This window comes from Microbacterium paraoxydans (assembly GCF_020524545.1).
Classification (GTDB): domain Bacteria; phylum Actinomycetota; class Actinomycetes; order Actinomycetales; family Microbacteriaceae; genus Microbacterium; species Microbacterium paraoxydans_C.
The window spans coordinates 842,356-899,606 of the sequence record NZ_JAIVLG010000001.1 but is presented as its reverse complement, the minus strand read 5'-3'; the positions used below and the strand labels follow the sequence as shown (position 1 = coordinate 899,606).

Here is a 57,251-nt window from a genome sequence, read left to right as displayed (position 1 = left end):
GCGAGCACGAGGTCGAGCGCCTCGGCATCGCGCACCTCGCCCACCACCAGGCGGTCGGGCCGCATCCGCAGCGCTTCCTTCACCAATCGACGCAGGGTGATCTCGCCGGTACCCTCCAGGCTCGACTGGCGCCCCTGCAAGGCGACCAGGTCGGGACCCTCGACCGCGAGCTCGAAAGTCTCCTCCACGGTGACGATGCGCTGCGACTCGGCGCATGACGCCAGCAGCGCACCGAGCACCGTGGTTTTGCCCGCGTGGGTCGCTCCGGAGACGATCACGGTGCGCCCCTCCTCCATCGCCGCCCGCAGGCGTTCCGCCACCGCCGCAGGCATCATCCCCTGAGCCGTCAAGGCCTCGAGCGAGCGGTACCTCGGGAGGAACTTCCGGATGTTGATCGCCCACGACCCACGCACGACGTCAGCGATCGCGACATGCAGACGAGAGCCGTCCGGCATCGAGGCGTCGACGAAAGGCTGACTGATGTCGACCCGGCGCCCGGTGGCCTGCAGCATCCGCTCGACGAGGTCGCGCACCGTCGTGTCACTGAGACGCAATCCCGTCCGCTCCGCCACCCCGTCGCGCGCGACATGCACGTGACCGGTGCCGTTGAGCCAGATCTCCTCGATCTCGGGATCGTCCAGCAAAGGTTGCAGCGGTCCGAACCCGCTGAGCGACGCCAGCACATCTCGGACGCAGGCGGCTTCGTCTTCGATGAGGCCGCCGCCGCGCGCGAGAGCGACATCATCGTGACGACGGACCTCGGCACGGGCGATGCGCCGTGCGGCGTCGGGGTCGATCGTCGGGTCCACCCCTTCCGTTCGCAGGCGACGCCGCACCTGCTCGGTGACCAGGGCAGAGGGATGACTCACCCCGGCATCCTCGCAACAATCCGACCCCCGCGTCGGAGTTATCCACAAGCACTCCGACGCCCCCACCGCTTCGAGGTGCGGCGAACTGCGGGCCGATGCTCAGACAGGGGGTTTCGCCGGTCAGTAGACTGATTCCGCGCGGGAGTGGTGGAATTGGCAGACACGCAGGATTTAGGTTCCTGTGCCCCAGGGCGTGTGGGTTCAAGTCCCACCTTCCGCACGAGAGACGTGGGTGCCGTCGCGAGACCGCCCTGTCGCTCCGCTCTGCCGCCGACAACTCACGACCGACGGGAATCCCGCCAGTGCTCGAATCCATGTTGCACGCTCCCACCGCCCTCATCCCCTGGCTCGACCCCCAGACGATCATCGGTGCGGCGGGTCCCTGGGCGCTGCTGGTCGTGTGCTTCATCGTCTTCGCGGAGACGGGCCTGCTGGTCGGATTCCTCCTCCCCGGCGACACCCTGCTCATCATCGCCGGGCTCCTGACGCACACCAGCAACGTCTTCGGCGTGAACATCTGGGTCGTCTCTCTCCTCATCGCCCTCTCGGCCTTCATCGGCGGCGAGGTCGGCTACCTGATCGGCCACAAGGGCGGACCGGCGGTGTTCGAGCGCAAGGAGTCGGGCCTCTTCAGCAAGAAGAACGTCGAGCGCACGAACGCGTTCTTCGAACGCTTCGGAGGTCTCACGGTCATCCTCGCCCGGTTCGTCCCCATCGTGCGCACCTTCGCGCCGGTCGCAGCCGGTGTCGGGCACATGCCGTGGCGTCGCTACTCGCTGTACAACTTCATCGGCGCCATGATCTGGGGCTTCGGGCTCACGATGGTCGGCTACCTCATTGCCTACATCCCTTGGGTGCGCGACCTCGTGGTCGAGTACATCGACGTGATCCTCCTCGCTGCGGTCGGCGGCACCGCCCTCGTCACGCTCTGGCACTACCTCTCGGAGCGCCACAAGGCGAAGAAGGCCGCGGCTGCCGGCGAAGACGTCGTGACCGACGCGGAAGAGGCACAGGACCTCGTCCTGGATGCCGACGTGTTCGACCGCGCCCCCGACCTGGACGGCGACGGCAAGCACTGATCCTGAGATCGTGCGCCGAGCTCTCGGCGCACGACCTAGCCCGCGTTCTTCGCGCGCTCCTCCTTCGTGCGCGCGACGCTGGCGCGGAGCGCCTCCATGAGGTCGATGACCTCGCCACCCTCAGCGGCCTTCTCGGCCTCACCGAACGTCTCTGCGACGTCGAACGTGTCGCCCGCCTCGATCTTGGCGTCGATGAGGGTGCGGAGTTCCTTCTGGTACTCGTCGACGAAGTCCTCGGGATCGAAGTCGGCCGAATAGCTGTCGACGAGCGATGCCGACAGTTCGAGCTCCTTCTTCGAGATCCGCACGTCCTCATCCAGTGCGGGGAACTCCGCCTCGCGCACCTCATCCGCCCACAGCAGGGTCTGCAGCACGAGCACCTTGCCCCGGACCCGCAGCGCGGCGAGCCTCGTCTTCTGCCGCAGGGTGAAGCGCACGATCGCAGTGCGATCGGTCTGCTCCAGGGTCTTGCGCAGCAGCACATACGCCTTCGGGGACTTCGAGTCCGGCTCGAGGTAGTACGGCTTGTCGAGGGTGAGCAGGTCGACCTGGTCGGACGGCACGAACTCGACGACGTCGATCTCCCGGCTCTTCTCCGCCGGCAGCGCGGCCAAATCGTCCTTGGTCAGCACCACCGTCTGTCCGTCGTCGACGTAGGCGCGATCGATATCGGCATAGGCCACCGTCTCGCCGCACACCTCGCAGGTGCGCTGATACCGAATGCGGCCGCCGTCCTTCTCGTGCACCTGATGCAGCGGCACATCGTGGTCCTCGGTGGCGGAGTACACCTTCACCGGCACGTTCACGAGCCCGAACGTCAGCGCGCCCTTCCAGATCGTCCTCATGACACCAGTGAACACCAGTCGAAGCCGTCGCGACCAGTCCCTTGACTACGCTTGCTGCATGGTCGGACCAGGGCAGATCGTGCAGGTGGACGGCCGCCGTCTGCGCGTGACCAACCTCGACAAGGTCGTCTACCCCGACACCGGCACGACCAAGGGCGAGGTCATCGCCTACTACAGCGCGATCGCCCCGCTCCTGCTGCCCCTCCTCGATGGACGCCCGGTCACGCGCAAGCGCTGGGTCGAAGGCGTCGGAACGAAGGACGCTCCTGCCGATGCGTTCTTCACGAAGCAGCTCGAGCCGGGGGCTCCGGCCTGGATCCGCCGGCAGGCGATCCAGCACTCGGACGGCCCGAAGGAGTATCCGCTCGTCGAGGACGTACCGACGCTGGTGTGGCTCGCTCAGGTCGCCGCGATCGAACTGCACGTGCCGCAGTGGCGCTTCGCTCCGGATGGGACCCCGGGACGTCCGGATCGCCTGGTGCTCGACCTGGACCCGGGCCCCGGGGTCGGACTCGCACAGTGCGCCGAGGTCGCCCGCCTCGCCCGCGCCGTCCTGACGGGCATGGGGCTCGATCCGCTCCCTGTCACGAGCGGAAGCAAAGGCCTGCACCTGTACGCGGCGCTTCCCGGCGAACAGACGAGCGACGAGGTCTCAGCCGTCGTGAAGGAGCTCGCCCGCCTGATCGAGAACGACCGTCCCGATCTGGCCACGAGCGTCATGTCGAAGGCCGTGCGGGGCGGGAGGGTCTTCCTGGACTGGAGCCAGAACAACGGCAAGAAGACGACCATCTCGCCGTACTCGCTGCGAGGGCGGGCGCAGCCGTGGGTCGCGGCGCCGCGCACCTGGGATGAGCTCGATGATCCGAACCTCGCGCAGCTCGACCTCGACGAGGTGCTCGCCCGCGCGGCCGCAGGGATCGATCCCCTCGCCGGGCTCCGCCCACAGAATGCCCCCTCGTCGCCCCCATCTGCCGAGCCCCGCCGACCTCGTCATCCGCGCGGTGCGTCGGCTCGTTCGGTGGGCGCCACGACCGCGCCCCTCGCCCCGATGCTCGCCGAGAACGGCACCGCCGGGGTCGCGCGGACGCTGAGTGCCCCTTCCTGGGTCGAGGTGAAGTGGGACGGCATCCGGGCGATGGGCACCTGGGCCGACGGACGGATGCGCCTGCACGCGCGTCGCGGCACTGACATCACGAGCCGCTATCCGGAGCTCACCGCCGACGGGGCCCCGTTCCTGCCCGCTGCGGACGCGATCGTTGACGGGGAGATCGTGGCGTTCGACGCCCACGGACGCCCGAGTTTCTCCCTGCTGCAGAACCGGATGCATCTAACGCGTCCGCGCGAGATCGAGCGGGAGGTGGTCCGCACCCCGATCGTCTACATGCTCTTCGACCTGCTGCGCCTCGACGGGCACGACCTCACGGGAATGCCGCTGCGTGAGCGCCGCTCCCTGCTCGACGACGTCGTCGCGGGCCTCGACGCCCCCCTGCGGATCCCTCCGGTCTTCGACGACGTCGATGCGGCCCTCGCCGCCAGCAGGGAGTTCGGACTCGAGGGCGTCGTGGTGAAGGATCCGCAGTCCCGTTATCGGCCGGGCCAGCGCAGTCCGTCCTGGCTGAAGCTCAAACACACTCGCATGCAGGAAGCCGTGATCGTCGGGATCCGACCGGGCAAGGGCGACCGCGAGAGCACGCTCGGGTCACTTCTGCTCGCGGTGCCCGACAGGGCCGACGGCCGAGACGGATCAGCGCCGCTGCGCTACGTCGGGAGGGTGGGCACCGGGTTCACCGAGCGCATCCTCCGCGATCTGCTCGCGCGCCTCGACCCGTTGCGCCGTGAAACACCACCCCTCGATGGCGTGCCCGCGCCTGATGCGTTCGACGCGCTGTGGGTGCAACCCGAGCTCGTAGGCGAAGTCGAGTTCGCCAACTGGACCCCCGACGGAGTGCTCCGACACGCACGGTGGAGAGGGCTGCGGCCCGACAAGGAGCCGGACGACATCGTCGTGGAGCGCTGACCCTCGCCCGCACCAGGAGCGCTCAGGCGTGGCGAGGCTCGCAGTCCGACTGCTCAGCCGGCTCGATCTGGAACGTCGAGTGCTCGACGTCGAAGTGATCGGCCAGGCACGCCTGCATGTCCGAGAGGAGCCGCGTCGACCTCCCGTCGGCGAACAGCTGCGGCTCGACGCTGACGTGTGCAGTGAACACCGGCGCGCCTCTCGTCAGCTGCCACACGTGCACGTCGTGCACGCCGACCACGCCGTCGTAGCCCAGCAGGTGGGAACGGATATCGCTGACGGCCGTTCCCTTCGGTGCCGATTCGGCGAGGACCGAGAACACCTCGCGCAGGAGTGCGATCGCCCGTGGGATGATCATCGCCGCGATGAACAGCGACGCGATCGCGTCCGCCGGCATCCAGCCGGTCAGGAGGATGACGACGGCGGCGACGATGACGGCTGCAGAACCGATCAGATCCCCCATCACCTCGAGATAGGCGCCGCGCACGTTGATGCTCGTGCGCTGCGCGCGGCTGAGCAACCACATCGAGGCGGCATTCGCCATCAGACCGACGACGGCGACCACGAGCATGAGTCCGCCGGCGACCTCGACCTCCCCAGGATTCAGCAGGCGGCCGATTCCCTCGATCGCCACCCACGTGGCCAGAGCGATCAGGATCACCGCATTGATCAGCGCACCGAACACCTCGGCGCGCTGATACCCGAAGGTCCGCCGATCATCGGCAGGTCGCGCCGCCACGGTCGCCGCGATGAGCGCGATCACGAGCGCGGAGGCATCCGTGAACATGTGGGCGGCGTCGGCGAGGAGGGCGAGCGAACCGGTCAGGATCGCACCGACGACCTGCACGACCATCACACTCGCCGTGAGCGTCAGCGAGATCGCCAGGAGGCGTCGGCTGCCGGCCGAGCGGATGCCGCCGGCCGCGGGTGCGTGATCGTGCATGCCCCCAGGCTAGACCGGGAATCACGGTCGGAAGGCATGTTCTCCCTAGTCGGGAAAGGTAACGAGAACCACTCTCATCGGCGGCTCACCGATCCGTTCGGGAGTACGTCAGGACCGCACAGCCGTTGTCGAAGCTCTGCACTCCCTCCAGATCGAACGACTTTGGCGCGAACGCGAATCGGGCCATCGGGATCCCGTCTCCCGCGATCACCGGATACTTCTTGACGATGAGGCGGTCGATCTCGTCGATCAGCGCTCCGGCGAGCGCAGCGCCTCCGGCGAGATAGATCCCCAGCCCCTCCTCGGCCTTCAGCTGCCGCACGCGAGCGAGCGGGTCGGAGCGCACGACCTCGACGTTCGGATCTGCGGGATCGGCGAGTGTTCGGCTGAACACGATGGTGCGCAGATGCGCGTACGGGTCGGTCACACCCACCTGCAACGCCGGCTCATAGGTCCGGCGCCCCATGACGACCGTGTCGAACCGTGTCACGGGAGCATCGGCGCCTCCGCGCCCCGCGCGGGCGAAGGTCGGTTGCAGATCAGCGAACTCCGTGCCGAGCGACTCGGCGAACGCCTCGGTGACGGGATAGAAGCCGACCTCGTCCGCAGGGCCCGCGATGAAGCCGTCGAGGGACACGCCGATGTAGTAGGTCAGTGCACGCATGCCTTCACAATAACCACTACAAAAGGAGTACGTCAATCGTAGTGGTTGCTATCCGTCGAACTCAGAGCGCGGCGAGCACCGGCGCCAGTTCCGCGAACGCACGTGCACGATGCGACTGCGACTGCTTCTCCTCCGCCGTGAAATCTCCCACCGTGCGCTCCTCGCCGTGGGGCTGACCGTCCGGGATGAAGATCGGGTCGTAGCCGAATCCCCCGCCACCGGAAGGCTTGTGCGCCAGGCGACCCGGCCACCGGCCTTCGACGACCTGCTCGCGGCCGTCGGGCAGGACCAGTGCGATGGTCGAGGTGAAGTGCGCACTCCGATGCGGGTCGGCGATATCGCGCAGCTGGTCGAGCAGGAGCGCGAGATTCGCCCCGGCATCCTTCTTCTGCCCTGCCCAATATGCGGAGAAGACTCCGGGCGCACCGCCGAGCACGTCGACACAGATACCGGAGTCGTCGGCCAGGGCGGGGAGCCCCGTGTGCGTCGCGGCCGCCCGAGCCTTGATCAGGGCGTTCTCGGCGAACGTCACGCCGTCCTCGACCGGCTCAGGGCCGTCGTAGCCGACGACCTCGAGGTCGGGTCGCGCCTGCGCCACGATCTGCTGGAACTCCGCGACCTTGTGCGGATTGTGCGTCGCGAGCACGACCTTCATCATCACTCTCCTGTCAACGCGGCGAGCTGCTTGCCCTTCAGCTCTTCGCATCCGGATATTCCGAGCTCGAGCAGCGCATCCAGTTCGCGCTTGTCGAACGGCGCCCCCTCGGCTGTGCCCTGGACCTCGACGAACAGTCCGCGGCCCGTGACGACGACGTTCATGTCGGTCTCGGCGCGCACATCCTCGACGTATGCCAGGTCGAGCATGGGCTCGCCGTCGACGATCCCGACCGACACCGCTGCCACGGAGTCGAGCAGCGGCGTCGAGTTCTTGCCGATGAACTTCTTGTCCCTGCCCCATTCGATCGCGTCGGCCAGCGCGACGTACGCGCCGGTGATGGCCGCCGTCCGTGTACCGCCGTCCGCCTGCAGCACGTCGCAGTCGATGACGATCGTGTTCTCACCGAGAGCCTTGGTGTCGACGACGGCACGAAGAGCGCGACCGATGAGCCGGGAGATCTCGTGCGTGCGTCCGCCGATACGCCCCTTCACGCTCTCGCGGTCGTTGCGGCTGTTGGTGGCGCGAGGGAGCATGGCGTACTCGGCTGTCACCCATCCCTTGCCCTTGCCGGTCAGCCAGCGCGGCACGCCGTTGGTGAACGATGCGGTGCACAGCACCTTCGTGCCGCCGAAACTGATCAGGGCGGACCCCTCGGCCTGCGTGCTCCAGCCTCGCTCGATGGTGATCTCGCGCAGCTGATCGGTGGAACGGCCGTCGACGCGGACGATGTCGGTCATGTGCTTCTCTCGGGTCAGGGTGATGCGGCGAGTCGGGACGACTCGACACGGGGTTACTCGAAGGTGTGCTCGGGAAGGGTGATCACGCCGGTCTGCACGAGCTGCACGTCGCGGACCTCCCGGCCCATCAGGCGGTTGGCCAGCGCCGTGAAGTCATCAGCCGAGTCACCGGTGGCCTCGTAGACGTAGGTCGCCGCGGCATCGGGCGACGCGAGGAGATCTCCTCGCACCAGCTGACGGTAGACGTCGCCGGCGGTCTCGTCGTCGCTGGAGACGAGCGTCACGCCTTCCCCCATCACGTAGCTGATCGCACCGCGCAGGAACGGATAGTGCGTGCAGCCGAGGACCAGGGTGTCGACGTCGGCCTCACGGAGCGGGGCGAGATACTCCTCGGCGACGGAGAGCACTTCGGGAGTGCCGGTGATCCCCGCCTCCACGAACTCGACGAAACGCGGGCACGCGGCGGTGAAGACCTGCAGCCGCTCGTTCACCTCGAGCATGTCCTGGTACGCCCGCGATCCGATCGTGCCCACCGTGCCGATCACGCCGACCCGCCCGTTCCTCGTCGTGGACACGGCGCGGCGGACCGCGGGACCGATCACTTCGACCACCGGGATGTCGTAGCGCTCGCGCGCGTCGCGGAGCATGGCCGCCGAAGCGGTGTTGCACGCGATCACGAGCATCTTCACGCCCTGCTCGACGAGCGTGTCCAGCACCTCGAGCGAATACCGACGTACATCCGCGATGGGCTTGGGCCCGTAGGGAGAATGGGCGGTGTCGCCGATGTAGACGAACGACTCGCGGGGCAGCTGGGCGCGGATGGCGCGCGCCACCGTGAGCCCGCCGACACCGGAGTCGAAGATCCCGATGGGCGCGTCGTTCATGACTCCCCAGCCTACCCGCGTGCGCGGCTCCGTGTGCATCAGCGCGCTCAGTAAGCTGAGCGCATGACCTCGTCGACGGCGCTGCTCACCGACCGCTACGAGCTGACGATGCTCGCTGCATCGCTCCGCGATGGAACGGCGTTCCGGCCGAGCGTCTTCGAGCTGTTCTCGCGCCGGCTCTCCGGTGGCCGCCGTTTCGGTGTGGTCGCGGGCACCGGGCGATTCCTCGAACTGCTGCGCGGGTTCCGCTTCGGCGATGACGAACTGCGGTTCCTCCGCGACGAGCAGGTGGTCGACGCGACGTCTCTGAAGCACCTTGCGGAGTACCGCTTCACGGGCACGATCCGAGGCTACCGAGAGGGCGAACTCTACTTCCCGGGCTCACCCGTCCTCACCGTCGAGGGAACGTTCGCGGATGCCGTGGTGCTGGAGACACTCGCCCTGAGCGTGCTCAACCACGACTCCGCCGTCGCCACCGCCGCATCACGGATGAGCATCGCAGCGGGCGAGCGCCCGCTGGCGGAGATGGGATCGCGCCGGGCTGCCGAACGTTCCGCGGTCGCCGCCGCACGCGCCGCGTACATCGCAGGGTTCAGCGCCACCAGCAACCTCGAGGCGGGTCGGAGCTGGGGTATCCCGACGATGGGCACCGCCGCGCACTCGTGGACGCTCCTGCACGACACCGAGGAAGAGGCGTTCCGCGCGCAGGTCGACAGCATGGGCGTCGGCACGACGCTGCTCGTCGACACCTACGACATCCGGACCGGGGTCGACACCGCCATCCGCGTCGCCGGCACCGAACTGGGCGGCGTGCGCATCGACTCCGGAGATCTCCCGATCGTCGCCGGTGACGTGCGGGCGCAGCTCGACGAGCTCGGGGCGACTTCCACGCGGATCACCGTCACCAGCGACCTCGACGAGTATGCGATCGCGGCACTCGCCGCATCGCCCGTCGACGCCTACGGGGTGGGAACGTCGGTCGTCACGGGATCCGGCTATCCGACCGCGAGCATGGTCTACAAGCTCGTTGCACGGCAGGATGCGGCCGGGGCGTGGATCGCCGTCGCGAAGGCATCTGCGGACAAGTCATCGCACGGCGGACGCAAGGCGGCTTTCCGGACGCTTGTCGACGGCGTCGCGACCGCCGAGACGGTCGTCGTGTCGGAAGGGTTCGAGGAGCTGGACACGCCGTCGGAGCATCCTGACGGACGCCCCCTGCAGGTGACATTCGTCGAGGCGGGCGACATCGACACCGCATACGAGGGCGTGGAAGGAACAGCGTCCGCGCGGAAGCACCACCTTCGGGTGCGTGAGGAGCTTCCGGTGCGCGCACTCGCACTCAGCAAGTCCGACCCGGCGATCCCCACCGTGTACGTCGAAGCCGACTGAGGTCAGCCGACCATCGATTCGTAGATCTCCTTGCACGTGGGGCAGATCGGGAACTTCTCCGGGTCACGGCCCGGCGTCCACTTCTTGCCGCACAGCGCGCGCACCGGCTTGCCGGTGATCGCAGACTCGAGGATCTTGTCCTTCTTCACATAATGCGAGAAGCGCTCATGGTCGCCCGGTTCGAGATTCTCCTCACGGAGGAGCTCTTCCAGTTCGCGATCAAGCGTTGCCACGCCGCCCTGATCGGGGCTGTCCAGCGGAGTACTCATCCCGTGAGTCTAGCGGCGTCGAGCCGCGTGCGGGCGGCTGTCACGCGGTCTCGACGAACTCCATCAACCTCTCGCCGCTGCGCTCGAAGATGCGGCCGCCGATGACCGCACCCGCGACGAGGACGACGAGGCCGACGAGAAGGCCGACCCAGAACGTCGCCGGCGCATACGCCGAGCCCTCGACGATCGTGGCTGCGAAGAGCCAGATCGTCGGAACGCTGAGCACGATCCCTCCCAGGAACGCCGCGGCCGGCCCATAGGCACCACGCGACGTCGGCCGCTGCGGTTGCTGGAACGGACTGTCACCGGGGCGGGAGACCGCGTACGGCGCGACCACAGAGACGATGCTCGAGATGCCCAGCGCCGAGAAGAGCAGGCTCGCGGCGAGGCCGACGAGCGGCAGGAGCAGACTCCAGTTGCCGATCAGCAGCAACGAGAGCGGCACCGCGATGGCGAGGACCGGAATCGCGACGAGAAGCACGGGAACCACCCGCCCGAGACGATCAGGAAGCCCGCGCACACCGCTCGCGACATGGGTCCACAGCGCGGTCGAGTCGTAGGCGACGTCGTTGTGCGGCAACCATCCGAAGAACAACGCCATCACTGGCACCGGTACGAGCGCGGCGATCTCAATCGGCACACCGGCGACGATGAGCGGCAGCACCGTGAGCACACCGGCGACCGGGACCACGATGATGTTCATGATGTAGCGGCGATCACGGAGCCAGTACACGAGACTCCGCGAGGCGATGGCACCGAACGCGTTGGAGGGCAGGAGGCCGAACCAGCCGAGTCCGGTGCGCTCCCGCGAGGCGACAGGCCGCTCGGTGGTCGTGAGCAATCGCTTCACCAACCAGGTCCACGCCACCCAGAGAAGACCGAGCGTGAGAAGGGCGATGACGCCGCTGCCCCAGGCTGACGCCGTCTCACCCGCCGCCGATGCGAAGAGGAAGGCAGGCGACGCGGCGAACGGGGTGAACCCGAGCACGGCCGACAGCGTCGACAGGGAATCCGGAACGAGACCGTCCCAGCGCAAGGAGCCGAGGAACACGGCGACCGGGAACGCGATCACGAGCAGGGCGAGAGCGAACAACGCAGTGAGCTCACGGGATCGACGCTCCGGCAGCAGCAGAGCATTCATTGCCATGCCGATCCGCGATGTCAACGTGGCCGTCAGGACACCGACGATCGTCATCAGCACGGCGAGGGGCCACGGCGTGCCGTCCCCGACCGCGACGATGCAGACGCTCGTGAAGACGGCGACCAGCGCGAGACTCGGCACGCTCACGAACGAGGCGAGGGTGAGCACCCAGGGCATCCGGCGCTCGTCGACGCCGAAGACGGCGAAGCGTCGCGGGTCGAGCTGATCGACCGCGCCGACGAGGATCGGGCCGACGAGGAAGCCCAGCAGCAACGCGGCACCGCCGAGCACGGTGACCGCGCGTGCCACGGGAACGGGCGCGCCGGAGAGGGTGAACACGGCGATGCACACCACGGTCGTGACGGCGATGACCGCCGCGAACACGAGGAGCGTCCGAAGCCGACGTTCGCCGCGCAACGATCCGAGAAGGAGCGCGAACCTCAGTCGGAGAACGTGTGCAGCCACTCGAGTCCCTCCACCTCACCGCTGGAGCCGGCCAACTCGACGAAGCGTGCTTCGAGCGTCTGGCCCGCACGCACCTCGTCGATCGTGCCCTCGGCGAGCACTTCACCGCCGACGATGATGGCCACCCGTGAGCAGACGCGTTCGACGAGATCCATCCCATGGCTGGAGAGGATCACGGTCCCGCCGTGTGAGACATAGGCGCGCAGGATATCGAGGATGACCGCGGAGGAGACCGGGTCGACCGACTCGAACGGCTCATCCAGCACCAGGACCCGCGGAGAGTGGATCATGGCTCCCGCGAGCATGATCTTCTTGGTCATTCCGGCCGAGTAGTCCGAGACGACCCGGCTGAGGGCGTCACCGAGGTCGAACGCGCGGGCGAGGTCGGACGCGCGCTTCTCGATCACGTCGGCCGAGAGCCCGCGAAGGAGGCCGTAGTAGTAGAGCAGCTGGCGCCCCGTGAGCCGATCGAACGTCCGCAAGCGGTCGGGCAGCACTCCCATGAGCCGTTTCGCGGCCTGCGGCTGGGCGGCTTGGTCGACACCGCAGATCGTGACGTTTCCTTCATCGGCTCGCAGCAGGCCCGCGACGATGGAGAGCGTCGTCGTCTTGCCCGCGCCGTTCGGGCCGACGACTCCGTAGAAGGATCCCGCAGGAACCGAGAGGTCGATCCCGCCGACCGCACGGTTGTCACCGAACTGCTTGACGAGACCGCGGACGCTGACGGCCTCCCCGGCAGACGTCGCGTCGGTCCGGCCAGCGGCGTCGGCCAGCGCGTCATCGGAATCGGCGACGGCCTCGACGACGTCGCGCGTCGTCACCTCGTTCTCAGATTCGCCCTCGGCGTCGAGCGCCTGCTCCGCGAGGTCGTCACCGCTGCCCACTCCGGGCGCCTCGTGGTCGTCCACAGCCGGAGCCGCAGCGACGGACGCGTCGGTCTCGGCCACTTCGGCCTCGGATGCGGACTCGACTTCTGTGTCAGGGGCGGATTCGCTTCCGGCCACCGGAGCGGGCTCGGTCACCGGCGAGGCGTCGACCACGAGCGCGGCATCGGACTCGGCTTCTGCGGCCTTCACCTCATCGGCCTTCGCCTTCGTGGCGGCAGCCCTCGCCGCCGCCGACTTCTTCGCGGCCGTCGTCCTGGCTGCAGTCGTCTTCGCGGTCGTCGCGCGGGCCGTGGACTTGGCCGCCGCGGACTTGGCTGCCGCTGTCTTCGCCGCCGCCGTCTTCGCGGCTGTGGTCTTCGTCGCGGCCGTCTTCCCCGCAGCCTTCGGCGCAGCGGCCTTCGCTCCGGTGACGGCCGCCCGTGGCGCTGCGACGCGCACCGCCGCGGTGCGGTCGGAGGCAGCGGTCGCCCCGGAGGACTTCGTTGCGGCAGCGCGCGAAGCGGTGTTCTTCGCCGCCGCTTTCCGCGCGTCCGCTGCGGTCCGCGCTGAACTCGTCTTCTTCGTGGGCTGCTCGTCCATCGCCTTCGGCAACGGCTCGACCACGACTTCGGCAGTCGGGGCAGCCTTTTCGGCGGCAGCCTTCGCGGTGGCCGCCTTCGCCGAAGTCTTCGCGGGAGCCTTCGTCGCGGTCTTCGTGGAAGCCGGTTTCTTCGCTGTGCTGCTCTTCGCCGACGCCGTCGCCGAAGAGCCCGCGGTCGTGGGCTTCTTGGCCGCAGGCTTCTTGGCGACCGGCTTCTTGGCGACCGGCTTCTTGGCGACCGGCTTCTTGGGCGCGGACGTCCTGGGCGCGGACTTCTTCGGCGCAGGCTTTGCGGGATCCGCCGACGCCTCCATAGCCTGCGTGGACGACGACGCGCTGCTCGTCGACGCCTTCGACGTCGGGGCTTCGCTATCGTCCACCTGGGCGGTGCGGTCGTCAGGGGAGGAAGTCACCGTCCTACGGTATCAATGGGTGGGCGCAAGCCAAGCCGCCGCGCAACAAACAACTGCCGGAAGGAAGCGACCCGCGGAGTTCGCGCACCGTCCACGAGCCTGTGCGTCCGGTGTGTACTCGATCACGAAATGGCAACGGGAGCCGCCGCACCCGGAGCTTCCCAGCCTGAATCGCTAGCATGAACGCGGCACGACGAAGTGTCTGGTCGGTGAACCGACCGTGAACACAACTTCCTTTAGGAGCACTCGTGACTCTTCAGACCGTCATCCTCGCCGCCGGCATGGGCTCGCGCCTCGGCCGCGCGCTGCCGAAGCCGCTCACCGAATTGAGCGACGGCCGCACGATCATGGGCCAGCAGCACGACAACATCCGCGCCGCCTTCGGTTCCGACGCGCGCATCACGACCGTGGTCGGCTATCGTGCCGAGACCATCATCGAGGCCTTCCCGCAGGTCAACTACGTCCACAACGAGCGCTACGACGAGACCAACACCTCGAAGAGCCTGCTGCGCGCCCTCGGCGCGACCGGCAGGGGCGGCGTTCTGTGGATGAATGGCGACGTCGTCTTCGACCCGATGATCCTCGGCCGCGCAGCCGCCTACATCGAGCGCGACCAGTCGTTCGTGACCGTCAACACCTCGAAGGTCAGCGACGAGGAGGTGAAGTACACGGTCACGGCCGAGGGCTTCATCAAGGAGCTCTCCAAGACCGTCAAGGGCGGACTCGGAGAGGCAGTCGGCATCAACTACATCTCCTCCACGCACAAGAAGGCGTTCATGCGTCAGCTGCAGCGCGTCGAGGACCAGGACTACTTCGAGCGCGGCCTCGAGCTCGCCATCGCCGAAGACGCTCTTCTGCTCGAGCCGATGGACGTCTCCGACCTGTACGCGGTCGAGGTCGACTTCGCCGAAGACCTCGAGCGGGCGAACCTCTTCGTCTGACCTGTCGCGCGAAAGCCCGGTTCCCCGAGGAACCGGGCTTTCGGCGTTTTCGCGGTCGAGGTCCGTAAGATCGCTCCATGGCCCGCCAGGTGCACAAGATCCACTCGCTGCCGGATGACGCTCCGTGGGACAAGGGCGTGCCACCCTCCGGATCCTCGGAGCACCCGATGATGATCCGGGGCCTCGACCGCGTGCTCTCGATCCAGCGCCCGCTCGTGCTGGCGCACATCCGCAGCATCCGCCTACGCAACCCCCGGGCCACACCCGACGAGATCATCCGCATCCTGGAGCGACGCTACCTCGCCGCGGTCACCACCGGTGGCGCCGCCGTGGGCGCGACCGCCGTCGTTCCCGGCATCGGCACCGGCGTGACCCTCGCACTGTCCGGCGTCGAGACCGTGGGCTTCGTGGAGTCGACGGCCCTGTTCGCGCAGTCGGTCGCGGAGGTGCATGGCATCGCGGTCGCCAATCCCGACCGTGCGCGCGCCCTGGTGATGACCCTGATGCTCGGCAAGGAGGGCGTAGACCTGGTCAGTCAGCTCGCCGGCCAGGCCGTCGGGCGCGGCGCGAGCAGGTCGTCGTACTGGGGTGAGCTCGTCACGAAGTCGCTCCCCCGCGCCGCCGTCGGCCCGCTGGTCGATCAGCTCAAGAGCATGTTCGTGAAGCAGTTCGCCGCGAAGGGCGGGGCCTCCGTGATCGGCAAGGCCTTGCCGTTCGGCGTCGGTGCAGCCATCGGCGGGGCGGGGAACAACATCCTCGGCCGCCGCGTGCTCACGACCTCGCACAAGGCTTTCGGCGCCGCCCCGATCGACCTGCCGCTCGAGCTCGAACCGGTGCCGGGAGCGGAGAAGCTCGAGCTGCGAATGCTCCGCGGCGCGCGGTACGCCGGCAACGCGGTGGCGGGCGCGGCCGGCACCACCGTCCGCGGAGTCGGCTGGGTCGGCCGCAAGGCGCTCTCCCTCGGCCGCTCCACGAAGTCGGACCCGGCGCTGGAGCAGACCGATCCCGCGGAACCCGCCGACGAGGCACGCCAGAGCGAGGGACCGGCGCACGCGTCCGCGGACCCGGCGCCCTGATCACTGCGCGCACGTCACCAAAGGATCGGCCGACCCGTTGTGGCGAGCATCCAACAGAGCGGGGCGACCCGACGCTAGGGTGGAATCCGTGACGGACAAGCCCGACCTCTTTACCACCGCCGGCAAGATCGCGGATCTGCGCGCTCGCTATACCGAAGCCGTCGTCGACGCGGAAGCGAAGGCGAAGGAGAAGCAGCACGCCAAGGGCAAGATGACCGCCCGTGAGCGCATCGAACTGCTCGTCGACCCCGGAAGCTTCGTCGAGTTCGACGAGTACGTGCGCCACCGCACCACCGCGTTCGGCATGGACCGCTCCCGCCCTTACGGCGACTCGGTCGTCACCGGAGTCGGCACGATCAACGGGCGCACCGTCGCCGTGTACTCGCAGGACTTCTCGACCTTCGGCGGCTCACTCGGCGAGGTCGCAGGCGAGAAGATCGTGAAGATCATGGAGTTCGCGCTCGCCGGCGGGATGCCCTGCATCGGCATCCTCGATTCGGGTGGAGCGCGCATTCAGGAAGGCGTCGTCGCACTCGGCAAGTACGGCGAGATCTTCCGCCTCAACACCCGGGCCTCGGGAGTGATCCCCCAGATCTCCATCATCATGGGCCCCGCGGCCGGCGGCGCGGTGTACTCCCCCGCCCTGACGGACTTCGTGATCATGGTCGACAAGACCAGCCAGATGTTCGTCACCGGACCCGACGTGATCAAGACCGTGACCGGCGAGGACGTCGGTATGGAGGAACTCGGCGGCGCGCTCACGCACAACACGCGCTCGGGCGTCGCGCACTACCTCGCAGAGGACGAAGACGACGCGATCGACTACGCGCGCACGCTGCTGAGCTTCCTCCCGGACAACAACATGGCGGAGCTGCCCTCGTACGAGAGCACCTTCGAGTTCGAGACCACCGATGCCGACCGCGTGCTGAACACGATCGTCCCCGACTCCACGAACCAGCCGTACGACATCCACACCGTCATCGAGCACGTGGTCGATGAGGGCGACTTCCTCGAGGTGCAGCCGCTGTTCGCTCCGAACATCGTGATCGGATTCGGCCGCATCGAGGGTCGCTCCGTCGGCATCATCGCGAACCAGCCGTCACAGATGGCAGGAACGCTGAACATCGAAGCCGGCGAGAAGGCGAGCCGCTTCGTCCGGTTCTGCGACGCGTTCTCGATCCCGATCGTCACCCTCGTCGACGTCCCCGGCTACCTGCCCGGCACCGACCAGGAGTGGACGGGTGTCATCCGCCGCGGCGCGAAGCTCCTCTACGCCTACGCGGAGGCCACCGTACCGCTCGTCACCGTCATCCTGCGCAAGGCCTACGGCGGTGCCTACATCGTGATGGGGTCGAAGCAGCTGGGTGCCGACGTGAACCTCGCCTGGCCCACGGCGGAGATCGCCGTCATGGGTGGGCAGGGCGCCGTGAACATCCTGTACCGCGGGGAGATCAAGAAGGCCGAAGATGCGGGCGAAGACGTCGCCGCCGTGCGCACTCGCCTCGCGAACGAGTACACGTACAACGTCGCCTCCCCCTTCCTCGCGGCGGAACGCGGAGAACTCGACGGCATCATCGAGCCGGCGAACACGCGCGTCTCGATCGCGAAGGCGCTGCGCGCGCTGCGGGGCAAGCGCGCCGAGCTGCCTCCCAAGAAGCACGGGAACATCCCGCTGTGACCGCACGAGATGCCGGGGACGAAGCATCGGAGCAGGCTGCATCGATGCTCAAGATCACGCGCGGTGCGGCCACCGAGGAAGAGCTGGCCGCTCTCATCGCAGTGATCAGCGAGGCCTACACCTCTGAGGCGGCGGATGCCGTGGCCGACGAGCCGTCCGTGTCCGCCTGGACCCGCACGCAGCGCCCGCTCCGGCGTCCGCTGCGCCGTGACATCCCGTGGGGGCGCTTCGCCGGGTGACGACCCGCCCCCGCGTCGCCTGCGTTCGCACGCCGTGAGAACTCAGCCGTCCAGCATGAGACCCGAGGCGCGCGGGCTGAGCACGGAGTCGAGCACCACGCAGCCGGCGCCCACCGCGCCGACGTCGTCTCCCACCACCGTGCCGTCTACCGGCAGCGTGTGCACTGCACGCGTCGCGCTCGCCCGATCGAGGCGATCGGGGATCTCTCTGAGATACACGTCGGCGAGCCGCGACCAGAAAGGCCCGCCGCACACGACGCGGTCCACATCGAGCATGTTCGTGAGCGCCGCCACCAGGACCGACATGTGCACAGCGGCCTGACGCAGAACCACCAGAGCGGCGGCATCACCGCGACCGGCTCGCTCGCAGAGTTCGCTGAATCGTTCGTCGACGGCCTCGACATCGCTCGCCTCACGGTCGTCCTGGAACACCCCCGCGCGCTCCGCCTGTTCGACGATGGCTTGGGGCGTGCACACGACCTCCACGCATCCCCGCGAGCCACAGGTGCACTGCGGACCGTCCGGGTCCACGATCAGGTGCCCGACCTCTCCGAGGTTGCGCGTGCTGCCGGGCACGACCTCGCCTTCCCTGGCGAGTGCCGCCCCGATCCCCGTGCCCAGATAGACGAAGACGAACGAATCGTCGGCCGACGCGCGTCGCGTCCAGAGCTCGCCGACCGCGGCGGACGTGGTGTCCTTCTCGAGCAGCACGGGGAGGCCGGTCGCCTCGGCGAGCACCGCACGCAGCCGCACCCGGTGCCAGCCGAGCAGCTTCGGCGGATCGACCACCGTGCCCCTTTCCGCATCGAGAGGACCGGGGGCGGCGACTCCCACTCCGGCGATGCGTCCTCTGTCCACGTCCGCTTCGGCGATCAAGGCGTCGATGGTGGCGGCCATGGCGGAGATGATCCAGCGCGGTTCCTTCGCCGGGGTGCGCACGCTCTTCCGACGCACGACCGCCCCGGAAAGATCGAGCAGCACGAACGTCATGACGGCGGGATCGAGGTGCACGCCCACGGCGAAGCGACTGTCGGGAACGAGCCGCAAGGTGACCCGGGGTTTGCCGGGACCGTTGATCGTGCGTCCCGCCTCACGGATGAAACCGTCGTCGAGCAGCCGGCGAGTGATGTTCGTGACCGTCTGCGCGGACAGCCCGGTGGCGGTGGCGAGCTCGATACGGCTCAGCCCCTCCCCGGACTGCCGGATCGCCTCCAGGACCACCGACTGATTGAAGTCCCCCATCCGCGGAAGGTTGGTTCCCCGACGCGTTCCCATCGTCCTATGATCCCTCATCCGGCGAGAAACCGTGTCCCCCAAAATACCTACAGACAACGAATGGAAGAACCCCCAGACTGGAGGAGACGCTTCGCGTTCGGCTGGTCTCTCTGTCCCAGGGTAGACAGACGCTGATCGGCCACCAGCGGACGGTTTTCGGGTAACTGTCCGCACGGCGAGGGGCTGGCGACACCGCCGCCCCTCGCCCACTCTCCTCCCCGCAGATCGGGGCACGGCGACGTCAGGCGGCTTCCGTCTCCCGGGCGATCTCATGCCACAGGTCGACGGCGTCATCGTCGCCCGAGGCGCGCGCCCCCGCACGCCCGACCACCGTCACCGCGACACGGGCGTCGCGAGCCGAACGGATGATGAGGCGCGCGCTCTGCGCCTGCATGAGCACGGAGGCGAGCTCGTCGCGGATCTCGCTGCGTCGCGCCTCGTCGATGCCGTCGAACCCGCCCTCGTCGAAGACCGTGACGACGGCGCCGCGCAGACGGGCGGCGTCGATCGCGTTGCGCACGGCATCGTTGAGTAGATCTGCACCCCGCAGCTCGTCACGCAGCCGACCCTCGGCGAGCCGCGCCTCGAGCCGCTCGCGGTCGTCGAGCGCCCCTCGGGAGGAGACGACGCGACCGAGCACCGGTCCGGCGACCGCCAGGGCGAACTGCGTACGCAGACGCCTCTCCCGCTGACGCACGCTCTGGGTGGCGTGCCAGGCGGAGACCGCCTGCTGGATCTCGGCCAGACGCTCGGTGTCGCGCACCGCGCGATCCCAGAACATCACGAGCAGTCTGGCGACGACGATCCACATGATCGAGCCGACCAGGCCCAGAGTGAGCGCGACACCGACTCCGAGATAGGCCGACGAGGCCGCGGCCAGCACCACGAGCGTCAACCAGCCGAACAGGAACCGACGGCGGACGATGCACACGACGCCGAGGAGCCCGAGCCCACCGATGTACCACGTGGCGAAAGGTGCCGTTCGGTCCGCGGGTGCCAACGAGAACGTGACCAGCGTGGGTACGAGCGCGCTCGCGAGCAGGGCCAGCACCGCCGACCACAGAGGCATCCGCACAGACGTCGCGTCCCCGAGGATCGCGATGTTCACGACCACGAGGTAGATGCCGATGGCGACGATCATCGACAACGGCGCCGTCGGCTGCTCGATCCACCAGACCGCGCGGGCGGCGAAGTAGAGCGCGAACCCCACGGCGAGCGAGGTGGCGACGCTGCGGACGGTCCTGTTCACGAGCGCTCCCACCCCAGCACGACGGTCGTCCCGTGCTCGTCGGAGCGGATGTCCGCAGTGCCTGCGACTCCCGCCATGCGGGCGAAGATCGAGGCGCGGATCCCGAGCCTGTCGGCGCCGATCGCGGTGATGTCGAACCCCGGCCCCGTGTCCGACACGGTCACGGCGATGCCCTCATCACCTCGACCCTCGGCGATGATGTGCAGACCGCGACCGTTCGCGTGGGACACGGAGTTACCGATCGCCTGACGCGCAGCGAGCACGAGGGCCCGCGCCGCGCGTCCCGGGATCAAGCCGATTCCACCGCGTTCCTCGACGATCGCGTCGGCGCCGAGCTCGGAGAGCGAACGGCGGAGTTCGACCACGATCTGCGCGATCCCGACGGGCTCGTCGGTGCCCTCCTGGGACACGGCGGCCTCGGTGTTCGCAAGACGGGTGAGCGCCTCCCGCGCCATCGCGACCGCGAGTTCCTTCTCCCGATCGCCCTCTGCGCGCTCGGCGGCGATCAGTGCCGCGAGGACGCTGTCATGCATGAGGGCCGACATCGCCACGCGTTCCTCCTCGGCCGCGGCGGCTGCGGCCGCGGTGGAGTAGGAGGCGACGGCCTGCCCTCGCGCTTCGTCGACGCCGGCTGCGACGGAGCGGAACATCCACCCGAGCGACACGATGACCACGCCGAGGATGAGTGTGAACGACACGTCGAAAGCTGTCGTGACCCAGAACTCGCGCGAGAACTCCCCCTGCACGAGACGCACGTAGCCGTAGACGAACGGCATCACCGCCGCCCATGCGAACTGGAGGCGCAGGGGGAACGCGAGCATGGCCGCGACCACGCCCACGTTCACGAGGAAGAAGATCCAGGGCTGATCGCCGGCGCTCTTGTCTGCCGGGTCGACGACGGTCGGCCAGGCGGCGAGCGCCAGCAGATACACCACGGCGAAGATGCCCGAGAAGGTGCGCACGCCGCGACCGAGGAGGCAGGCCACCAGCATCGCCACGAGGGGGACGAACACCACGACGACCATCGCGAGGTGCACCACATCCGCCTGGGACAGCGTGCTCACCGCTGCGAACAACGCCTGCGCGCCCAGCGCCGACGAGCCGATCGCGACGACGATCGCAAGGATCCGCTCCATGCGTTTGCCGGTGAAGCGCTCGAATTCCGTCTCCGTGCTCCCCGGAGACGGAATCTTGCTCCAGGCATCGCGGATGCTGAGCGGGTCAGCGGGCACTCGGCGCCCCGTCTGCCGCGACGATGCCGTCCTCCATCGCCCGACGGAGGAGATCGACCTTGGTGGGCGCGGGTCGACCGACCTCGACGTACTTGACCCGGACGCGCGTGATGTTCTCCTTGGCGGTCGAATACGCGACGCCGAGCCGTTCGGCGACCGCCTTGAGCGGAAGCCCCGTGGCGTACAACCGGAGCACCTCGCGCTCCCGGCTGGAGAGTTGCGCATCGGCGAAATCGCGATCGCCGTCGACCGCGCTGGCCCATTCGACGTTGTTGAGGGCCTCGCCGTGAGCGACGGTCCGGATCGCGTCCATCACGTCATCGAGCGCGGACGACTTGCTGACGACCCCGGCCGCCCCCGCGGACAGGGCCTCGCGCACGGCCGCCGGGCGGTCGGCGACGCTGTGGATGACAACGCTCGCCCCGTCGTTGACGAGCGATGACACGTTCTCGGTGACCGTGCTCCCGTCGCCGAGGGTGAGGTCGAGGACCACGACGTCGGCGGGAGCGGCGGAAGCGGACGCCCGCCATTCCAGGTACGACAGCACGGTGCTCCCGGAGAAGACCACCGTCTGCGAGTCGCGCGCGCACGCGGCCTCGAGGCCGAGGCGAACGGACTCGTGATCGTCGATGAGTGCGACCCTGCTCATCCACCCAGCCTAGTGAGTCCGCGCCGAGGGCCCACCGACAGCTCAGCGCGTCAGCAGCGCGACCACCTCGAAGTGGTGCGAGTGCGGGAACAGATCGAATCCGCGCAGACGATCGACGCTCCACCCCAGCGCCCGGAAGGTACCGAGATCGCGGGCGAGGGCCACCGGGTCGCAGGCGACATAGGCGATGGCCTCAGGGGCGAGCGCATGCACGGCCTCGACGACCTGGCGTCCCGCACCTGCGCGGGGCGGGTCGAGGATCACCGCCCCCGTGCCACCGCTGCTCCGGCGGCTCGACAGGAAGCGATCGACCCGGGCGGTGACCGCGGTGACCTCGCGCGGCGCGAGGTTGGCGGCCGCGTGCTCGGTGGCCCTGGCGCTCGACTCCACCGTCACGATGTCGGTGGCGCCGAGGTCGGCGAGCGTCGCGGCGAAGAGACCGACGCCGCCGTACAGGTCGTAATGCGTCCTCGCCTCGTCGACGTATCCGTCGAGCATGCCGTACACCGCGGCGTCGAGCACGGATGCCGCCCGCGGATGCACCTGCCAGAATCCCGTCGCGTCCAGGTGGAAGGGCCGATCTCCGACGAGTTCGCGGATCGTCTCGGGAGTCGGACGACGCCGGAAGCCGCGCGCGGCCTTGGCCGGACGCGGCTTCTCCTCACGCCGGATGATGCGCACCCGTCCGTCGGCCGGCTCGACGAGCTCGATACGGCCGGGAGCGCCACCGCGCAGCGCGAGCGCGGCCTCCGCGATCGCGGGACGAGCGAGCGGGTAGGAGGACACGGGGATGACGCGGTGACTGCGTGCGGCGAACGGCCCCACCTCGCCCGCGTCGTCGACGTGCAGCGTGACGCGTGTCCGCCATCCGGTGCCGTCTCCGGATTCGACGGCCTCGATCTCCGGTGCCACGAGCCCCTCTCCGGCGAAGCGGTCGAGCGCCTCGGCCAGCACCTGACGCTTGAGCGCGCGCTGGTGATCGAGGGCGATGTGACCGAGGTCGGCGCCCCCTGGGCGATCGGCGGGATCCCGCGAGAGGTCGGCCTCGGCCCAGATGTGCGGTCGCCGATGCGCCGACGCCTCCAGCACCTCGACCGTCTCCGCACGCCAGAAGCTGCGGGTCGAGGAGTCCGCTCCGTCCTGCGGGGTGAGCAGTCGCGCACGGACGCGCTCTCCGGGGATCGCGTCCGAGACGAAGACCACGCGACCCTCATGTCGGGCGATGAAGGTGCCCCCGTGTGCGATGCCGGTGATGTCGAGCTCGAGCACGTCGGCTGCGGAGGAAGTCATCCTTCGAGGATACGGTGGTGGACATGCGCGTCTGCCTCGCCTCGACCTCACCCGCCCGACTCATGCTGCTGCGACAGGCGGGCATCGAACCGCTCACCGTCTCCCCCGACGTCGACGAGGACGCGGTCGCGGCCGCGGCGGAGGAAGAGCGGGGCGCACCGCTCGCCCCCGCGGACCTCGTGCTGCTGCTCGCCCGCGCGAAGGCCGCCGCCGTCGCCCGGAGTCTTGCCGAGGAGGGCGCCTTCGACGGGCTGGTGATCGGCGGGGATTCGATGTTCGCACTGGGCGGGCGCGTCTACGGGAAGCCGTACACCCCGGAAGAAGCCACACGACGCTGGCGCGAGATGCGCGGCGCGACGGGCATCCTGCACTCCGGGCACTCCGTCTTCCGCGTCGCGCCGGGCCGGAGCCCCGTCGAGGCGACCGCCGTCGCCGAGGCGGCGGTGACCTTCGCCGAGGACGTCAGCGATGCCGAGATCGCCGCGTACGTGGCATCGGGCGAGCCTCTGCATGTGGCGGGGGCGTTCACGGTCGACAGCCTGGGCGGCGCCTTCATCACCCGCGTGGACGGCGACCCCTCCACCGTCGTCGGGATGTCCCTGTCGACGGTACGGCGTCTCGCGGCAGAGCTCGGCGTGCCGTGGACGGATCTGTGGTCGTAGACTCCCCTCCACGTTTCTGCCACTTTCTTGTGGGGAGTCGTCAAAGGGATCGGGGTCCTTCTCGCTAGGCTGGCAAGCATGCCTGCTATCGCCAAGGTGCTCATCGCCAACCGCGGCGAGATCGCCGTACGCATCATCCGCGCCGCTCGTGACTCCGGGATCGCCTCGGTCGCCGTGTACGCCGACCAGGACCGGGATGCCCTGCACTCGCGTCTGGCCGACGAGGCCTACGCCCTCGGCGGCTCGACCAGCGCCGAGACGTACCTCCAGATCGAGAAGATCCTGTCGATCGCCCGACGTGCCGGTGCCGACGCCGTCCACCCCGGCTACGGCTTCCTGGCAGAGAACGCCGAGTTCGCGCGCGCGATCATCGATGCGGGGATGACCTGGATCGGCCCGTCCCCTGAGGCGATCGAAGCTCTCGGAGACAAGGTGACCGCGCGCCACGTGGCGGAGAAGGTCGGCGCACCCCTCGCTCCCGGGACTCCCGGTCCCGTCGACGGAGCCGATGAGGTCATCGCCTTCGCGAAGGAGTTCGGCCTCCCGATCGCCATCAAGGCCGCGTACGGCGGCGGCGGACGCGGGCTCAAGGTCGCCCGCGAGCTCGACGAGGTCGCGGAACTCTTCGAGTCGGCCACCCGTGAAGCCGTCGCCGCGTTCGGCCGCGGCGAGTGCTTCGTGGAGAAGTACCTCGACAAGCCGCGCCACGTCGAGACCCAGTGCCTGGCCGATGCCGCCGGGAACGTCGTCGTGATCTCGACGCGCGACTGCTCGCTGCAGCGCCGTCACCAGAAGCTCGTCGAGGAGGCTCCGGCACCGTTCCTGACGGACGAGCAGAACGCGCAGCTGTACTCCGCGTCGAAAGCCATCCTGAAAGAGGTCGGCTACGTCGGTGCCGGCACCTGCGAATTCCTCATCGGCGCCGATGGCACGGTCTCCTTCCTCGAGGTGAACACCCGACTCCAGGTCGAGCACCCCGTCTCCGAAGAGGTCACCGGCATCGACCTCGTCCGCGAGCAGTTCCGCATCGCCGCCGGCGGCACGATCGACTACGACGACCCCGCCCCCCAGGGTCACTCGTTCGAGTTCCGGATCAACGGCGAGGACCCCGGTCGCGGATTCCTTCCCCAGCCCGGCCCGATCCACGTGTTCAAGACGTTCGGCGGTCCCGGTATCCGCCTCGACTCGGGCGTCACCGCCGGGGACGCGGTCTCGGGGGCGTTCGATTCGCTCCTCGCGAAGATCATCGTCACGGGCAAGGACCGCGCCGAGGCGCTGGAGCGTTCGCGCCGCGCGCTGGACGAGTTCGAGGTCGCCGGACTCCCCACGGTCATCCCCTTCCACCGCAAGGTCGTCCGCGACCCCGCATTCACCGCGGAGAACGGCGAGTTCGGGGTCTTCACCCGGTGGATCGAGACCGAGTTCGTCAATGACATCCCCGCCTGGGACGGCGAGCTCGAAGCCCCGGCCCCCGCCGATTCGCGCCACACGGTCGTCGTCGAGGTCTCCGGCAAGCGCCTCGAGGTGAGCCTGCCCGATCGTGTCGCTGTCGCCCCGGGCACGGCGGGTCGTCCGGCCGCGGTGCCGCCCTCCCGTCGCAGCCACGCGACCACCGCCAATGCCGGCGCCTCCGGCGATGCGGTGAAGTCCCCCATGCAGGCGACCGTCGTCAAGATCGCGGTCGAGGACGGTCAGCAGGTCGTCAAGGGCGACCTCGTCGTCGTGCTCGAGGCGATGAAGATGGAGCAGCCGCTCCAGGCTCACAAGGACGGCGTGATCGGCAACATCAACGCGGATGCGGGAACGACGGTGTCCGCAGGTCATCAGCTGCTCACCATCAGCTGACCCCCCATCGACGCGAAAGGCGCCCCACCGCGGTGGGGCGCCTTTCGCGTGTCTCCGGGACTCAGGAGATGTTGACGAGGTGCATCGCCCTGCTCGCGTCGGTGATGCTGCTCGACAGCGACGGATAGGCGGCAAACACCCGCGAGACCTGGTCCACCGTGAGACGACGTTCGACGGCCACGGCGATCGGGTAGATCAGCTCCGAGGCCTTCGGCGCCACGATCACCCCACCGATCACGGTGCCGGACCCCTTGCGGGCGATGATCTTGACGAAGCCGTCCTTGATGCCCATCATCTTGGCGCGGGGGTTGGCGGCGAGGGGAAGCTTGTAGACGAGACCATCGGTCACCCCGTCCTCGGCATCCTTCTGGGAGAACCCCACGGTGGCGATCTCGGGTGCCGTGAAGATGTTTGAGGTGATCTTGATCAGTTCGAGCGGGATCACGATGTCGCCGAGCGCATGGAACACCGCCGTGCGTCCCTGCATGGAGGCGACCGAGGCCAACGGGAAGAAGTTCGTGCAGTCGCCGACCGCGTAGATGTTGGGCACCGAGGTGCGCGCGACGCGGTTCACACGCACATGACCCGAATCATCGAGCTCGACGCCCGCTTCCTCCAAGCCGATGCCCGCGGTGTTCGGGATCGAGCCGACCGCCATCAGGCAGTGACTGCCGTCGACTGTGCGCCCGTCGGACAGCGTCACGGTCACGCCGTCCTTCGTCACCTCCACCTTGTCGGCCCGAGACTTCGAGAGCACCTGCATCCCGCCGCGCTTGAACACCTTCTCCAGCACGCGCGCGGCATCCTGGTCCTCCCCCGGGAGCACCTGCTCGCGACTGGAGATGAGCGTGACCTTCGCACCGAGGTTCATGTACGCCGAAGCGAACTCCGCTCCGGTCACCCCCGATCCGACCACGATCAGGTGCTCGGGCAGCGCCTTCATGTCGTAGAGCTGCGTCCAGGTGAGGATGCGCTTGCCGTCGGGCTTGGCCGAGTCGAGCTCGCGCGGCGATGCCCCCACGGCCACCACGATGGTGTCTGCCTCGACCCGGTCGAAATCGGTGCCGCCCTGACCGGTCGACACGACGATCGCGGTCGGCCCTTCGAGCCGTCCGTGTCCGGAGAGGATGCGGACACCGGCCTCGAGGAGCGTGGCACGCATGTCCTCCGACTGCTGACCGGCGAGGGCCAGGAGGCGCTTGTTGACGGCCGCGAGGTTGATCGCGATCTCGGGCTTGAGGGGCTTGCCGTTCTCCCCCTTGGCATAGAAGTTGACGCCGAGGTCGCTCGCCTCGGAGATGGCGACGGCGGCATCCGCCGTCGCGATCAGGCTCTTGGACGGGACCACGTCGGTGAGGACAGCCGATCCACCGACCCCCACCCGCTCGACCAGGGTGACCTCGGCCCCGAGCTGAGCGGCCGCGAGGGCCGCCTCGTAACCGCCGGGACCGCCGCCGAGGACGGCGACGCGCTGAGTGCGCTCGAAAGTGGTGGAAGACATGGAATCCATTCTTCCCCAATCCTGGCCCCCGAGCCTGCACCTTCCTAGAGTGGATCCATGCCCGAAACGCACAGCAACCCCCTCGACGACCCGACCGCGAACCCGTTCGAGGTCGCCTCGCAGGCCGCCGCCGACATCGCGCGTCTGACCGGCGTCGAGAATCACGACATCGCGCTCACCCTCGGCAGCGGCTGGGGCAAGGCCGCAGACATCATCGGCGAGACGGTCGCCACGATCCCCGCCACCGAGGTCGCCGGCTTCTCCAAGCCCGCACTCGAGGGCCACGTCGGCACGCTGCGCAGCATCCGCACACCCGGCGGCAAGAACGTCCTGGTGATCGGCGCACGCACGCACTACTACGAGGACCATGGCGTCCGGCGCGTCGTGCACAGCGTCCGCACCGCCGCGGCCGCGGGTGCCAAGATCATGGTGCTCACCAACGGCGCCGGCGGCATCCGCGAGACGTGGAAACCCGGCCAGCCCGTGCTCATCAGCGATCACATCAACCTCACGGCCGATTCGCCCCTCGAGGGCGCGACGTTCGTCGACCTCACAGACCTGTACTCGAAGCGTCTGCGCGACATCGCGCGCACCATCGATCCGATGCTCGACGAGGGTGTGTACACGCAGTTCCGCGGTCCGCACTACGAGACACCGGCCGAGGTGCAGATGGCGAAGCACATCGGCGGCCACATCGTCGGCATGTCGACCGCGCTCGAAGCGATCGCCGCCCGCGAGGCCGGAATGGAGATCCTCGGCTTCTCGCTCATCACGAACCTCGCCGCGGGTATCCAGCAGACGCCGCTGAGCCATGCCGAGGTGATCGAGGCCGGTCGCGAGGCGGAGCCGGTGATCTCCGCGCTCCTGGCGAAGGTGGTCGAGGCTCTGTGAACGAGGAGCGGCTCGCACAGGCGCGCGCCTGGTTGCGCCAGGACCCGGATCACCAGACGCGCGATGAGCTCGCGGGCCTCATCACCCGGGCATCCGCCGGGAACGCCGAGGCCGTCGCAGAGCTCGACGACCGGTTCCGCGGACGCCTGGAGTTCGGCACCGCGGGCCTGCGCGGTGAGCTCGGCGCCGGCAGCAACCGGATGAACCGGGTGCTCGTCGCCCAGGCAGCAGCCGGTTTCGCGGCGTATCTGCGCGAGAAGGCGCCCGGCACCACCCCGACCGTCGTGATCGGCTACGACGGTCGACGCAACTCCCGCGTGTTCGCGACCGACTCGGCGGAACTGTTCGCCGGCGCAGGTCTGCGCGCGATCCTGCTGCCGCGCCTGCTGCCGACGCCCGTGCTCGCCTTCGCCGTGCGACATTTCGGCGCCGACGCCGGTGTGATGGTGACCGCGAGCCACAACCCGCCGAACGACAACGGCTACAAGGTCTACCTCGGAGGGGCCGACCAGGGTTCGCAGATCGTCGCCCCGGCGGATGCCGAGATCGCGGCCCACATCCAGCGCACGGCCGACGCCGGCCCTGTCGCCGCCCTGCCGCGCTCGACGGAGTACGAGACCGCCGGCGAGGACGTCGTCGACGCCTATGTCGCGGCCACCGCTGCCGTGGCCCCCGCGCCCGCCGCTGCCACCGGTATGCGGTGGGTCTACACGGCGATGCACGGGGTCGGATGGGAAACGCTGTCGCGCATCGTGCGCCAAGCGGGCTACCCGCAGCCCTTCGTCGTGGATGAGCAGCTCACGCCCGATGCGACCTTCCGCACGGTCTCCTTCCCGAACCCGGAGGAGCCGGGGGCGATGGACCTGGCCTTCGCGCGGGCCCGGCGGGTGAAGGCGGACTTCATCCTGGCCAACGACCCCGACGCCGATCGCCTGGCCGTCGCGGTTCCGGACGAGACGGCCGCCGGCGGCTGGCGTCGGCTCACCGGCAACGAGGTCGGTCTCCTGCTCGGAGCGCGTGCCGCACGCGCGGCCTCCGGCACCCCCGGTGCCTCCCTCGCGTGCTCCCTCGTCTCCTCCCCCGGCCTGGCCGCCGTCGCCGGCCACCACGGACTCGACTTCCACGAGACCCTCACCGGATTCAAGTGGATCTCGCGCGCACCGGGAATCGTGTTCGGCTTCGAGGAGGCCCTGGGCTACCTCGTGAATCCGGAGACGGTTCGCGATAAGGACGGGGTGTCGGCAGCGGTCGCGATTCTCGGACTCGCCGCCGAGGCCCGAGACCGCGGAGCGACGCTCGTCGACCTGCTCGCCGAGCTGGGAGAGACCTACGGGCACTTCGCCAGCGGGCAGGTATCGGTGCGCGTCGACGACCTGGCGGTCATCGGCAACGTCATGCTCGCCCTGCGGACGCTGCCGCCGACGAGCATCGCCGGTCGTGCGATCACTTCGGCCGAAGACCTGATGCACGCTGCCCCCGGCGCACCCTCCGGGGACGTGCTGCGGTATCGTCTCGGCGATGGCTCCCGTGTGATCGTGCGTCCGAGCGGCACCGAGCCCAAACTCAAGGTCTACATCGACGCTCGTGCCGACTCCTCCGAAGCCGCCGGGGCGGCTGTCGCAGAGCTCGAGGCCGGAGTGCGGACCCTGCTCGACGAGCGCACCTGACATGCCCGTCCGACGCCTGATCGTCAGTGCCCACAACGGCGTGCACGCCCGTCCGGTGGCAGAACTGGTGCGCCTCGTGCAGTCGCACGGCGCGCCCGTGACCCTGCGGACGGAAGACGGCACCACCGTCGACCTGAGCAGTGTGCTGGCCGTGATGGATCTCGGGATCTCGTCCGGGGATGCCGTGGTGCTCGAGACGACGGCCTCCGACGGCGCGGAGGACGTCCTGGACCAGCTCGCCGAGGTGCTCGCCCCGCGGGAGTGACGGCGGGGTCAGCCGTCGATGACGGCGACGAGCTCATCGAGGAACGCCTCGAACGTCGACCCCCGTCGGACGATCCGCTGCACGCTCTCGCGTTCGCTGAACACCTCGACCAGCTGCTCGAACACGGTCTGGAACGCCGCGCGGTCGCTCTCGCTGAACGCGGCGAGCGCGACGACCTGCACGCGGCCCTCGCCCCACGCCGCCGACCCGTCCGCCACGCCGATGGCGATGGCCGTCCGCGTCGCCGTCATCTGCAACGCGTGAGGGACGGCCAGCGCGTCCGTGAACGCGGTCGACGACATCCGCTCCCGCACGATCGTGTTCTCGATGTAGTCCTCGCCGATGAGCCCCGCCTGCATCAGCAACCCTCCGAGACGGCGGATGATCGCCTCCTCCCCCTCATCCGGGAGCGGGAACACGTAGGCCTCCGCCGAGAAATAGCGGGCGAGCTCGCCACGGAGCCGGGTGAGCCGTCGTCCCCGGCGCACCCGGGCAGCGGCCTGCTGGATCCGATCGACGTCGGCGTCGGTCAGGAACGGTTGGATCCTGACGAAGCGGTCACCCGCCTGACCCGGCTCGATCGTGCTGAGGACGAGGTCGGTGCCGAACGACGCCCAGTCGGGGTCGACGTTGGTCACGACGGTGGTGACCTCGATCGCCGACCCCAGTGAGCGGTCGACACTCGAACGGAGCAGCTCGTGCAGCTCGTGGTACCCGGGGCAGACGATCGTGGCCGTGAGGATCGACTCGGCCTTGCGGCTGCGCTCCAGCCTCCCGCCCACGTGCATCGCGATGTAGGCGATCTCATCGTCGTGGATGGGTGTCCCGACACGATCGTGGAGTCCGCTCGCGATCGACACCGCCACCTCGAAGATCATCGGATACGTCGTCTTGAGCGAGCGGGTGAGCGGGTTGCGCGTCAGCGCGCTCTCCTCGGCCCGCCGCAGCAGGTTCTGCACGTGGAGTGCGAGTCGGAGCACGAACGTCTCGTCGACCAGATCCACCTGGAAGTCCTCGGCCGCCCGGCTGATCTCCGCCCGCACGGCGGCTTCGACCGTCGGGTCCACGCCGCTGCGCGCGACCTCGCGGGTGGCGTCCTCCCCCGGCGCGACGATGCGGGTCAGCACGAGGGAGGCGAGGTGACCGCTGTCGCCCTCGCCGAGCACGACCGAGAAGTGCTCGGACGCCAAGCGGGCGATGACCGCACCGACACGCGGGATCTCCTCCCGCGCGCCAGCCGGTGAGGAGTCGAGCGCGTGTCCGGCGGCGACGCGCTCCGCCGCGATGGCGATGTGGAGGAGGACATCGGCGATCGCGAGCTCGTTCACGTAATAGCCGAGCTCGCCCAGTTCCCGGACCAGCGCGGATTTGAAGGGCCCCACAGCGCTGGCGGCGACCGCGGAGCCCGAGAGGGCGCGACGGAAGGTCTCGGGGTGGAACGAGGCATCGTCCATCTCGTCGTGGGCCAGTCGGCTGAGCAGTCGGCGCTGCGCGGCCTCGTCACCGCGGAGACGCACGTTCTCCCGGTCGCGCTCGAGCACGAGCTCGGTGCCGTCGAGCAGACCCCGCACGCGGACCAGGTCCGCTTCGAGCGTGGCCTCGCTGACGTGCAGCTCGTCGGCCGTGTCGAACACGTCGATCCCCGATGGCACATCCAGGAGCCGTCGCACGAGCGTATGCAGACGGTCGCGGGGCGCCGATTCCCCGGTCTGTCGTCGGCGGAGCGCTCCCCGCGCCCCCGGCCCTGCGCGGTAGCCCGCCGGGCCCGACTCGATCACGCCGGCACCGGGCGTCCGCGCGTTCAGAGCGGCGACATAGGAGCGGATGCTGCGCGGGGTGACCCCGAGCAGGTCGGCGAGGCTTCCCGCCGTCGCCCAGTTCTCCTGACGCAGCAGCACGCCGAGGAGCTGGTCCTGGCGCTGGCGCGACATGAGCCTTCCCTTCCCGCGTGCTGACCGCACTGTCTCGACGTGGTCTCCATGATGTCAGCTTGCCGAGGTGCTCGGGCGGAAGGCACCGTTCCGCGGGGGCGGAAAGGAACCTGTTGGCGCAGGTTTCCTCCGGTTCACAGACTGTTCTCAGGAAGGTGGGAATCGATGAGGATCCTCGTGGTGTGCGGCGCCGGCGCGTCGAGCACGTTCGTCGCACAGCGGCTCAGCAAGGCGGCGGCGACTGCCGGTCTCGGCTGGGAAGCGACGGCGGGGATGGAGAGCTCCGTGCCGGACTCCGACGTCGACCTCGTCCTCGTCGGCCCACACCTGAGCGACCGGCTCGACGCCATCCGCGCCAGCGCGCACGCGCCCGTCGCGATGCTCCCCGGCGACGTCTTCGCCGACCGGGACGGCATCCGCACCCTCACCTACGCCCGGTCGATCCTCGCCGCCGGCGACACCTCGAAAGGAACATCATGACCGCCACCCGCACCGTCCGGATCGGCTCCTCCCACGGACTGCACGCCCGCCCGGCGAAGCTGTTCGCGCAGGCAGCGAAGGACTCCGGCGTCGCCGTCACGATCGCCAAGGATTCAGGCAAGCCGGTCAACGCGGCCAGCATCCTCGGTGTCATCGCCCTGGCGGTCGAGTACGGCGACTACGTGACGCTCACGGCCGAGGGGGACGGCGCGGAGGGCGTGCTCGACACCCTCACCGAGCTCCTCACCACGGACCACGATCAGGAGGCCGCCGGATGAGTGAGCTGCGGGGGGTGGGGATCGGTCTCGGCGTCGCACAGGGACCGGTCATCCGCATGTCCGAGGCGATGCCCGCTCCGCAGAACTCGCCCAGCACCGCGGGGGCCGACGCCGAGCGCACGCGCGTACACGAGGCCGTCGCGACCGTCGCCCGCGAATTGAACGAGCGCGGCCGGACCGCAGGAGGCTCTGCTCAGGAAGTGCTCGAGGCGCAGGCGATGATCGCCGAGGACCCGACTCTCCAGGACGAGGTCGACACCCGCATCGATGCCGGCGCGACCGCCGAGTGGGCCGTGCACGACGCCTTCGCGGGCTTCCGCGCGACGTTGGAGGCCGTCGGCGGATACCTCGGCGAGCGTGCAGCCGACCTCGATGACATCGCTCAGCGTGTGCTCGCGCACCTCCGCGGCGTCGACGCTCCCGGCGTCCCGAACCCGGGGCACCCGTTCGTCCTGGTCGCGCGCGACCTCGCCCCGGCCGACACCGCCCTGCTCGACCTGGATCAGGTGCTCGCACTGATCACGACCGATGGTGGCCCCACCTCGCACACCGCGATCCTGGCCCGGGAGAAGGGCATCGTCGCGATCGTCGGCGTCGCGGACGGGACGCAGCTCGTGACCGGCGAGACGGTGATCGTGGATGCGGCCGCTGGCGTCGTGACCCGCGAGCCCACCGACGAGGAGAAGAGCCGTGCCACCGAGCGCGCGGCCGCCCGTCGTGCGGCCGATGCCGCCCCGCTGACTCCCGGCGCCCTCGCCGACGGCACGCCTGTCGCGCTGCTCGCGAATCTGGGGAAGCCCGCAGACGCCGCGGATGCGGTCGCTCGGGGGGCCGAGGGCGTCGGGCTGTTCCGCACCGAGTTCCTGTTCCTGTCTTCGGCCCAGGCGCCGACCATCGCCCAGCAGCGCGAGTCCTACCGCGAGCTGCTGGCTGCTTTTCCCGGCAAGAAGGTCGTGGTGCGAATGCTGGACGCGGGAGCGGACAAGCCCCTGGCCTTCCTCAACGACGCCCACGAGGAGAACCCCGCGCTGGGTCTTCGGGGCCTCCGGGCCCTGCGGGCGAGCGAGGACATCCTCCGCGAGCAGCTCACGGCCCTCGCCGAGGCGGACGCCGAGACCGACGCCGACCTCTGGGTGATGGCCCCCATGGTCGCCACCGTCGAGGAGACCAGGTACTTCACGGATCTCGCCCGCGAGTACGGTCTGAAGACCGCCGGCGTCATGGTGGAGATCCCGGCGAGCGCTCTGCTCGCCGATCGCGTGCTCGCGCACGCCGACTTCGCCTCGATCGGCACCAACGATCTGACCCAGTACACGATGGCGGCGGACCGCATGCTCGGCTCCGTCGCGGGGTTCCAGGATCCCTGGCATCCCGCCGTCCTGCGCCTCGTGCGGGAGGTCGGTGATGCGGGAGCGCGTCTCGGGAAGCCCGTCGGCATCTGCGGCGAAGCAGCGGCGGATCCACTGTTGGCGGTCGTGCTCGTCGGGCTCGGCGCCACGAGCCTCTCGATGGCCCCGTCCGCGCTGGCCGACGTTCGACACGCCCTCTCCGAACACACCCCGTCCGAGGCGCGGAGCCTCGCCGAAGCCGCCCTGGCCGCTGACGACGCCTCCTCCGCCCGAACCGCCGTGGCGACACGCGCCGCGGAAATCACCCTCCACAAGAAAGAGACGACATCATGACGACGACGTCACCTGCCGCCACGAGATCCGGCGGCGTCCGCGTAGGAGTGCAACGCTTCGGCACGTTCCTCTCGGGCATGATCATGCCGAACATCGCGGCCTTCATCGCCTGGGGCTTCATCACGATGCTCTTCATCCCGAAGGGCTTCTTCGGCGCTGAGAGTCCCTTCGGCTGGCACTGGGCCGGAGTCGCCGAGATCATCGGCGGTGGCGGCGATTCCGCTGTCATCGGGTGGCAGGGCGCGATGACAGCCGTCGCCGAGAGCGCTGACGGCAACATCCTGGCCTATGTGGGCCTGGTCGGTCCGATGGTCACCTACCTGCTGCCGCTGTTGATCGCGAACACGGCCGGCCGTATGGTCTACGGCGAGCGCGGGGGCGTCGTCGCCACGATCGCGACCGTCGGTGTCATCGTCGGCACGAACATCCCGATGTTCCTGGGCGCCATGATCATGGGGCCGATCGCCGCCTGGATCATGAAGCAGGTGGATCGCCTGTGGGACGGCAAGATCCGCCCCGGCTTCGAGATGCTGGTCAACAACTTCTCGGCGGGAATCCTGGGCATGATCCTCGCGATCGTCGGGTTCTTCGCGTTCGGCCCCGTCATGCTCGGCATCAGCGCCGTGCTGGGAGCAGCCGTCGACTGGCTCGTCGCCCTCAACCTGCTGCCGCTGGTGTCCATCATCGTCGAGCCGGCGAAGGTCCTGTTCCTGAACAACGCCATCAACCACGGCGTGTTCACACCGCTGGGCATCGAGCAGGCGGCGGAGACCGGCAAGTCGATCCTGTTCCTCATCGAGGCGAACCCCGGGCCCGGCCTCGGCCTGCTGCTCGCTTTCACCTTCTTCGGCGTGGGCGCCGCGAAGGCCTCGGCTCCGGGAGCGGCGATCATCCAGTTCTTCGGCGGTATCCACGAGATCTACTTCCCTTACGCGCTGAGCAAGCCGACCACGATCCTCGCCCTCATCGCGGGTGGAGCCGCCGGTGTCACCACGAACATGGTCCTCGGCGGCGGGCTGGCCTTCCCTGCCGCCCCCGGCAGCATCATCGCCGTGACCGCCGCAGCCATCGGACCCGGCGTCGGCAACCTCCTCGTCGTATACCTCTCGGTCATCATCGCGGCGACCGTGACGTTCCTCATCACCGGCGTCATCTTGCGGGCTTCGCGCAAGCGCGACCTCGAAGCCGAGGGTGACTCCTTCGGTGCCGCGATCGCACAGACCGAGGCGAACAAGGGCAAGTCGTCCGCCGCGATGGACGCGCTGCGCACATCGACGGCGACCACGGCTGCCTCCGCAGCCGCCCCGGCCACCACCGCGGTGGCGACCACTCCCATCGAGCGCATCGTCTTCGCGTGCGACGCCGGGATGGGCTCCTCCGCCATGGGCGCGAGCGTCCTGCGGAACAAGCTCAAGAAGGCGGGGATCGAGGACATCACGGTCACCAACCAGGCGATCGCGAACCTCGACGGTACGGCCGACGTGGTGATCACCCAGCAGCAGCTCACCGAGCGCGCGACGGCCAAGTCGCCGGACTCGGTCCATGTGTCGGTCGACAACTTCATGAACTCGCCCAAGTACGACGAGGTCGTGGAGATGGTGCGCGAGCAGCGAAAGGAAGCAGAATGAGCGTTCTCACCCCCGAACAGGTACGCATCCATCCGGGAAGCGCGACCAGGGACGAGGCCCTTCAGGAGGCGACCGACATCCTCGTCGCCGCCGGAGCCGTCACCCCGGCCTACGTCGATGCGATGCGACAGCGCGAGGAGACGGTCTCGACCTTCATGGGCAACGGGTTGGCGATCCCGCACGGCACCAATGATGCGAAGGACGCGATCCTCGCCTCCGCGCTGTCGGTGGTCCGCTACGACGGCGGGGTCGACTGGTCGGGCGACCCCGCGACGTTCGTGATCGGCATCGCCGGTGTCGGCGACGAGCACCTGGAGATCCTCTCCCGGATCGCGATCCTGTTCTCCGAGGAGGACGACGTGGCGCGGCTCTCGGCCGCGCAGACAGCGGACGAGCTCTACACCCTCCTCTCGGAGGTGAACGAGGGATGAAGGCGGTCCACTTCGGGGCCGGCAACATCGGACGCGGGTTCGTCGGTCTGCTGCTGCGCCAGGGCGGGTACGAGGTCGTGTTCTCCGACGTCGCCGATGCCCTGGTCGACGCGATCAACGCGGCTTCCGAGTACACCGTGCACGAGGCCGGACCCGGAGGGACCGATCACATCGTCACCGGTTTCCGCGCCGTCAACAGCCGCACCGATCCGGTGGCCGTGGCGGAGGAGATCGCGTCGGCAGACGTCGTCACGACCGCGGTCGGGCCGACCGTTCTGCGGTTCGTGGCTCCGTCGATCGTGGCAGGGCTGGCCCTCCGCTCCCCCGATGCCGCTCCGCTTCAGGTCATGGCGTGCGAAAACGCGATCGGCGCCACCGACCTGCTGCGCCGCGAGGTCGTCGCCGCGGCCGGAGCGGAGGCCGACCAGGTGCTCGCGCGCGCGGTCTTCGCGAACACCGCGGTCGACCGCATCGTCCCGGCACAGCCTGTGGACGGTGGCGTCGACGTCACGGTCGAGCCGTACTTCGAGTGGGCCATCGAGGCCGGTCCGTTCGACGGCGCGCTGCCGAACATCCCCGGCGCCCACTTCGTCGACGATCTGGCGCCCTATATCGAGCGCAAGCTCTTCACCGTGAACACAGGGCACGCCGCCACCGCGTACTTCGGTGCGCGCGCGGGTATCGAGCGCATCTCGGATGCCCTGGCCGATCCGGTGATCGCCTCGAGCGTCGCTGCGGCGCTGGAGGAGACCTCGGCCGTGCTGGTGGCGGAGCACGGACTCGACCCCGCGGACCTGGCCGCCTACCGCGCGACCATCCTGGATCGCTTCCGCAACCCCGCACTCGTCGACACCGTGCAGCGCGTGGGCCGTCAACCGCTGCGCAAGATCTCGCGCCACGAGCGCTTCATCGGCCCCGCCGCGATGGCTGCGGAACGCGAACTGCCGACGGACGCCCTCGTGGCCGCCGTCGCCGCCGCGCTCGAATTCGACGATCCCGCCGACGAGCAGTCGGTCGAGCTGCAGGCGCTGCTGCGCACCGAGGACGCCACCGCGTTCACGACGCGCACGACGGGGCTCGACCCCGAGCATCCGCTGTTCCCCCGCGTGCGCGACGCGGTACTGGACCGGCAACAGCACCTCCTGCCCGACTGACCCGCGGATCTCGGCGCCCCCGCCCACCGGTTACGATCGGTGGGCGGGGGCGTTTTTCGAGCACAGCGACGTGCGGGGAGCATGATGAACAGATATGCCGTCATCGGGGCGGGACCATCGGGGTTGGCCACAGCGCGCGCGCTCCACAGGCGCGGTATCGAGGTCGACGGCTACGAAGCATCCCACGGCGTCGGCGGGCTGTGGGACATCACCAACCCGCGCAGCACGATGTACGAGTCGGCGCACCTGATCTCCTCCCGCACCACGACCGAGTTCTCGGAGTTCCCCATGCGCACCCGGGTCGACTACCCCGGCCACCGCGTGTTGAAGGAGTATTTCCAGGAGTACGCCGACCGCTTCGGGCTGACCGATCTGTTCCGTTTCGAGACGAAGGTCACCCGTCTCGAACCGCGCGACGGCGGGTGGGACCTCACGAGCAGCGGCCCCGACGGCGAGGAGACCCGCTGGTACGCCGGTGTCGTGCTGGCGAACGGCACCCTCGCGGAACCGAATGTGCCCTCGTTCCGCGGCGAGTTCACCGGCGAGCTGCTGCACACCAGCGCTTACAAGTCCCCCGAGATGCTCCGGGGGAAGCGGGTGCTGCTCATCGGCGCGGGCAACTCCGGCTGCGACATCGCGGTGGATGCCGTTCATCACGCCGACTCGATCGATATGAGTGTCCGCCGCGGATACTACTTCGTGCCGCGCTACCTGTTCGGCAAGCCGAGCGACACCCTCAATCAGGGGCGCCCGCTGCCTGCCCGGATCAAGCAGGCCGTCGACAGCCGTGTGCTGCGCGCGTTCACCGGAGACCCGGTGCACTTCGGGTTCCCCAAGCCCGACTATCGCATCTACGAGTCGCACCCCATCGTGAACACCCTGATCCTGAACCACCTCGGGCAGGGCGATCTTCGCATCCGTGCGGACATCGACCGGTTCGACGGGAAGACCGTGCGCTTCCGCGACGGCAGCTCGGACGAGTACGACCTCGTGCTGCTGGCCACCGGCTACACCCTGGACTACCCGTTCGTGGATCGCGAGCATCTGCACTGGCGCGGCGCGTCGCCGCGGCTGTTCCTCAACGTCTTCCCCGCTTCCTTCAACGGGTTGTACGTGATGGGCATGATCGAGACATCCGGGATCGGCTGGCAGGGTCGGTACGAACAGGCCGATCTGCTCGCGACCTACCTCGACGCCGCGGAGCATGACCCGGCGCGTGCCGCGCGCTTCCGCGACCGCGTCACGGGCGCCCCCTGGCCGGACACCTCCGGCGGATATCGCTATCTCGGCCTCGACCGGATGGCGTACTACGTCAACAAGGACGCCTACCGCAGCGCCGTGCGCCGCGAGAAGAGCGCGCTGGAGGCGTCGGCATGAACGTCGACGACGTCGTCCTGTCGTTCACGCCCGGAACGCTGACGATCCTCAACGTCGTGTTGGGACTGATCATGTTCGGCATCGCGCTCGACACCTCGCCGCGCGACTTCCGGGTCGTGGCGAAGCACCCGAAGCCGTTCGTGATCGCGATCCTCGCACAGCTGCTGCTGCTCCCCGTCGCGACGTTCCTGCTGACCCTCGTGCTGCCCATCCCCCCGTCGATGGCCCTGGGGATGATCCTGGTCGCGTGCTGCCCGCCCGGCAACATCTCACAGGTGCTGACGCATCGCGCCGGCGGCAACGTCGCGCTCTCGGTCTCTCTCACCGCCGTCGGGAACCTCGTCTACATCGTCGCGATGCCGCTCAGCATCACGTTCTGGGCTTCTCTGCATCCGACCGCGCGCACGCTTCTGCGCGACGTCTCGCTCGACCCTTGGCGGATGCTGCTGGAGATCTTCCTCATCATCGGTCTCCCCTTCGCAGTCGGACTCATCCTCCGCGCGAAGGCGCCAGGGATGAGCGCTCGGGTGCAGCCGTTCGTGAAGTGGTTCAGCCTGATCGCGCTACTCGGCTTCATCGTCGCGGCGCTCGTCGGGAACTGGGCGGTCTTCGTGCAGGTACTGGGGATCATCCTGCTCGTCGTCGCCGTCCACGACGCCGTCGCGCTCGCCCTCGGCTACGGCACCGCGGTCGTGGGCGGCCTCGGCACCCGCGAGCGCAAGGCCATGACGTTCGAAGTCGGCATCCGCAACGCCGGCCTCGGTCTCGGACTGGTGTTCCTGTTCTTCGACGGGCTCGGGGGCATGGCCGTCGTCGCGGGCTGGTGGGGTACCTGGGACATCATCGCGGGCCTCGTGCTCGCGGGACTCTGGGCCCGCCACACACGACGTCGCACGGGGACGCCGACCGGTGACAGCAGCGGCCGCGCCTCCGTCGAGGCGGCCTGATGTCGCGGGTGCTCATCACAGGCGGCGGAGGCTTCCTCGGATCTCACGTCGCCGAAGCCCTCGCAGCGCGCGATGACGTCGATATCGTCGTCGCCGCGGATCTGCGCGCCGGCGCTCCCCGCGACCGCGTCGTCGACGAGAGACTGGATGTGACCGATCCCTCGGCCATCGCGCCCCTGCTCCGCGCGCATCGCATCGACACGGTCGTGCATCTGGCGGCGATCGTCAATCCGGGCCGAGACGTCGCCCTCGAGTACCGCGTCGACGTGACCGGGACGGCGAACGTCCTCGCCGCGTGCGTTGACGCCGACGTCCGCCGCATCGTCGTCTCCAGTTCCGGGGCCGCTTACGGGTACCACGCCGACAATCCGGACTGGATCGACGAGGAGCGGCCGCTGCGGGGCAACGACGAGTTCCCGTACTCACGGCACAAGCGCCTGGTCGAGGAGATGCTCGCCCAGTACCGTGTGACCCATCCCGCCCTCGAGCAGGTGATCTTCCGCATCGGCACCATCCTCGGCCCGTCCGTGCGGAATCAGATCACCGCGCTCTGGGACGGGAGACGGATCCTCCGCATCGCGGGATCCGAATCCCCGTTCGTGTTCGTCTGGGTGGACGATGTCGCCGCGGCCATGGTCCGTGCGGCGACCGACGGACCACCCGGGATCTTCAACGTCGCAGGCGACGGATGCATGAGCGTGCCCGAGATCGCCGCCCGATTGCACAAGCCGGAGCTCGCCGTACCCGCCGGGCTTCTCGCCGCAGGTCTCCGGATCGGACGGGCACTGCGCCTGACGGAACACGGACCGGAGAAGGTGCCGTTCCTCCGCTACCGCCCGGTGCTGGCGAACGGACGCCTGAAGGACGAATTCGGATACACGCCGCGCCGCACGACCGCTGAAGCCTTCGAGGAGTACCTCCGTACGCACCCTGGCGTCGCCGGTCAGGAACGCACCACGGAGTAACGTTGACCCGTGCAGAAGACACGTGGCCGCCGAATCCTGAAGCGCGTTCTGTGGAGCCTTGCAATCGTGGTGGTGCTCGTCGTCGGGGGCGTCGTCGCGTGGAGCCAGATCGGGGTCATGGCCGCAGAGCCCGAGCCGCTCGCCACGGTGCAGGAGAACCCGCAGATCACGGTGAGGGACGCCGATCAGGGCATCGTGCTCGAGCCTGCGGACGGCGAGTCCGAGACCGGGCTGGTCTTCATTCCCGGTGCCAAGGTCGATCCGTGGGCCTATGCAGCCATCCTCCAGGGACTCGCGGAAGACGGCGTCACTGTCGTGATCACCCGCCCCTGGCTGAACCTGGCCTTCTTCGATCCTCGTGGCCTCGATGCCTTCACCTCCGCCGCACCGGACGTCGACGTCTGGGCCGTCGGGGGCCACTCCCTCGGAGGCGTGCGCGCCTGCCAGCTCGCCCCGGACGCCGATGCGCTCGTGCTCTTCGGCTCCTACTGCGCGAACGACCTCTCGGAGAGCGGACTCCCGGTCCTGAGTCTCTCCGGGAGCGAGGACGGGCTCTCCACCCCGCAGAAGATCGCCGACGCGCGCGCGGAGCTCCCCGCGGATGCCGAGATGGTGGAGATCGACGGCGCCTCCCACGCCTCATTCGGCGACTACGGCCCGCAGGACGGCGATGGCACGCCGACGATCTCCTCCGAGGAGATGCACGCGGAAGTCACGCGCCTGGTCGAGGAGTTCCTCGCACCGCTCGCCCCCTGACCGTCACGCCCCTGTAGAGCCGGCGTCCAGCACGGCGTAGAGCCGGGGGTGCAGGTGCCGCGAACCAAGGACCGACGCAGCCGTGCGCGCGCCCGCCTCGAGCGCAGTGACGAGACCTGCGCCGCCGAGACGTGCATCGAGCACTCCGGCGAAGAAGGCATCACCGGCGCCGTTGGTGTCGACGACGTCGACGGGGACCGCGCGCACCCGGTGCTCGACGCCGTGCTCGTCCACGGCCGCCGCGCCGTCCGCGCCGAGCGTGCACACCGCCAGTGTCGCCCCGGCGGCAACGCGGGAGCGAAGGAAGGAGATCGGGTCGGCGAGACGATCAGCGTTGCAGAAGACGGCGTCCGCTGCTTCCAGGAACGGTCGGTGGAAGGCCGCCTCGCCGTCGTAGTCGTGCACATCGACCCAGATCGGGGTCCCGGTCGCGCGGGCGAGGGGCAGGAGCCGCAGCGGCTCGGCGGCGAGGTCGAGCACCACCGCTTCAGCGCTCGCCATTTGCGCGCGCAGCAGGCCGTCATCCGCCCCCGCGGTCTCGCCCGGTGACGAGAGGTACAGCGACACCCGCGCCCCCGCACGCGTCATCAGGTTCAGATGCCGCTCGGTCGTGGCGTCGGCCCACCGCACGTCCACGTCCGCCTGCCGTAGGGCGGCGCGCACCCGTTGCCCCTCCGCATCCCGTCCGGCGAGCGCGTAGAGCTGCGTCGTCCGTCCCAAGGCGGTCAGGCTGAGCGCCTTTCCTGCGCTGGTGCCGCCGACCGTCTCCCAGGTCTCCTCGGCGAACTGCATGTGCGGCACCGGCTCGGGCAGCCGATCCACCACGACGATCCGATTCCAGGAGGCGGGACCGGCGATGAAGACGGACGCGGACATGCGAGACCGAACGCGGCCGATCAGATGTCGAAGCCCTCGGCGATCAGCTCGACGAGCTCTTCCCGCTCCTCGACCGGGAGGAAGGCGGCTGCAGCGGCGTTGAACTGGAACGTCTCGAGGTCGTCGAGGTCGTACTCGAAGGTCTCGACGAGCAGTGCGAGTTCACGCGTGAGCGAGGTGGCGCTCATCGTGCGATTGTCGACGTTCACGGTCACGGAGAAGCCGAGCTGATACAGCAGGTCGAACGGGTGATCCGCCAGCGTGTTGCCCCACGCCGCGATCGCCCCCGTCTGCAGGTTCGAGGACGGCGACAGTTCGAGCGGGATCTCGCGGTCGCGGACCCACCGTGCGAGGTCGCCGAACCGCACCTGCACCTCATCGCCTTCCTGGGTCACCACCTGGAGGTCCTCGGCGATGCGGACGCCGTGACCGAGTCGCAGTGCGCGCCCGTCCAGCAGAGCCGAACGGATCGACGCAAGCCCCGCGGCTTCTCCGGCATGCACGGTCACCGGGAAGAAGTTGCCGGCGAGATAGTCGAACGCCTCGCGGTGATTCGACGGCGGGAAGCCGTCCTCCGGTCCCGCGATATCGAACCCGACGGCACCGCGGCCGCGGAAGTCGACCGCCAACTCTGCGATCTCCCTGGCCCGATCGGTGTGGCGCATGGCCGTGATCAGCTGTCCGACGCGGATGCTCCGACCATCGCGGTCGGCGGCGTCCTCGCCCTCCTCGATACCCTGCTGCACGGCCTCCACGGCCTGCTCGAGCGTCAGTCCGCGAGCCTGGTGCTGCTCCGGAGCCCAGCGCACCTCCCCGTAGACCACGCCGTCGGCCGCGAGGTCCTGGACGAACTCGCGCGCGACGCGGGTGAGTCCCTCCGGGGTCTGCATCACGGCGGTCGTCAGGTCGAAGGTCTTGAGGTACTCCACCAATGAGCCCGAGTCGCTCTGCTTCGCGAACCAGGCGCCGAGCGCCGCGGGGTCGGACTTCGGAACGTCGAGGCCGATCGCGTCCGCGAGCTCGATGATCGTCGCGGGGCGCAGAGCACCGTCGAGATGATCGTGCAGCGACACCTTGGGGAGACTCCGCAGGGAGACGCCCTGCAGCGTGACGTCGCCGTTCGCATCGATCGACATGGTGGTCCTCCTCCGTCGCGGATGTGCTCAGTTCAGGCTAGCGGTCCGCGGTCACGCTGTGATGCGCTCACGCACGATGGGGCCGGCCTCCTGTGCCTCGCCACCGATCGCCCACGCGCCCTCGAGCGCTTCCATCGCTCGGGGGAAGCGAGCCTCGTCCGCCGCGGACAGGGTGAACAGCGGCTGCCCGGCCACGACGCGATCGCCCGGCTTCGCATGCAGATCGATACCCGCCTCGAAGATCACGGGGTCCTCAGCCCTGGCGCGGCCTGCGCCGAGTCGCCAGGCGGCGACGCCGAACGGGAGCGCCTCCAGGCGTGTGAGCACGCCGTCCTCCGGAGCCGTCACGACGTGCGTCTCGCGAGCCGTCGGCAGCTGGGCGTCGGGATCCCCGTCCTGTGCGCGGATCATCGCCTTCCAGGTGTCCATCGCACGCCCGTCGTCGAGGGCGGCCGCCACGTCGGCATCCGGCTGACCGGCGAGAGCGAGCATTTCCCGTGCCAGGGCGAGCGTCAGCTCCCGCACGTCGGCAGGCCCCCCGCCGGCGAGGATCTCCACCGATTCGCGGACCTCGTTGGCATTGCCGATCGCGCGCCCGAGCGGGACGCTCATATCGGTCAGCAGCGCCGTGGTCGCCACGCCGGAATCGGTCCCGAGCGCGACCATCGTGCGGGCGAGCTCGCGCGCACGATCGATGTCCTGCATGAAGGCACCCGAGCCGAACTTCACATCCAGCACCAGCGCGTCGGTTCCCTCTGCGATCTTCTTCGACATGATGCTCGAGGCGATCAGCGGGATGGCCTCGACGGTTCCCGTGACATCGCGAAGCGCGTACAGCTTCTTGTCGGCGGGGGCGAGCCCGGAACCGGCGGCGCAGATGACCGCCCCGACATCGCTCTGCATCTGCGCGAACATCTCCTCGTTGCTGAGCGCCGCACGCCAGCCCGGGATCGACTCGAGCTTGTCGAGCGTGCCGCCCGTGTGTCCGAGTCCTCGGCCGCTCAACTGCGGGACGGCGACGCCGAACGTGGCGACCAGCGGCGCGAGCGGAAGCGTGATCTTGTCACCCACGCCGCCGGTGGAGTGCTTGTCGACGGTCTTCTTGCCGAGAGAGGCGAAGCTCATCCGCTCCCCCGAGGCGATCATCGCGTCGGTGAGCACGCGGATCTCGTCGCGCTCCATACCCCGCTGGAAGACGGCCATCGCGAACGACGCCATCTGCGCGTCCGACACGTATCCGCGCGTGTATGCGTCGACCATCCAGCGAAGCGCGGCCTCGGGGACGGCGCCTCCGTCGCGCTTGGCGCGGATGACGTCCACCGCGTCGAAGGGCTCCACCGTCGTCATCGTGCATCCTCCAGGTCGCGCGGCCCGAACGCATCGGGCAGCACCTCGTCGATCGTGCGGATGCCGGAAACCGTCTCGAGCAGCATCCCGGGCATCGCGTGCTCGAACAGCAGCTGACGGCAGCGGCCGCACGGCATGATCGTCTGCCCTTCGTTGTTCACGCACACGAAGGCGACGAGCTGTCCGCCGCCGGACATGTGCAGGTCTCCGACGAGCGCGCATTCGGCGCACAGCGTCACCCCGTAGGAGGCGTTCTCGACGTTGCACCCGGCCACGATCCGGCCGTCCCCGACGAGGGCCGCCGCCCCCACGCGGTAGCGCGAGTACGGCGCGTACGCCTTCGTCATGGCGTCCGTGGCGACCTGGCGCAGTTCATCCCAGTCGATGTCGGTCATAGCGATATTTCTCTCTTCCCGGCAGGGCTAGGACTTGATGTACGGCTTGCCGTCGGCGGCAGGGGCCTTGATCTGTCCGGCGAACCCGGCGACTGCGAGCAGTGTCACGACGTAGGGCAGCATGAGCATGAACTCGCCGGGGATCGGCGTCTTCAGGATCGAGAGCAGGTTCTGCAGGTTGGTGGCGAAACCGAACAGCAGCGCCGCGAGCGTCGCACGAATGGGATCCCAGCGCCCGAAGATCACGGCCGCGAGGGCGATGAAGCCGAGGCCCGCCGTCATCTCCTTGCCGAACTGCGGCACGGAGACGAGCGTGAAGTACGCGCCGCCCATGCCGGCGATCGCGCCGGCCAGCAGTACGTTCCAGAAGCGGGTCGGGTTCACCTTGATGCCGACGGTGTCGGCCGCCTGCGGGTGCTCTCCCACGGCGCGGACGCGCAGGCCCCACCGCGTGCGGTACAGCCCCCACGCGACGACGGCGACGGTCACGAACATCAGGTATCCGATGAACGTCTGGTTGAACAGCACGGGTCCGATGATCGGGATGTCGCTCAGCAGCGGGATCTCCACTCGGGGGAACCGCACCGGGGTGTTCAGCGCCTCCTCGTTCGGCGCGAGGAGCGCCCCGTACAGGAATCCGGTGAGACCCGTGACGAGCACGTTCAGCACCACACCGACGATGACCTGCTCGACGAGATACTTGATGGCGAACGCGGCGAGCACGCTGGCCACCAGGACGCCGCCGATCATCGCGCCGATCAGACCGACGAACGGGTTGCCGGTGATGCTGGAGAGCAGCGCGGCGGAGAATGCTCCGAGGAGCAGTTGCCCTTCGATCGCCACGTTCACGACGCCGGCACGTTCGCCGATCACCCCGCCCAATGCACCGAAGACGAGGGGCACCGAGAGCGACACCGCGCCGAACAGGAGGCTCGTGACGGGGACCAGGCCTCCGGCCGACGCCCAGACGAGGAACGCGAAGACGGCGAGCACGCTGTAGGCGATGACCAGCCAGAGGGACGGCGGACGGTAGATCCAGGCGCGGAGGAACGCCCCGACCGTCAGGACGACCAGGATGCCGAACACGACCCAGAAGGTCGATGCCGTGGGCAAGGCGACATCCGGGAGCCCGAGTGCCGCCGACGGGTCCGAGAGCCGGAACGTGCTGATGCCGTCGCGCGGCACGGTGAGGAACAGCAGGGCCAGCAGCGCGGTGGCCACGGCGAGGACGATCGGCGCCTTGAGGTGCCGATCCTTGACGGTCTCGAGCTGGACGGCGCCGCCTGCGGACACGGTCTGTGTGAGGGACATCATGCGGCCACCGCCTTCTTCGCCGCCTTGGATCTCGCCTTGGCAGCTTTCTCCGCATCGGTCTTGGGCAGGAAGAACACCGAGCGCAGCAACGGCGGCGCAGCGATGAACAGCACCACGAGCGACTGCACCACGAGGACGATGTCGACCGGGATGTCCTGCGCCTGCATCGAGAACGAACCCGCCTTGAGCGCGCCGAACAGGATGCCGGCCGCGAAGGTGCCCCACGCACGGCTGCGGCCGAGGAGCGCGACGGTGATCGCGTCGAACCCGATGCCGGCGTCGATCGTCTCGGTGACGCCGGTCGTGACCGCCCCCTGGATCTGATTCATGCCCGCGAGGCCCGCGAGACCTCCGGCGAACAGCATCGCGTACACGTAGATGCGCTGCACGCTGATCCCTGCGGCACGCGCGGCATGCGGGTTCTCGCCCACGGCGCGCATGCGCATGCCGAGCGACGAACGCTCGATGAGCCACCAGACGAAGAGGGTCGCCACGATCACGATCACGAAGCCGAGATCGAGCAGCGGGAACTGCGGGCCCAGCAGGGTCGGGAACTGCGCACTCTCCGGTGTCGCCGAGCCGAGTGCCTGGTTCGTCCCCGGCTTCTGCAGCAGGCCGGGCGTGCGGATCATCCACAACAGCAGGTAGTACGCGATGTAGTTGAGCATGATCGTGAGGATCACCTCGTGCGCACCGGTGCGTGCCTTGATGAGTCCTGCGATCGCGCCCCAGAGCGCACCACCGGCGATTCCGGCGATGAGGGTGACCGGGAGGTGCAGCCAGATCGGCAGGTCGAGCGAGAACGTGAACAGGGCCGCGACGGCGACGCCGATGAGCATCTGACCGCGGGCACCGATGTTGAACAGGCCGACGCGGAATGCCAGAGCGACGCCGAGACCTGCGGCGATGAGCGGGGCCGCGAAGCCGAGGGTGTTCGTCAGCGGACGGATCTGCGCCGCGAAGTCAGCACCCCTCGCGTTGAAGATCGCGCCGCGGAACAGCGCCTCGTAGCCGTTGTACACGGCGTTCCAGGCCGCGACGAAGGTGTCACCGGGCTGGGCGAAGAAGTACACGGACGCCGCCTGCACGTCCTCGTTGGTGACGGCGATCAGGATGCCGCCGACGATGAGCGCCAGCACGATCGCGAGGATCGTCGTGACGGCGTTGCCGCGGAGGATCTCCTTGAGGATGACGTTGCCGCGCGGAGGCGGCGGCACGTCGGCCGGGTCGCGCGGAACCGTGCCGGTGCTCGTGGCGAGCTCCTGCGGCGGGATGCCCTTGGTCACATCACCTGCGCCGGGTGTCGCTCCGCTCACGCGGCCACCTCCCCTTCGGCCGCTCCGGCCATCATGAGTCCGAGTGTCTCCCGAGGCGTGTCGCCGGGGACGATGCCGACGATCGTGCCGCGATACATGACCGCGATCCGATCGGCCAGAGCCGCGACCTCGTCGAGCTCCGTGGAGACGACGATCACCGGGATACCGGCATCCCGTGTCTCGATGATTCGTTTGTGGATGAACTCGATCGATCCGACGTCGACACCGCGCGTCGGCTGCGCGGCGACGAGGAGCCGCAGGTCACGGCTCATCTCTCGGGCGATGACGACCTTCTGCTGGTTTCCGCCGGACAGCGTTCCTGCCGCCGTCTCGGGCCCCTGGGTGCGGATGTCGTATTCGGTGATGCGCGCGCGGGCGAACTCGTCCAGCGCCGCGCGACGCAGCGTGCCTGCACGACTGAATTCCGGGTCGTCCGAGCGGTCCAGGATGAGGTTCTCCGCGACGGAGAAGCCTGCGACCAGGCCGTCCTCGGTACGGTCCTCAGGCACGAACCCGACACCGGCGTCGAGGATCGCGCGCACACTCTTCCCGACCAGCTCCTTGCCGTCGAGGGAGATGCTGCCTTCCACGCGCGCCGCGAGGCCGACGATGGCCTCGACCAGTTCCGTCTGGCCGTTGCCCTGGACACCCGCGATCGCGAGGACCTCGCCGGGGCGGACGGCGAAGTCGATGCCATCGACGACGATCGCGCCGGTGGGCGTCAGGATGCGCAGGCCCGAGACTTCGAGCCCGCCCTCGCCGAGACGGGGCGGATCCTTCTGGACCGTGAGCTCGACAGCCCTGCCGACCATGAGAGAGGCGAGTTCGGCATTCGTCGCGGTGGGAGACGCCTCACCCACGACGCGTCCGAGCCGGACGATGGTGATCTTGTCTGCGACCTCGCGCACCTCGCGCAGCTTGTGCGTGATGAACACGATCGCGGTGCCCTCGTCGCGCAGCTGACGCATGATGTTCATCAGCTCGTCGGTCTCCTGCGGCGTGAGCACCGCGGTCGGCTCGTCGAACACGAGCACCTTCGCGTCGCGCGAGAGCGCCTTGATGATCTCGACGCGCTGCTGGACTCCGACGGGCAGGTCGCCCACGAGCGCGTCCGGGTCGATATCGAATCCGAAGCGGGCCGCGACCGATCGCACGTGCTCTCGCGCCTTCGCGATGTCGAGCGTGCCCAGTGCCTTGGTCTGCTCGTGGCCGAGCATGACGTTCTCGGCGACGGTGAAGACAGGAACGAGCATGAAGTGCTGGTGGACCATGCCGATCCCCGCAGCCATCGCGTCGCCGGGACCGCGGAAGCGCTGCACCTCGTCATCGAGGAGGATCTCGCCCTCATCCGCCTGATACAGGCCGTAGAGGACGTTCATGAGCGTGGACTTGCCCGCTCCGTTCTCGCCGAGCAGCGCGTGGATCTCGCCCGGTTCGACCACCAGGTCGATGTGGTCGTTGGCCACGAGGCTGCCGAATCGCTTGGTGATGCCGCGAAGTTCGAGCTTCATATCTGCACCTTATCCAGAAGAGTCATCCAGGAGAATCACCGTCCGTCCACGGCACGGGGCGAGTGGCAGCCTGCTCACCACTCGCCCCGTGCTGGACCTGCGACGACTTACGGGGAGTTCTCGGACTCCACCGTGATGTCGCCCGCGATGATCTGCTTCTGCAGCTCGGCGAGCTCGTCGAGGAGCCCGTCGGGCAGCTGGGACTCGAAGTCACCGAAGCCGGAGAGCTTCACGCCCTCGTTCTCGAGGGTTCCCACGTACGGCGCCGGGTCGAAGTCGCCCGCTGCGGCCGCCATGGTCGCGTCCTTCACCGCGACGTCGATCGCCTTCATGATCGAGACCAGCGTGATGTCGGCGACACTCGGGTCGACCACGGCCAGGTCGCTGTCGACACCGAGCATCAGCGTGTCCTTGCCGCTGTCGGCGATCGCCGCTGCGGCACTCTGGTACACCGGGCCGCCGACCGGCAGGATCACGTCGACGCCCTGGTCGAGCACGCCCTGCGCGGTCTGCTTGGCGGTGTCGTTCGCGTCGAACCCGCCCGTGAAGGAGCCCTTCTGCGTCGCGGCGTCCCAGCCGAAGACCTCGACCGAAGCGGACTTGTCCTCGTTGTACTTCTCGACGCCGAGCTGGTAGCCGTCCATGAACACGGCGACGGACGGGATCTGCATCCCGCCGAAGGTGCCGACCTTGTTCACGCCGCTCTGCGCCGACCATGCGGCCGAAGCGTAGCCACCGAGGTAGGCGGCCTGAGCGGTGTCGAAGACGAGCGGCTTGATGTTCGGAGCGTCGACGTTGCCGTCGAAGTCGTTGTCGGCCCAGTCGTCGATGATCGCGTAGTCGATCTCGGGGTTCGCGAGCGCCGACTCGACGGTCGCGGCCGACAGCTTGAAGCCGACCGAGACGATGAGCGAGCAGCCCTCGGAGACCGCGGTCTCGAGGTTGGGTGCGTAGTCGTTGTCGTTCGCCGACTCGAACTCGAGGGGCTTGATGCCCAGCTCGTCAGCGGCGGCGTCCATGCCTTCCTTCGCGGACTGGTTGAACGACTTGTCGTTCCATCCGCCGGCGTCGGAGACGAGGCACGGGAGGAAGTCGGAGTCGACCGGCTTCTCGGAGCCCGACCCGCTGTCGGTCGGGGCCTGGCCGCAGCCGGCGAGTGCGAAGATGACGCCCGCGGCGACCGTCGCGCCGAGCAGCTTCTTGGTGGTGGAGATGGTCAACTGATGCCTCCCTCAACGAACCCGCGGCCCTCGCGGATCGATCAAAGTTACCTACTGTTTCAGCTTTTGCACACGCTCGCGCCGCATGTGCTGGCCAAAGGTTACAAAGCTGAAATCAAGCCACCGGATGAGCGCGGGGTCGTGCTCATCGGCGCACACCTCAGAGCACATCCCCCCGACCGGTGAGCTTGAGCGACTCGACCACGCCCTTCACACGCTGCGCATGCTCGACCGTGGTGACCAGCAGCGCGTCGGGGGTGTCGACGACGACGATGTCCTGAACCCCCACCAGACTGATCACCCGGGAGGTCTGACTGACCAGGATCCCGCTCGCCCCATCGGTGAGCACTCGTGCGTTCGGCCCCAGGACGGCGAGGTCGTTCTTGCGCCCGTTGTTGATGAGCTTGGTCAGTGAGGCGAAGTCGCCGACATCGTCCCAGTCGAAGTGCCCGGGGACGACGGCGAGATGCCCGCGGCGTGCGGCGGGCTCGGCGACGGCGTAGTCGATCGCGATCTTCTTGAGGCGCGGCCAGATCCGATCGACCGCGGGTCCGCGGCGATCGCGATCGTCCCAGGCCTCGGCGAGTTCGAGCAGACCGGCGTGCAGTTCCGGTTCGTTCGCCGCGATCTCGTCGAGCAGCACGCTCGCCTTCGCGATGAACATGCCTGCGTTCCAGAGGTATCCCCTATCCGCGAGATACGACTTCGCCGTGTCGAGGTCGGGCTTCTCGACGAAGCTCTCCACGAGGGCGGCCTCCCTGGCGCCCTCGACCACGAGCTCCGGCCCCTTCTTGATGTAGCCGAATCCGATCGCGGGCTCCGTCGGGGTGATGCCGATCGTGCAGATATAGCCTTCGCGGGCGACCTCGACGGCGTCACGGACGGCGAACTCGAACACCCGGGTGCTGCGGATCACGTGGTCCGCGCTGAAGGAGCCGACGATCACGTCGGGCTCACGGCGGTGCAGGATCGCGGCGGCCAGCCCGATCGCCGCCGCCGACTCCCGCGGCTCCGACTCCAGGAACACGTTGAGGTCGGCGATTCCCGGCAGCTCCGCCTCGACCGCGGCGCGGTGGGCGCGTCCCGTGACCACGGCGATCCGATCCGGCCCGGTGAGCGGCTCCAGGCGATCCCAGGTGTCGCGGAGCAGGGAGTGGCCGGATCCGGTCAGATCGTGCAGGAACTTCGGCGCGTCCGCGCGGGAAAGCGGCCACAGCCGACTGCCGATGCCGCCGGCGGGGATGACGGCATAGAAATCCTCGATGGTCTCACTCACCCTGCCAGGGTACCTGCGGGCTCCGAGCCTCCGCGGCTGCCCGCGTCCGAGGTCGGCGACGGACACTTAGGCTCGCCTTCGTCGCTCCCCGTCTTCGGACAGGAATAGGATGGACAGCGATCGGGCGTGCCTGCCACTTCGACGAGCACACACTTGAACGAGTGCAGCGCACGCGACCGACCCACATCGATCAGGGAGGACGACCGTGTCCACGAGCGCGCGCTTGACACCGTCGATTTCGGAAACCACCTCAAAGACCCCCCGCGGCACCCTCTATCGGGGACGCGAAGGCATGTGGTCCTGGGTGCTTCACCGCATCACCGGCGTCGCCATCTTCTTCTTCCTCTTGGTGCACGTGCTCGACACGGCACTCATCAGGGTGTCGCCGGAGGCGTACAACGCCGTCATCGGTACATACAAGAACCCCGTCATGGCGCTCGGCGAGGTCGTGCTGGTCGCGGGCATCGTCTTCCACGCGATGAACGGGCTGCGCATCATCGCCGTCGACTTCTGGTCGAAGGGCGCGAAGTACCAGCGCCAGCTGTTCTGGGGCGTCCTGCTGGTGTGGGGCATCATCATGGCCGGCTTCGTTCCCCGCCACCTGATGCTCGCGTTCGCCGGGTTCGGAGGAGGACACTGATGTCTGCACAGACCGTCGCCGCCCCGGTGCGCCGTCGCCGCGGAGTGAACCTCGAGAAGTGGGGCTGGGTCTTCATGCGCGCGTCGGGCATCGTGCTCGTCGTGCTGATCTTCGGCCACCTCTTCGTCAACCTCATGGTCGGCGAGGGCATCCACGCCCTCGACTTCGCGTTCATCGCCGGCAAGTTCGCCACGCCGTTCTGGCAGTGGTGGGACGTGCTGATGCTGTGGCTCGCCCTCATCCACGGCGCGAACGGCATGCGCACGATCGTGAACGACTACGTCACGAACACCACCGCTCGCAAGGCGCTCACGTGGGCGCTCGGCCTCGCGGCCGGTCTGCTCATCATCCTCGGCACGCTCGTGGTCTTCACGTTCGACCCGTGCCTTGGCGTGACCGAGGACAGCGTCCTCTGGTCCGAGTGCGCCGCGCTGGTCGGGAACTGAGAAGAAGGCTAAGAAGAAGTGACTACCGAGACGCAGGATTCCGTCGTCCGTGACGGCGTGCACTACCACCAGTTCGACATCGTGATCGTCGGCGCCGGCGGCGCGGGCATGCGTGCGGCCATCGAGGCCGGCCCCGGCGCGAAGACCGCGGTGATCTCCAAGCTCTACCCCACCCGTTCGCACACCGGCGCAGCGCAGGGCGGTATGGCCGCGGCACTCGCGAACGTCGAAGAGGACTCGTGGGAGTGGCACACCTTCGACACCGTCAAGGGCGGCGACTACCTCGTCGACCAGGATGCGGCCGAGATCCTCGCGAAAGAGGCCATCGACGCGGTCATCGACCTCGAGAACATGGGCCTCCCCTTCAACCGCACGCCCGAGGGCAAGATCGACCAGAGACGCTTCGGCGGACACACGGCCGAGCACGGCAAGACCCCGGTCCGCCGCGCCTGCTACGCCGCCGACCGTACCGGCCACATGATCCTGCAGACGCTGTTCCAGAACTGCGTCAAGCTCGGCATCGACTTCTTCAACGAGTTCTACGTGCTCGACCTGCTGACGGTGAAGGACGCCGACGGGAAGACCCGGGTCGCGGGCGTCGTCTCCTACGATCTCGCGACCGGCGAGCTGCACGTGTTCCAGGCCAAGGCCGTCATCTTCGCGACCGGCGGGTTCGGCAAGATCTTCAAGACGACGTCCAACGCGCACACCCTCACGGGCGACGGCGTCGGCATCGTCTGGCGCAAGGGCCTCCCCCTCGAGGACCTCGAGTTCTTCCAGTTCCACCCGACCGGTCTCGCCGGCCTCGGCATCCTCCTCACCGAAGGTGCGCGCGGAGAGGGCGCGATCCTGCGCAACGCCTCGGGCGAGCGCTTCATGGAGCGCTACGCCCCCACGATCAAGGACCTCGCTCCCCGTGACATCGTCGCGCGCTGCATGGTCCAGGAGGTCGCAGAGGGCCGCGGCGCAGGTCCGCACAAGGACTACGTCCTGCTCGACTGCACGCATCTGGGCGCCGAGGTCCTCGAGACCAAGCTCCCCGACATCACCGAGTTCGCGCGGACGTACCTGGGTGTCGACCCCGTCGTCGAGCCGGTGCCCGTGATGCCGACCGCGCACTACGCCATGGGCGGTATCCCCACGAACAACAACGGCGAGGTCCTCGCCGACAACGACACCGTGGTCCCCGGCCTCTACGCCGCCGGCGAGTGCGCGTGCGTCTCGGTGCACGGCGCCAACCGTCTCGGCACGAACTCGTTGCTCGACATCAACGTGTTCGGCAAGCGAAGCGGCCGCAACGCGGTCGAGTACGTCAAGACGGCCGAGTTCGTCCCCCTGCCCGAGAACCCCGCGGGATTCGTCTCCGGCATGCTCGAGGGCCTGCGCAACAACCAGGGCACCGAGCGCATCGCCGTGCTCCGCAAGACGCTCCAGGACGAGATGGACAAGGGCGCGCAGGTGTTCCGCACGCACGAGTCCCTCCAGCACGTGCTCGGCGTCATCGCCGAGCTGCGCGAGCGGTACAAGAACGTGCACGTCGACGACAAGGGCAAGCGCTTCAACACCGACCTCCTCGAGGCGGTCGAGCTCGGCTTCCTGCTCGACATCGCCGAGGTCGTCGTCTACGCCGCGCAGAACCGCGAGGAGAGCCGAGGCGGCCACATGCGCGACGACTTCCCGAAGCGCGACGACGACAAGTACATGAAGCACACCATGGCGTACCTGACCGGCGACCCGCACTCCTCCACCCCGAGCGATCACATCAAGCTCGACTGGAAGCCGGTGGTGTTCACGAAGAACGAGCAGGGCGAGTTCAACTACCCGCCGATGGAGAGGAAGTACTGAGCATGTCGACTGCCATCGCAGAAGCACCTGCCGACACGACCGAAGAGACAGCCGTCCAGTCCTTCATCGTCACCTTCAACATCCGCAGGTTCGACCCCGAGGTCGATGCTGAGCCGCACTGGGTCGACTACGACGTGGAGCTGTATTCCACCGATCGTGTGCTCGATGCCCTGCACAAGATCAAGTGGGAGGTCGACGGCTCGCTGACCTTCCGCCGCTCCTGCGCGCATGGCATCTGCGGCTCCGATGCCATGCGCATCAACGGCCGCAACCGCCTCGCGTGCAAGACGCTGATCAAGGACCTCGACATCTCGAAGCCGATCTACGTCGAGGCCATCAAGGGCCTGCCGCTGGAGAAGGACCTCGTCGTCGACATGGAGCCCTTCTTCGCGTCCTACCGCGAGGTGCAGCCGTTCCTGGTCGCCAGCTCGGTGCCGGAGAAGGGCAAGGAGCGCGTCCAGTCCATCGCCGACCGCGAGATCTTCGACGACACCACCAAGTGCATCCTGTGCGCCGCGTGCACCTCGTCGTGCCCCGTGTTCTGGACCGACGGGCAGTACTTCGGCCCCGCGGCGATCGTGAACGCCCACCGGTTCATCTTCGACTCGCGCGACGACAACGCGGCTGTGCGCCTCGACATCCTCAACGACAAGGAAGGCGTCTGGCGCTGCCGCACGACCTTCAACTGCTCCGAGGCGTGCCCCCGCGGCATCGAGGTCACCAAGGCGATCGCCGAGGTGAAGCAGGCGATCCTCCGCGGATAGCCCGGACGCGCACGGCTTCAGTCGATCACGCGAGAACAGGCGGTTTCCTTCCGGGGCCGCCTGTTCTCGCGTTTGCGCCTGATCTCGCGCGCGAATCGCTTGGATAGGGTGGGGGTGTGTCTGAACCCGTTGACGCCGCGTCCGAGCCCGGTCGCCTCGATGCGGCCGTCGAACGCGCCACCGCACTGACACAGCGCACGCTGGGCCTGTTCCCCGTACGTGTCTGGCGGCACTTCCTGCAGCACAACGGCTTCCTGCTCGCGGCAGGCGTGAGCTATCAGGCGCTGTTCGCCATCTTCGCTGCGATCTACCTCGCCTTCGCCATCGCCGGTCTCTGGCTCGGCGGCAGCGAGGACGCCGTCAACGGCCTCATCGCCATGATCAACAGCTACATCCCGAACCTGATCCTCCCCAAGGGACAGGGCGGCGTCGTCACGCCGGAGCAGGTGCAGGACATCGCGGCGAGCACCACCGGAGTGCTGAGCGTCACCGGTCTGATCGCGCTCGGCACCGTGATCTGGACCGCGATCGGGTGGGTGACGTTCTCACGCCGCGCGACCAGGGACATCTTCGGGCTGCCGCCGGATCGCCGCAGCTACGTGATCCTGAAAGCACGCGACCTGCTGGCCGCGCTGATCTTCGGCATCGCTCTGATCGCCGGCTCGCTCCTCAGCTCCGCCAGCGCCGCGGTGCTGAGTTGGCTGCTCAGCCTGCTCGGCTGGGACTCGGGCTCGGACGGCCTCAACCTCGGCATCCGCATCGGTACGGTCGTCGTGTCGTTCGCGCTCATGTCCTCCGCGCTCGCGGCGATGGTGCGCTTCCTGACGGGGACGTCCTTGCGCTGGCGCACGATCTGGCCGGGCGCTCTCCTCGGTGGTGGCGCGATGACCATCCTGCAATACGGGGCGGGGTTCCTGCTGAGCTACACGCCCTCCAACCCTCTGCTGGCCACGTTCGCCATCTTCATCGGTCTGCTGCTGTGGTTCCGCGTGAACGGGGTCGTGATGCTGGTGGCCTCGTCCTGGATCGCGGTCTCGGCACAGGACAGAGACCTCCCCCTCCTGCAGGAGACCGAGGCCGAGCGCCGGATCGCCGAGTATCAGACCCTGCTGACGGCGGCGCGGATCCGGGTGCGAGAAGCGCGCGACGCCCGCCGACTGGCACCGTGGTATCGCTCCTGGGTGGCGAACCGGGCCGTGCGTGACGCCGAGGATGAACTCGCCGAGCTCGAAGCGT

The 57,251-nt window shown here is 68.7% G+C and carries 54 protein-coding genes and 1 tRNA gene (2 of these 55 only partly in view); 29 read left to right on the top strand and 26 right to left on the bottom strand.

Going from position 1 to position 57,251, the window contains the following annotated elements:
- Positions 1-869, bottom strand: partial view of a CpaF family protein gene (locus LC041_RS04430; protein WP_226531730.1) — the 5' portion only. Its footprint begins 328 nt before the window's first position; 869 of the gene's 1,197 nt are visible here — the first part of the coding sequence; the start codon lies at positions 867-869; the stop codon falls past the left edge of the window.
- Between the two features lie 138 nt (positions 870-1,007).
- Between LC041_RS04430 and LC041_RS04425 the strand changes: the two genes are divergently transcribed.
- Positions 1,008-1,089 (top strand) — tRNA-Leu (locus LC041_RS04425).
- Positions 1,090-1,183: 94 nt separating this feature from the next.
- Complete coding sequence (locus LC041_RS04420) at positions 1,184-1,948, top strand: DedA family protein (RefSeq protein WP_226531729.1); 765 nt, start codon at positions 1,184-1,186, stop codon at positions 1,946-1,948.
- 35 nt (positions 1,949-1,983) lie between these two features.
- On the opposite strand, the gene ku is transcribed toward LC041_RS04420, so the two are convergent.
- Positions 1,984-2,793, bottom strand: a complete 810-nt coding sequence (gene ku / locus LC041_RS04415) for a non-homologous end joining protein Ku (protein WP_047524296.1) — start codon at positions 2,791-2,793, stop codon at positions 1,984-1,986.
- Between the two features lie 58 nt (positions 2,794-2,851).
- Between ku and ligD the strand changes: the two genes are divergently transcribed.
- On the top strand, positions 2,852-4,810 hold the full coding sequence (gene ligD, locus LC041_RS04410; protein WP_226531728.1) for a non-homologous end-joining DNA ligase: 1,959 nt from the start codon (positions 2,852-2,854) through the stop codon (positions 4,808-4,810).
- A gap of 22 nt (positions 4,811-4,832) precedes the next feature.
- On the opposite strand, the gene LC041_RS04405 is transcribed toward ligD, so the two are convergent.
- The 5 genes from LC041_RS04405 to murI form a co-directional block, all read right to left on the bottom strand.
- Positions 4,833-5,753: a cation diffusion facilitator family transporter gene (locus tag LC041_RS04405; protein WP_226531727.1), complete on the bottom strand. Its 921-nt coding sequence runs from the start codon at positions 5,751-5,753 to the stop codon at positions 4,833-4,835.
- Between the two features lie 85 nt (positions 5,754-5,838).
- Entirely contained in the window at positions 5,839-6,417 is a 579-nt protein-coding gene (locus LC041_RS04400) for a dihydrofolate reductase family protein (protein ID WP_226531726.1), read from the bottom strand.
- Positions 6,418-6,478: 61 nt separating this feature from the next.
- Positions 6,479-7,075, bottom strand: a complete 597-nt coding sequence (rdgB, locus tag LC041_RS04395) for an RdgB/HAM1 family non-canonical purine NTP pyrophosphatase (RefSeq protein WP_226531725.1) — start codon at positions 7,073-7,075, stop codon at positions 6,479-6,481.
- Positions 7,075-7,812: a ribonuclease PH gene (gene rph, locus LC041_RS04390; protein WP_226531724.1), complete on the bottom strand. Its 738-nt coding sequence runs from the start codon at positions 7,810-7,812 to the stop codon at positions 7,075-7,077. Before rph ends, rdgB begins: the two co-directional genes overlap by 1 nt.
- A gap of 53 nt (positions 7,813-7,865) precedes the next feature.
- A complete protein-coding gene (gene murI / locus LC041_RS04385) occupies positions 7,866-8,696 on the bottom strand; it encodes a glutamate racemase (RefSeq protein ID WP_226531723.1) in 831 nt (276 codons plus the stop codon).
- 63 nt (positions 8,697-8,759) lie between these two features.
- Between murI and LC041_RS04380 the strand changes: the two genes are divergently transcribed.
- A complete protein-coding gene (locus tag LC041_RS04380) occupies positions 8,760-10,085 on the top strand; it encodes a nicotinate phosphoribosyltransferase (RefSeq protein ID WP_226531722.1) in 1,326 nt (441 codons plus the stop codon).
- 2 nt (positions 10,086-10,087) lie between these two features.
- On the opposite strand, the gene LC041_RS04375 is transcribed toward LC041_RS04380, so the two are convergent.
- The 3 genes from LC041_RS04375 to LC041_RS04365 are packed head-to-tail and all read right to left on the bottom strand — an operon-like array spanning position 10,088 to position 13,036.
- The gene (locus tag LC041_RS04375; RefSeq protein ID WP_028503536.1) at positions 10,088-10,354 is read right to left on the bottom strand and encodes a DUF3039 domain-containing protein; all 267 of its coding nucleotides are present in this window, start codon (positions 10,352-10,354) and stop codon (positions 10,088-10,090) included.
- A gap of 40 nt (positions 10,355-10,394) precedes the next feature.
- Positions 10,395-11,960 (bottom strand): hypothetical protein, encoded by a 1,566-nt coding sequence (locus LC041_RS04370; protein WP_226531721.1) that lies wholly within the window; start codon positions 11,958-11,960, stop codon positions 10,395-10,397.
- Positions 11,936-13,036 (bottom strand): ABC transporter ATP-binding protein, encoded by a 1,101-nt coding sequence (locus LC041_RS04365; protein WP_226531720.1) that lies wholly within the window; start codon positions 13,034-13,036, stop codon positions 11,936-11,938. The genes LC041_RS04370 and LC041_RS04365 overlap by 25 nt, the downstream gene beginning before the upstream one ends.
- A gap of 19 nt (positions 13,037-13,055) precedes the next feature.
- Here LC041_RS04365 and LC041_RS17295 point away from each other — a divergent pair, with 19 nt between their 5' ends.
- The 5 genes from LC041_RS17295 to LC041_RS04340 all read left to right on the top strand — a co-directional run bounded on the left by LC041_RS17295 (position 13,056) and on the right by LC041_RS04340 (position 17,774).
- Entirely contained in the window at positions 13,056-14,018 is a 963-nt protein-coding gene (locus tag LC041_RS17295) for a hypothetical protein (protein WP_226531719.1), read from the top strand.
- A gap of 70 nt (positions 14,019-14,088) precedes the next feature.
- Positions 14,089-14,781: a phosphocholine cytidylyltransferase family protein gene (locus LC041_RS04355; protein WP_226531718.1), complete on the top strand. Its 693-nt coding sequence runs from the start codon at positions 14,089-14,091 to the stop codon at positions 14,779-14,781.
- A 77-nt stretch (positions 14,782-14,858) separates the two neighbouring features.
- Positions 14,859-15,857 (top strand): hypothetical protein, encoded by a 999-nt coding sequence (locus LC041_RS04350; RefSeq protein ID WP_226531717.1) that lies wholly within the window; start codon positions 14,859-14,861, stop codon positions 15,855-15,857.
- 88 nt (positions 15,858-15,945) lie between these two features.
- On the top strand, positions 15,946-17,535 hold the full coding sequence (locus LC041_RS04345) for an acyl-CoA carboxylase subunit beta (protein ID WP_372491404.1): 1,590 nt from the start codon (positions 15,946-15,948) through the stop codon (positions 17,533-17,535).
- A complete protein-coding gene (locus tag LC041_RS04340; RefSeq protein ID WP_374197652.1) occupies positions 17,532-17,774 on the top strand; it encodes an acyl-CoA carboxylase subunit epsilon in 243 nt (80 codons plus the stop codon). The genes LC041_RS04345 and LC041_RS04340 overlap by 4 nt, the downstream gene beginning before the upstream one ends.
- Positions 17,775-17,816: 42 nt before the next feature.
- On the opposite strand, the gene LC041_RS04335 is transcribed toward LC041_RS04340, so the two are convergent.
- The 5 genes from LC041_RS04335 to LC041_RS04315 form a co-directional block, all read right to left on the bottom strand.
- Positions 17,817-19,016: an ROK family transcriptional regulator gene (locus LC041_RS04335; protein WP_226531716.1), complete on the bottom strand. Its 1,200-nt coding sequence runs from the start codon at positions 19,014-19,016 to the stop codon at positions 17,817-17,819.
- A 274-nt stretch (positions 19,017-19,290) separates the two neighbouring features.
- Positions 19,291-20,298: a hypothetical protein gene (locus LC041_RS04330; protein ID WP_226531715.1), complete on the bottom strand. Its 1,008-nt coding sequence runs from the start codon at positions 20,296-20,298 to the stop codon at positions 19,291-19,293.
- The gene (locus LC041_RS04325; RefSeq protein ID WP_226531714.1) at positions 20,295-21,530 is read right to left on the bottom strand and encodes an ATP-binding protein; all 1,236 of its coding nucleotides are present in this window, start codon (positions 21,528-21,530) and stop codon (positions 20,295-20,297) included. The genes LC041_RS04330 and LC041_RS04325 overlap by 4 nt, the downstream gene beginning before the upstream one ends.
- Positions 21,520-22,179, bottom strand: coding sequence for a response regulator transcription factor (locus LC041_RS04320; RefSeq protein WP_226531713.1), 660 nt, complete (start codon positions 22,177-22,179; stop codon positions 21,520-21,522). Before LC041_RS04320 ends, LC041_RS04325 begins: the two co-directional genes overlap by 11 nt.
- 42 nt (positions 22,180-22,221) lie before the next feature.
- Complete coding sequence (locus LC041_RS04315) at positions 22,222-23,469, bottom strand: class I SAM-dependent RNA methyltransferase (RefSeq protein WP_226531712.1); 1,248 nt, start codon at positions 23,467-23,469, stop codon at positions 22,222-22,224.
- 23 nt (positions 23,470-23,492) lie between these two features.
- Between LC041_RS04315 and LC041_RS04310 the strand changes: the two genes are divergently transcribed.
- The gene (locus tag LC041_RS04310; RefSeq protein WP_226531800.1) at positions 23,493-24,131 is read left to right on the top strand and encodes a Maf family protein; all 639 of its coding nucleotides are present in this window, start codon (positions 23,493-23,495) and stop codon (positions 24,129-24,131) included.
- A 78-nt stretch (positions 24,132-24,209) separates the two neighbouring features.
- A complete protein-coding gene (locus tag LC041_RS04305) occupies positions 24,210-25,976 on the top strand; it encodes an acetyl/propionyl/methylcrotonyl-CoA carboxylase subunit alpha (RefSeq protein ID WP_226531711.1) in 1,767 nt (588 codons plus the stop codon).
- A gap of 61 nt (positions 25,977-26,037) precedes the next feature.
- Here LC041_RS04305 and LC041_RS04300 read toward each other — a convergent pair whose 3' ends face one another.
- Positions 26,038-27,486: an NAD(P)H-quinone dehydrogenase gene (locus LC041_RS04300; RefSeq protein WP_226531710.1), complete on the bottom strand. Its 1,449-nt coding sequence runs from the start codon at positions 27,484-27,486 to the stop codon at positions 26,038-26,040.
- Between the two features lie 48 nt (positions 27,487-27,534).
- Here LC041_RS04300 and LC041_RS04295 point away from each other — a divergent pair, with 48 nt between their 5' ends.
- From LC041_RS04295 to LC041_RS04285, 3 genes are read left to right on the top strand one after another with little or no spacing between them, the layout of a single operon-like run.
- On the top strand, positions 27,535-28,368 hold the full coding sequence (locus LC041_RS04295; protein WP_226531709.1) for a purine-nucleoside phosphorylase: 834 nt from the start codon (positions 27,535-27,537) through the stop codon (positions 28,366-28,368).
- Positions 28,365-30,035 carry a phospho-sugar mutase gene (locus LC041_RS04290; protein ID WP_226531708.1) on the top strand — a complete coding sequence of 557 codons (1,671 nt, stop codon included), beginning with the start codon at positions 28,365-28,367 and terminating at the stop codon, positions 30,033-30,035. Before LC041_RS04295 ends, LC041_RS04290 begins: the two co-directional genes overlap by 4 nt.
- 1 nt (position 30,036) lies before the next feature.
- On the top strand, positions 30,037-30,300 hold the full coding sequence (locus LC041_RS04285) for an HPr family phosphocarrier protein (protein ID WP_226531707.1): 264 nt from the start codon (positions 30,037-30,039) through the stop codon (positions 30,298-30,300).
- An 8-nt stretch (positions 30,301-30,308) separates the two neighbouring features.
- Here LC041_RS04285 and LC041_RS04280 read toward each other — a convergent pair whose 3' ends face one another.
- Positions 30,309-32,231, bottom strand: a complete 1,923-nt coding sequence (locus tag LC041_RS04280) for a BglG family transcription antiterminator (protein WP_226531706.1) — start codon at positions 32,229-32,231, stop codon at positions 30,309-30,311.
- 165 nt (positions 32,232-32,396) lie between these two features.
- Between LC041_RS04280 and LC041_RS04275 the strand changes: the two genes are divergently transcribed.
- The 10 genes from LC041_RS04275 (at position 32,397) to LC041_RS04230 (ending at position 41,929) form a co-directional block, all read left to right on the top strand.
- Positions 32,397-32,711, top strand: coding sequence for a PTS sugar transporter subunit IIB (locus tag LC041_RS04275; protein ID WP_226531705.1), 315 nt, complete (start codon positions 32,397-32,399; stop codon positions 32,709-32,711).
- Entirely contained in the window at positions 32,708-32,989 is a 282-nt protein-coding gene (locus LC041_RS04270) for an HPr family phosphocarrier protein (protein WP_047523581.1), read from the top strand. Before LC041_RS04275 ends, LC041_RS04270 begins: the two co-directional genes overlap by 4 nt.
- Positions 32,986-34,671 carry a phosphoenolpyruvate--protein phosphotransferase gene (ptsP, locus tag LC041_RS04265; RefSeq protein WP_226531704.1) on the top strand — a complete coding sequence of 562 codons (1,686 nt, stop codon included), beginning with the start codon at positions 32,986-32,988 and terminating at the stop codon, positions 34,669-34,671. Before LC041_RS04270 ends, ptsP begins: the two co-directional genes overlap by 4 nt.
- Positions 34,668-36,299: a PTS mannitol transporter subunit IICB gene (locus LC041_RS04260; RefSeq protein ID WP_226531703.1), complete on the top strand. Its 1,632-nt coding sequence runs from the start codon at positions 34,668-34,670 to the stop codon at positions 36,297-36,299. The genes ptsP and LC041_RS04260 overlap by 4 nt, the downstream gene beginning before the upstream one ends.
- On the top strand, positions 36,296-36,730 hold the full coding sequence (locus tag LC041_RS04255; RefSeq protein ID WP_226531702.1) for a PTS sugar transporter subunit IIA: 435 nt from the start codon (positions 36,296-36,298) through the stop codon (positions 36,728-36,730). Before LC041_RS04260 ends, LC041_RS04255 begins: the two co-directional genes overlap by 4 nt.
- Positions 36,727-37,884 carry a mannitol-1-phosphate 5-dehydrogenase gene (locus LC041_RS04250; protein WP_226531701.1) on the top strand — a complete coding sequence of 386 codons (1,158 nt, stop codon included), beginning with the start codon at positions 36,727-36,729 and terminating at the stop codon, positions 37,882-37,884. The genes LC041_RS04255 and LC041_RS04250 overlap by 4 nt, the downstream gene beginning before the upstream one ends.
- An 81-nt stretch (positions 37,885-37,965) precedes the next feature.
- Complete coding sequence (locus LC041_RS04245) at positions 37,966-39,261, top strand: flavin-containing monooxygenase (RefSeq protein ID WP_226531700.1); 1,296 nt, start codon at positions 37,966-37,968, stop codon at positions 39,259-39,261.
- Positions 39,258-40,208, top strand: coding sequence for a bile acid:sodium symporter family protein (locus LC041_RS04240; protein ID WP_226531699.1), 951 nt, complete (start codon positions 39,258-39,260; stop codon positions 40,206-40,208). The genes LC041_RS04245 and LC041_RS04240 overlap by 4 nt, the downstream gene beginning before the upstream one ends.
- Positions 40,208-41,173: an SDR family oxidoreductase gene (locus LC041_RS04235; protein WP_226531698.1), complete on the top strand. Its 966-nt coding sequence runs from the start codon at positions 40,208-40,210 to the stop codon at positions 41,171-41,173. Before LC041_RS04240 ends, LC041_RS04235 begins: the two co-directional genes overlap by 1 nt.
- 9 nt (positions 41,174-41,182) lie before the next feature.
- Entirely contained in the window at positions 41,183-41,929 is a 747-nt protein-coding gene (locus LC041_RS04230; protein WP_226531697.1) for an alpha/beta hydrolase, read from the top strand.
- Between the two features lie 3 nt (positions 41,930-41,932).
- Here LC041_RS04230 and LC041_RS04225 read toward each other — a convergent pair whose 3' ends face one another.
- The 9 genes from LC041_RS04225 to LC041_RS04185 form a co-directional block, all read right to left on the bottom strand.
- Entirely contained in the window at positions 41,933-42,805 is an 873-nt protein-coding gene (locus LC041_RS04225) for a carbohydrate kinase family protein (protein WP_226531696.1), read from the bottom strand.
- A gap of 20 nt (positions 42,806-42,825) precedes the next feature.
- Complete coding sequence (locus tag LC041_RS04220) at positions 42,826-43,941, bottom strand: adenosine deaminase (protein WP_226531695.1); 1,116 nt, start codon at positions 43,939-43,941, stop codon at positions 42,826-42,828.
- Between the two features lie 51 nt (positions 43,942-43,992).
- The gene (locus LC041_RS04215) at positions 43,993-45,288 is read right to left on the bottom strand and encodes a thymidine phosphorylase (protein ID WP_226531694.1); all 1,296 of its coding nucleotides are present in this window, start codon (positions 45,286-45,288) and stop codon (positions 43,993-43,995) included.
- Positions 45,285-45,683, bottom strand: coding sequence for a cytidine deaminase (locus tag LC041_RS04210; protein WP_226531693.1), 399 nt, complete (start codon positions 45,681-45,683; stop codon positions 45,285-45,287). The genes LC041_RS04215 and LC041_RS04210 overlap by 4 nt, the downstream gene beginning before the upstream one ends.
- 27 nt (positions 45,684-45,710) lie before the next feature.
- Positions 45,711-46,997, bottom strand: coding sequence for an ABC transporter permease (locus tag LC041_RS04205; protein WP_374197651.1), 1,287 nt, complete (start codon positions 46,995-46,997; stop codon positions 45,711-45,713).
- Complete coding sequence (locus LC041_RS04200; RefSeq protein WP_226531692.1) at positions 46,994-48,313, bottom strand: ABC transporter permease; 1,320 nt, start codon at positions 48,311-48,313, stop codon at positions 46,994-46,996. The genes LC041_RS04205 and LC041_RS04200 overlap by 4 nt, the downstream gene beginning before the upstream one ends.
- Positions 48,310-49,824 (bottom strand): ABC transporter ATP-binding protein, encoded by a 1,515-nt coding sequence (locus LC041_RS04195; protein ID WP_226531691.1) that lies wholly within the window; start codon positions 49,822-49,824, stop codon positions 48,310-48,312. The genes LC041_RS04200 and LC041_RS04195 overlap by 4 nt, the downstream gene beginning before the upstream one ends.
- Positions 49,825-49,931: 107 nt before the next feature.
- Positions 49,932-51,044 (bottom strand): BMP family lipoprotein, encoded by a 1,113-nt coding sequence (locus LC041_RS04190; RefSeq protein ID WP_226531690.1) that lies wholly within the window; start codon positions 51,042-51,044, stop codon positions 49,932-49,934.
- 160 nt (positions 51,045-51,204) lie between these two features.
- Positions 51,205-52,320, bottom strand: a complete 1,116-nt coding sequence (locus LC041_RS04185) for a mannose-1-phosphate guanylyltransferase (protein WP_226531689.1) — start codon at positions 52,318-52,320, stop codon at positions 51,205-51,207.
- Positions 52,321-52,525: 205 nt separating this feature from the next.
- Here LC041_RS04185 and sdhC point away from each other — a divergent pair, with 205 nt between their 5' ends.
- The 5 genes from sdhC to LC041_RS04160 all read left to right on the top strand — a co-directional run.
- Positions 52,526-52,960: a succinate dehydrogenase, cytochrome b556 subunit gene (gene sdhC / locus LC041_RS04180; protein ID WP_074731658.1), complete on the top strand. Its 435-nt coding sequence runs from the start codon at positions 52,526-52,528 to the stop codon at positions 52,958-52,960.
- Positions 52,960-53,406: a succinate dehydrogenase hydrophobic membrane anchor subunit gene (locus tag LC041_RS04175; RefSeq protein ID WP_226531688.1), complete on the top strand. Its 447-nt coding sequence runs from the start codon at positions 52,960-52,962 to the stop codon at positions 53,404-53,406. The genes sdhC and LC041_RS04175 overlap by 1 nt, the downstream gene beginning before the upstream one ends.
- Before the next feature lie 18 nt (positions 53,407-53,424).
- Positions 53,425-55,251 (top strand): succinate dehydrogenase flavoprotein subunit, encoded by a 1,827-nt coding sequence (gene sdhA, locus LC041_RS04170; RefSeq protein ID WP_226531687.1) that lies wholly within the window; start codon positions 53,425-53,427, stop codon positions 55,249-55,251.
- A gap of 2 nt (positions 55,252-55,253) precedes the next feature.
- Positions 55,254-56,015 (top strand): succinate dehydrogenase iron-sulfur subunit, encoded by a 762-nt coding sequence (locus tag LC041_RS04165; protein ID WP_226531686.1) that lies wholly within the window; start codon positions 55,254-55,256, stop codon positions 56,013-56,015.
- 116 nt (positions 56,016-56,131) lie between these two features.
- Positions 56,132-57,251, top strand: the 5' portion of a protein-coding gene (locus tag LC041_RS04160; RefSeq protein ID WP_226531685.1) for a YihY/virulence factor BrkB family protein. 95 nt of this gene lie beyond the right edge of the window; 1,120 of the gene's 1,215 nt are visible here — the first part of the coding sequence; its start codon is at positions 56,132-56,134; its stop codon lies beyond the right edge, outside the window.

Excerpts from the sequence above, each read along its gene's own strand:
- LC041_RS04380 (WP_226531722.1), top strand. The coding sequence starts at position 8,760 with ATGACCTCGTCGACGGCGCTGCTCACCGACCGCTACGAGCTGACGATG.
- LC041_RS04280 (WP_226531706.1), bottom strand. The coding sequence starts at position 32,231 with ATGTCGCGCCAGCGCCAGGACCAGCTCCTCGGCGTGCTGCTGCGTCAG.
- LC041_RS04175 (WP_226531688.1), top strand. The coding sequence starts at position 52,960 with ATGTCTGCACAGACCGTCGCCGCCCCGGTGCGCCGTCGCCGCGGAGTG.
- LC041_RS04375 (WP_028503536.1), bottom strand. The coding sequence starts at position 10,354 with ATGAGTACTCCGCTGGACAGCCCCGATCAGGGCGGCGTGGCAACGCTT.
- LC041_RS04400 (WP_226531726.1), bottom strand. The coding sequence starts at position 6,417 with ATGCGTGCACTGACCTACTACATCGGCGTGTCCCTCGACGGCTTCATC.
- murI (WP_226531723.1), bottom strand. The coding sequence starts at position 8,696 with ATGAACGACGCGCCCATCGGGATCTTCGACTCCGGTGTCGGCGGGCTC.
- LC041_RS04405 (WP_226531727.1), bottom strand. The coding sequence starts at position 5,753 with ATGCACGATCACGCACCCGCGGCCGGCGGCATCCGCTCGGCCGGCAGC.
- LC041_RS04240 (WP_226531699.1), top strand. The coding sequence starts at position 39,258 with ATGAACGTCGACGACGTCGTCCTGTCGTTCACGCCCGGAACGCTGACG.
- rph (WP_226531724.1), bottom strand. The coding sequence starts at position 7,812 with ATGACCGACATCGTCCGCGTCGACGGCCGTTCCACCGATCAGCTGCGC.
- LC041_RS04320 (WP_226531713.1), bottom strand. The coding sequence starts at position 22,179 with ATGAGCAGGGTCGCACTCATCGACGATCACGAGTCCGTTCGCCTCGGC.
- LC041_RS04165 (WP_226531686.1), top strand. The coding sequence starts at position 55,254 with ATGTCGACTGCCATCGCAGAAGCACCTGCCGACACGACCGAAGAGACA.
- ptsP (WP_226531704.1), top strand. The coding sequence starts at position 32,986 with ATGAGTGAGCTGCGGGGGGTGGGGATCGGTCTCGGCGTCGCACAGGGA.
- LC041_RS04205 (WP_374197651.1), bottom strand. The coding sequence starts at position 46,997 with ATGATGTCCCTCACACAGACCGTGTCCGCAGGCGGCGCCGTCCAGCTC.
- LC041_RS04250 (WP_226531701.1), top strand. The coding sequence starts at position 36,727 with ATGAAGGCGGTCCACTTCGGGGCCGGCAACATCGGACGCGGGTTCGTC.
- LC041_RS04285 (WP_226531707.1), top strand. The coding sequence starts at position 30,037 with ATGCCCGTCCGACGCCTGATCGTCAGTGCCCACAACGGCGTGCACGCC.
- LC041_RS04245 (WP_226531700.1), top strand. The coding sequence starts at position 37,966 with ATGATGAACAGATATGCCGTCATCGGGGCGGGACCATCGGGGTTGGCC.
- LC041_RS04215 (WP_226531694.1), bottom strand. The coding sequence starts at position 45,288 with ATGACGACGGTGGAGCCCTTCGACGCGGTGGACGTCATCCGCGCCAAG.
- LC041_RS04235 (WP_226531698.1), top strand. The coding sequence starts at position 40,208 with ATGTCGCGGGTGCTCATCACAGGCGGCGGAGGCTTCCTCGGATCTCAC.
- ku (WP_047524296.1), bottom strand. The coding sequence starts at position 2,793 with ATGAGGACGATCTGGAAGGGCGCGCTGACGTTCGGGCTCGTGAACGTG.
- LC041_RS04350 (WP_226531717.1), top strand. The coding sequence starts at position 14,859 with ATGGCCCGCCAGGTGCACAAGATCCACTCGCTGCCGGATGACGCTCCG.
- rdgB (WP_226531725.1), bottom strand. The coding sequence starts at position 7,075 with ATGATGAAGGTCGTGCTCGCGACGCACAATCCGCACAAGGTCGCGGAG.
- LC041_RS04260 (WP_226531703.1), top strand. The coding sequence starts at position 34,668 with ATGACGACGACGTCACCTGCCGCCACGAGATCCGGCGGCGTCCGCGTA.
- LC041_RS04210 (WP_226531693.1), bottom strand. The coding sequence starts at position 45,683 with ATGACCGACATCGACTGGGATGAACTGCGCCAGGTCGCCACGGACGCC.
- LC041_RS04295 (WP_226531709.1), top strand. The coding sequence starts at position 27,535 with ATGCCCGAAACGCACAGCAACCCCCTCGACGACCCGACCGCGAACCCG.
- LC041_RS04305 (WP_226531711.1), top strand. The coding sequence starts at position 24,210 with ATGCCTGCTATCGCCAAGGTGCTCATCGCCAACCGCGGCGAGATCGCC.
- LC041_RS04335 (WP_226531716.1), bottom strand. The coding sequence starts at position 19,016 with ATGGGGGACTTCAATCAGTCGGTGGTCCTGGAGGCGATCCGGCAGTCC.
- LC041_RS04225 (WP_226531696.1), bottom strand. The coding sequence starts at position 42,805 with ATGTCCGCGTCCGTCTTCATCGCCGGTCCCGCCTCCTGGAATCGGATC.
- LC041_RS04315 (WP_226531712.1), bottom strand. The coding sequence starts at position 23,469 with ATGACTTCCTCCGCAGCCGACGTGCTCGAGCTCGACATCACCGGCATC.
- LC041_RS04220 (WP_226531695.1), bottom strand. The coding sequence starts at position 43,941 with ATGTCGATCGATGCGAACGGCGACGTCACGCTGCAGGGCGTCTCCCTG.
- LC041_RS04300 (WP_226531710.1), bottom strand. The coding sequence starts at position 27,486 with ATGGATTCCATGTCTTCCACCACTTTCGAGCGCACTCAGCGCGTCGCC.
- LC041_RS04255 (WP_226531702.1), top strand. The coding sequence starts at position 36,296 with ATGAGCGTTCTCACCCCCGAACAGGTACGCATCCATCCGGGAAGCGCG.
- LC041_RS04275 (WP_226531705.1), top strand. The coding sequence starts at position 32,397 with ATGAGGATCCTCGTGGTGTGCGGCGCCGGCGCGTCGAGCACGTTCGTC.
- LC041_RS04195 (WP_226531691.1), bottom strand. The coding sequence starts at position 49,824 with ATGAAGCTCGAACTTCGCGGCATCACCAAGCGATTCGGCAGCCTCGTG.
- ligD (WP_226531728.1), top strand. The coding sequence starts at position 2,852 with ATGGTCGGACCAGGGCAGATCGTGCAGGTGGACGGCCGCCGTCTGCGC.
- LC041_RS04310 (WP_226531800.1), top strand. The coding sequence starts at position 23,493 with ATGCGCGTCTGCCTCGCCTCGACCTCACCCGCCCGACTCATGCTGCTG.
- LC041_RS04420 (WP_226531729.1), top strand. The coding sequence starts at position 1,184 with ATGTTGCACGCTCCCACCGCCCTCATCCCCTGGCTCGACCCCCAGACG.
- LC041_RS04270 (WP_047523581.1), top strand. The coding sequence starts at position 32,708 with ATGACCGCCACCCGCACCGTCCGGATCGGCTCCTCCCACGGACTGCAC.